Origin of the sequence: Pseudomonas syringae group sp. J254-4 (assembly GCF_032586855.1) — a bacterium.
GTDB classification, from domain to species: domain Bacteria; phylum Pseudomonadota; class Gammaproteobacteria; order Pseudomonadales; family Pseudomonadaceae; genus Aquipseudomonas; species Aquipseudomonas amygdali.
In genome coordinates this window covers 1-57,671 of sequence record NZ_JAWHOO010000021.1, presented here as the reverse complement: position 1 = coordinate 57,671, position 57,671 = coordinate 1, and the positions used below count along the sequence as shown (strand labels likewise).

General features: G+C 58.1%; 44 protein-coding genes and 1 pseudogene (1 of these 45 running past the window's edge). 12 read left to right on the top strand and 33 right to left on the bottom strand.

The genetic code is table 11. From position 1 onward, the window contains the following. The 4 genes from syrE to RYB09_RS21565 form a co-directional block, all read left to right on the top strand. Window positions 1-5,325 carry the 3' portion of a syringomycin E biosynthesis non-ribosomal peptide synthetase SyrE gene (syrE, locus tag RYB09_RS21580; protein WP_316890142.1) on the top strand. The gene continues 23,049 nt to the left of window position 1, outside the view, so 5,325 of the gene's 28,374 nt are visible here — the last part of the coding sequence; its start codon lies off the left edge, out of view; the stop codon is at window positions 5,323-5,325. Window positions 5,326-5,545: 220 nt separating this feature from the next. Next, a complete protein-coding gene (locus RYB09_RS21575; RefSeq protein ID WP_122280350.1) occupies window positions 5,546-6,370 on the top strand; it encodes a helix-turn-helix transcriptional regulator in 825 nt (274 codons plus the stop codon). Beyond that, a complete protein-coding gene (adeC, locus tag RYB09_RS21570) occupies window positions 6,370-7,788 on the top strand; it encodes an AdeC/AdeK/OprM family multidrug efflux complex outer membrane factor (protein ID WP_316890157.1) in 1,419 nt (472 codons plus the stop codon). The genes RYB09_RS21575 and adeC overlap by 1 nt, the downstream gene beginning before the upstream one ends. A 10-nt stretch (window positions 7,789-7,798) precedes the next feature. Further along, complete coding sequence (locus RYB09_RS21565) at window positions 7,799-8,005, top strand: hypothetical protein (RefSeq protein ID WP_122280360.1); 207 nt, start codon at window positions 7,799-7,801, stop codon at window positions 8,003-8,005. A gap of 174 nt (window positions 8,006-8,179) precedes the next feature. On the opposite strand, the pseudogene RYB09_RS21560 reads toward RYB09_RS21565, so the two are convergent. From RYB09_RS21560 to RYB09_RS21550, 3 genes and pseudogenes are all read right to left on the bottom strand, one after another. Then, window positions 8,180-8,638: pseudogene (locus RYB09_RS21560) on the bottom strand (helix-turn-helix domain-containing protein); the annotation flags it as partial. A gap of 89 nt (window positions 8,639-8,727) precedes the next feature. Beyond that, window positions 8,728-9,330, bottom strand: coding sequence for a LysE family translocator (locus RYB09_RS21555; protein WP_080394910.1), 603 nt, complete (start codon window positions 9,328-9,330; stop codon window positions 8,728-8,730). A gap of 258 nt (window positions 9,331-9,588) precedes the next feature. Then, window positions 9,589-10,764: an efflux RND transporter periplasmic adaptor subunit gene (locus RYB09_RS21550; protein ID WP_193600970.1), complete on the bottom strand. Its 1,176-nt coding sequence runs from the start codon at window positions 10,762-10,764 to the stop codon at window positions 9,589-9,591. A gap of 569 nt (window positions 10,765-11,333) precedes the next feature. On the opposite strand from RYB09_RS21550, the gene RYB09_RS21545 reads away from it, so the two are divergent. Both RYB09_RS21545 and RYB09_RS21540 read left to right on the top strand, forming a co-directional pair. Beyond that, window positions 11,334-12,146, top strand: coding sequence for a helix-turn-helix transcriptional regulator (locus RYB09_RS21545; RefSeq protein WP_080394911.1), 813 nt, complete (start codon window positions 11,334-11,336; stop codon window positions 12,144-12,146). 1,023 nt (window positions 12,147-13,169) lie between these two features. Next, a complete protein-coding gene (locus RYB09_RS21540; protein ID WP_316890137.1) occupies window positions 13,170-14,024 on the top strand; it encodes a helix-turn-helix transcriptional regulator in 855 nt (284 codons plus the stop codon). Window positions 14,025-14,582: 558 nt separating this feature from the next. Here the strand turns inward: RYB09_RS21540 and RYB09_RS21535 are convergent. The 3 genes from RYB09_RS21535 to RYB09_RS21525 form a co-directional block, all read right to left on the bottom strand. Then, window positions 14,583-15,605 (bottom strand): zinc-dependent alcohol dehydrogenase family protein, encoded by a 1,023-nt coding sequence (locus tag RYB09_RS21535; RefSeq protein WP_122258697.1) that lies wholly within the window; start codon window positions 15,603-15,605, stop codon window positions 14,583-14,585. A 280-nt stretch (window positions 15,606-15,885) separates the two neighbouring features. Then, window positions 15,886-16,734, bottom strand: coding sequence for an SDR family NAD(P)-dependent oxidoreductase (locus tag RYB09_RS21530; protein ID WP_230018766.1), 849 nt, complete (start codon window positions 16,732-16,734; stop codon window positions 15,886-15,888). Continuing rightward, a complete protein-coding gene (locus RYB09_RS21525) occupies window positions 16,731-18,101 on the bottom strand; it encodes a flavin-containing monooxygenase (protein WP_410478325.1) in 1,371 nt (456 codons plus the stop codon). The genes RYB09_RS21530 and RYB09_RS21525 overlap by 4 nt, the downstream gene beginning before the upstream one ends. A 264-nt stretch (window positions 18,102-18,365) precedes the next feature. Here RYB09_RS21525 and RYB09_RS21520 point away from each other — a divergent pair, with 264 nt between their 5' ends. The 3 genes from RYB09_RS21520 to RYB09_RS21510 all read left to right on the top strand — a co-directional run bounded on the left by RYB09_RS21520 (window position 18,366) and on the right by RYB09_RS21510 (window position 21,638). Next, window positions 18,366-19,433, top strand: a complete 1,068-nt coding sequence (locus RYB09_RS21520; RefSeq protein WP_058408588.1) for an AraC family transcriptional regulator — start codon at window positions 18,366-18,368, stop codon at window positions 19,431-19,433. Window positions 19,434-19,581: 148 nt separating this feature from the next. After that, a complete protein-coding gene (locus RYB09_RS21515; protein WP_058408589.1) occupies window positions 19,582-20,655 on the top strand; it encodes an NAD-dependent epimerase/dehydratase family protein in 1,074 nt (357 codons plus the stop codon). 89 nt (window positions 20,656-20,744) lie between these two features. Then, complete coding sequence (locus RYB09_RS21510; RefSeq protein WP_058408590.1) at window positions 20,745-21,638, top strand: LysR substrate-binding domain-containing protein; 894 nt, start codon at window positions 20,745-20,747, stop codon at window positions 21,636-21,638. Here RYB09_RS21510 and RYB09_RS21505 read toward each other — a convergent pair. Genes RYB09_RS21505 through RYB09_RS21490 form a run of 4 tightly spaced genes read right to left on the bottom strand, consistent with a single transcriptional unit; the run spans window position 21,611 to window position 25,637 of the window. Continuing rightward, window positions 21,611-22,837 carry an aminotransferase class III-fold pyridoxal phosphate-dependent enzyme gene (locus tag RYB09_RS21505; RefSeq protein WP_316890132.1) on the bottom strand — a complete coding sequence of 409 codons (1,227 nt, stop codon included), beginning with the start codon at window positions 22,835-22,837 and terminating at the stop codon, window positions 21,611-21,613. The genes RYB09_RS21510 and RYB09_RS21505 overlap by 28 nt on opposite strands. Before the next feature lie 25 nt (window positions 22,838-22,862). Beyond that, window positions 22,863-24,149: a TRAP transporter large permease gene (locus tag RYB09_RS21500; RefSeq protein WP_230018759.1), complete on the bottom strand. Its 1,287-nt coding sequence runs from the start codon at window positions 24,147-24,149 to the stop codon at window positions 22,863-22,865. Next, on the bottom strand, window positions 24,146-24,640 hold the full coding sequence (locus tag RYB09_RS21495; protein WP_058401357.1) for a TRAP transporter small permease: 495 nt from the start codon (window positions 24,638-24,640) through the stop codon (window positions 24,146-24,148). The genes RYB09_RS21500 and RYB09_RS21495 overlap by 4 nt, the downstream gene beginning before the upstream one ends. 4 nt (window positions 24,641-24,644) lie before the next feature. After that, a complete protein-coding gene (locus tag RYB09_RS21490) occupies window positions 24,645-25,637 on the bottom strand; it encodes a TRAP transporter substrate-binding protein (protein WP_316890131.1) in 993 nt (330 codons plus the stop codon). 373 nt (window positions 25,638-26,010) lie between these two features. Here RYB09_RS21490 and RYB09_RS21485 point away from each other — a divergent pair, with 373 nt between their 5' ends. After that, window positions 26,011-27,129, top strand: a complete 1,119-nt coding sequence (locus RYB09_RS21485) for a metallophosphoesterase (RefSeq protein ID WP_058408593.1) — start codon at window positions 26,011-26,013, stop codon at window positions 27,127-27,129. 45 nt (window positions 27,130-27,174) lie between these two features. Here the strand turns inward: RYB09_RS21485 and RYB09_RS21480 are convergent, their stop codons facing one another. After that, window positions 27,175-28,776, bottom strand: coding sequence for a putative bifunctional diguanylate cyclase/phosphodiesterase (locus tag RYB09_RS21480; protein WP_316890130.1), 1,602 nt, complete (start codon window positions 28,774-28,776; stop codon window positions 27,175-27,177). A 154-nt stretch (window positions 28,777-28,930) separates the two neighbouring features. Then, entirely contained in the window at window positions 28,931-30,292 is a 1,362-nt protein-coding gene (locus RYB09_RS21475; RefSeq protein ID WP_080394912.1) for a PAS domain-containing methyl-accepting chemotaxis protein, read from the bottom strand. A 252-nt stretch (window positions 30,293-30,544) separates the two neighbouring features. Here RYB09_RS21475 and RYB09_RS21470 point away from each other — a divergent pair, with 252 nt between their 5' ends. Then, entirely contained in the window at window positions 30,545-30,991 is a 447-nt protein-coding gene (locus RYB09_RS21470; protein WP_080394913.1) for an NUDIX hydrolase, read from the top strand. Window positions 30,992-30,995: 4 nt separating this feature from the next. Here RYB09_RS21470 and RYB09_RS21465 read toward each other — a convergent pair whose 3' ends face one another. The 21 genes from RYB09_RS21465 to RYB09_RS21365 form a co-directional block, all read right to left on the bottom strand. Next, window positions 30,996-31,634, bottom strand: coding sequence for an RraA family protein (locus tag RYB09_RS21465; protein WP_316890129.1), 639 nt, complete (start codon window positions 31,632-31,634; stop codon window positions 30,996-30,998). Further along, on the bottom strand, window positions 31,631-32,410 hold the full coding sequence (locus RYB09_RS21460) for an IucA/IucC family C-terminal-domain containing protein (RefSeq protein WP_058401351.1): 780 nt from the start codon (window positions 32,408-32,410) through the stop codon (window positions 31,631-31,633). The genes RYB09_RS21465 and RYB09_RS21460 overlap by 4 nt, the downstream gene beginning before the upstream one ends. Further along, window positions 32,407-33,198 carry an ABC transporter ATP-binding protein gene (locus tag RYB09_RS21455; RefSeq protein ID WP_058401350.1) on the bottom strand — a complete coding sequence of 264 codons (792 nt, stop codon included), beginning with the start codon at window positions 33,196-33,198 and terminating at the stop codon, window positions 32,407-32,409. The genes RYB09_RS21460 and RYB09_RS21455 overlap by 4 nt, the downstream gene beginning before the upstream one ends. Before the next feature lie 10 nt (window positions 33,199-33,208). After that, entirely contained in the window at window positions 33,209-34,240 is a 1,032-nt protein-coding gene (locus tag RYB09_RS21450; protein WP_316890126.1) for an iron ABC transporter permease, read from the bottom strand. Continuing rightward, window positions 34,233-35,222 (bottom strand): FecCD family ABC transporter permease, encoded by a 990-nt coding sequence (locus tag RYB09_RS21445; RefSeq protein ID WP_230018750.1) that lies wholly within the window; start codon window positions 35,220-35,222, stop codon window positions 34,233-34,235. Before RYB09_RS21445 ends, RYB09_RS21450 begins: the two co-directional genes overlap by 8 nt. After that, window positions 35,219-36,139: an ABC transporter substrate-binding protein gene (locus RYB09_RS21440; protein ID WP_230018748.1), complete on the bottom strand. Its 921-nt coding sequence runs from the start codon at window positions 36,137-36,139 to the stop codon at window positions 35,219-35,221. The genes RYB09_RS21445 and RYB09_RS21440 overlap by 4 nt, the downstream gene beginning before the upstream one ends. Continuing rightward, window positions 36,129-38,012, bottom strand: coding sequence for an IucA/IucC family protein (locus RYB09_RS21435; RefSeq protein ID WP_316890121.1), 1,884 nt, complete (start codon window positions 38,010-38,012; stop codon window positions 36,129-36,131). The genes RYB09_RS21440 and RYB09_RS21435 overlap by 11 nt, the downstream gene beginning before the upstream one ends. Before the next feature lie 4 nt (window positions 38,013-38,016). Further along, a complete protein-coding gene (locus RYB09_RS21430) occupies window positions 38,017-38,790 on the bottom strand; it encodes an HpcH/HpaI aldolase family protein (RefSeq protein ID WP_316890120.1) in 774 nt (257 codons plus the stop codon). Next, window positions 38,790-40,643 (bottom strand): IucA/IucC family protein, encoded by a 1,854-nt coding sequence (locus RYB09_RS21425; protein WP_316890118.1) that lies wholly within the window; start codon window positions 40,641-40,643, stop codon window positions 38,790-38,792. Before RYB09_RS21425 ends, RYB09_RS21430 begins: the two co-directional genes overlap by 1 nt. A 21-nt stretch (window positions 40,644-40,664) precedes the next feature. Then, a complete protein-coding gene (locus RYB09_RS21420; protein WP_316890116.1) occupies window positions 40,665-42,071 on the bottom strand; it encodes a DHA2 family efflux MFS transporter permease subunit in 1,407 nt (468 codons plus the stop codon). Next, the gene (locus RYB09_RS21415) at window positions 42,068-43,276 is read right to left on the bottom strand and encodes a type III PLP-dependent enzyme (RefSeq protein WP_316890114.1); all 1,209 of its coding nucleotides are present in this window, start codon (window positions 43,274-43,276) and stop codon (window positions 42,068-42,070) included. The genes RYB09_RS21420 and RYB09_RS21415 overlap by 4 nt, the downstream gene beginning before the upstream one ends. Next, complete coding sequence (locus RYB09_RS21410; RefSeq protein WP_057402981.1) at window positions 43,269-45,053, bottom strand: IucA/IucC family protein; 1,785 nt, start codon at window positions 45,051-45,053, stop codon at window positions 43,269-43,271. Before RYB09_RS21410 ends, RYB09_RS21415 begins: the two co-directional genes overlap by 8 nt. 216 nt (window positions 45,054-45,269) lie before the next feature. Next, entirely contained in the window at window positions 45,270-46,646 is a 1,377-nt protein-coding gene (locus RYB09_RS21405; RefSeq protein WP_057402982.1) for a diaminobutyrate--2-oxoglutarate transaminase, read from the bottom strand. A 344-nt stretch (window positions 46,647-46,990) separates the two neighbouring features. Then, the gene (locus RYB09_RS21400) at window positions 46,991-49,399 is read right to left on the bottom strand and encodes a TonB-dependent receptor (protein WP_005734304.1); all 2,409 of its coding nucleotides are present in this window, start codon (window positions 49,397-49,399) and stop codon (window positions 46,991-46,993) included. Between the two features lie 69 nt (window positions 49,400-49,468). Then, window positions 49,469-50,434, bottom strand: a complete 966-nt coding sequence (locus RYB09_RS21395) for a FecR domain-containing protein (RefSeq protein ID WP_316890110.1) — start codon at window positions 50,432-50,434, stop codon at window positions 49,469-49,471. Then, window positions 50,431-50,940, bottom strand: coding sequence for a sigma-70 family RNA polymerase sigma factor (locus RYB09_RS21390; protein ID WP_058401339.1), 510 nt, complete (start codon window positions 50,938-50,940; stop codon window positions 50,431-50,433). Before RYB09_RS21390 ends, RYB09_RS21395 begins: the two co-directional genes overlap by 4 nt. Window positions 50,941-51,172: 232 nt before the next feature. Then, the gene (locus tag RYB09_RS21385) at window positions 51,173-51,817 is read right to left on the bottom strand and encodes an ABC transporter ATP-binding protein (RefSeq protein WP_404944467.1); all 645 of its coding nucleotides are present in this window, start codon (window positions 51,815-51,817) and stop codon (window positions 51,173-51,175) included. A 68-nt stretch (window positions 51,818-51,885) separates the two neighbouring features. Then, the gene (locus RYB09_RS21380; protein WP_058408604.1) at window positions 51,886-52,734 is read right to left on the bottom strand and encodes an ABC transporter ATP-binding protein; all 849 of its coding nucleotides are present in this window, start codon (window positions 52,732-52,734) and stop codon (window positions 51,886-51,888) included. Then, window positions 52,724-53,578 (bottom strand): ABC transporter permease, encoded by an 855-nt coding sequence (locus RYB09_RS21375; RefSeq protein ID WP_002553740.1) that lies wholly within the window; start codon window positions 53,576-53,578, stop codon window positions 52,724-52,726. The genes RYB09_RS21380 and RYB09_RS21375 overlap by 11 nt, the downstream gene beginning before the upstream one ends. After that, on the bottom strand, window positions 53,575-54,585 hold the full coding sequence (locus tag RYB09_RS21370; protein WP_044345200.1) for an ABC transporter permease: 1,011 nt from the start codon (window positions 54,583-54,585) through the stop codon (window positions 53,575-53,577). The genes RYB09_RS21375 and RYB09_RS21370 overlap by 4 nt, the downstream gene beginning before the upstream one ends. A gap of 20 nt (window positions 54,586-54,605) precedes the next feature. Further along, window positions 54,606-56,183: an ABC transporter substrate-binding protein gene (locus RYB09_RS21365; RefSeq protein WP_057402987.1), complete on the bottom strand. Its 1,578-nt coding sequence runs from the start codon at window positions 56,181-56,183 to the stop codon at window positions 54,606-54,608. Window positions 56,184-56,641: 458 nt separating this feature from the next. Between RYB09_RS21365 and RYB09_RS21360 the strand changes: the two genes are divergently transcribed. Continuing rightward, window positions 56,642-57,671 (top strand): toxin VasX (locus RYB09_RS21360; RefSeq protein ID WP_316890108.1); only part of this gene is annotated, 1,030 nt, incomplete at its 3' end.

Here is a 57,671-nt window from a genome sequence, read left to right as displayed (position 1 = left end):
GCCGTGTACATCACTTACGATACCCGGCAGGAAAAGTGGCTGATGGCGTTGCTGGACCATCACCTTATCAGCGACAACGTCACCCTGCGCCTGATCATGGGCGAGATCCATGCTGTGATGGACGGACGCGCCGACGCCCTGCCGCCATCCCAGCCGTACCGCAACTTCATCGCCCAGGCCGCATGCGTTTCCCAAGCCGAACATGAAGCCTACTTCCGTCAACTGCTGGGGGATGTCGACACCACCACTGCGCCCTACGGCGTGCTCGATGTGCGTGGCGGCGATGCAGCAATCCTGCGTTCGGTGCAGGATCTGAGCGACGACCTCAGCGCGCGGGTCCACAGCACCGCAAGGGCCCAGGGCGTACCAACTTCCGTGCTGTTCCACGCGGCATGGGGTTTGGTGGTGGCCGCCACCAGCGGCCGCGACGACGGGATTTTCGGCACCGTGCTTTCCGGACGCTCCCAAGGCACCTCTGGCGCCAACCATGCGCTGGGGATGTTCATCAATACCTTGCCGATGCGTATTCGCCTGCAACAAAACAGCGTGCGCGATATCGTTCAGGATGCCTACCAACAGCTCAGCGGCCTGCTGACTCACGAGCAGGCGCCTCTGGCCCTGGCGCAGCGCTGCAGCGCAGTGGATGCATCGCTGCCGATGTTCACAGTGATCCTCAACTGCCGTCACGGTGATCTGGTGAACACTGCCGGGAAAAACATCGAGGACATGAGTGAGGAGCAGGAAGGTATTCATTTCCTGGGCTCCGAAACCCGTACCAACTACCCGATCGAGATTGCCGTAGCCAATGAGGCCAATGGGTTCTCGCTGACAGCGCAGTCTATCAATGGCATCGACCCGCAGCGGATTGCCGCCTACCTCGGTCAGGCGGTTGCCGAGCTGGTCAACGCCCTTGAGCAGGATCCGGAACGCCTGGCAAGCAGCCTGGAAGTGGTCCCGGAGGACGAGCGGCAACTGCTGCTCAATAACTTCAACGACACCGCCCGTGAATTCGCTCCGGCAGTGCCGATCCATACCTTGTTCGAACACCAGGTCCGCTGCAATCCCGAGGCTGTAGCGCTGGTCTACGAAGACCGCCAATTGAGCTATCGCCAGCTCAACCGCCGCGCCAACCACGTGGCCCGACAGCTGCTGCAACTCGGTGTGCAGCCGGACGAGCGCGTGGCCATCTGCGCCGAACGCAGTCTGGACATGATTGTCGGCCTGCTGGGCGTGCTCAAATCCGGTGCTGCCTACGTGCCGATTGACCCTGCCCACCCGACTGACCGCATGGCCTTCATGCTGCAGGACAGCCAGCCGCGTGCGTTGCTGACCCAGAGCGCGCTCAGTCTGCCGGTCGGCGACACACCGCTGATGCTGCTGGACAGTGCTGAGTCGCTGCGGGCGGCGGATGATCAGGCGTTCGACGCCAATCCGTTGGTAGACGGCCTGACGGCGGAAAACCTGGCCTACGTGATCTACACGTCAGGCTCCACCGGCCAGTCGAAAGGTGTCATGGTCGAGCACCGTTCGGTGTTCAACTTCTGGAACGTGCTGACCCGCACGACCCACCAGCATTGCCCGACACCGGCCACCGTGGCGCTCAACGCCGGGTTCTTCTTCGACATGTCGATCAAAGGCATCTCGCAACTGTTCTCCGGCCACACGCTGGTGATCATCCCGCAACTTATTCGTGCCAACGGCAGCGAACTGCTGGACTTCCTGGAAGCCCATCAAGTTCATGCCTTCGACTCAACACCGTCGCAGCTCGACACCTTGCTCTCGGCCGGTTTGCTGGAACGCAGCAGTTACCAGCCGATCAGCGTGCTGTTGGGTGGCGAGGCGATCAACGCCAGCACCTGGGAAAAGCTGCGTAACTGCCAGACCATCCGCTTCTACAACATGTATGGCCCGACCGAATGCACCGTGGACGCGACCATTGATCTGATCCGCGACCTGGGTGAAAAACCCAGCATCGGCCGGCCTATTGCCAACGTCCAGGTGCATGTTCTGGATGCGCGCGGCGAACCAGCACCACTGGGCGTCGCCGGGGAAATTCATATCGGCGGTAGCGGTGTGGCCCGTGGCTACCTCAACCGTGACGAGCTGACTGCCAAACGTTTCATCGTTGACCGGTTCTCCAATATTGCCAACGCCCGCCTTTACAAAACCGGCGACCTGGGTCGCTGGCTGGCTGACGGCACGCTGGAATACATGGGCCGCAACGACTTCCAGGTGAAGGTTCGCGGTTTCCGTATCGAACTGGGTGAAATCGAAAACGTTCTGCTGGCCGTACCAGGCATCCGCGAGGTGGTGGTGATTGCCCGCAACGACAGCCAGGGTGATTCGGAAAGCCAGCGCCTGGTTGCCTATGTCTGTGGTGAATCGGTGGCGGCCGAGCACTTGCGTAGCGAGCTGCTCAAGCATCTGCCTGAGTACATGGTGCCCAGCGCTTTCGTCCATCTGGACGCCCTGCCGCTGACCTCAAACGGCAAGCTCGACCGCCGGGCGCTGCCGGCCCCCGGTCATGATGCGTTGGCCAGCAAGGCTTACGAGGCACCGCAAGGTGAAACCGAAGAGGCCATCGCCGAGATATGGAAAGCCCTGCTGAATCTGGATCAGGTCGGGCGCAACGACGGCTTCCTTGAACTGGGCGGCCATTCGTTGCTCGCGGTGCAATTGCTGTCGCGACTGCGACGCAAGCTCGGTACACGCATCACCTTGCGTGAACTGTTCGACGCACCGACCGTGCGTGGCCTGGCCTCATTGGTCAACGCCGCGGCGCCAAGTGAAGCGCAATCGATTCCCAAGGCCAACCGCTCGGGCCGCCTGCCATTGTCCTTCTCTCAGCAACGCCTGTGGTTCCTCGATCACCTGGATCATGCTGCCGGTGCGGCCTATCACCTGCCGATGGCCTTGCGCCTGACTGGGACACTGGACACGGCGGCCTTGCAGGCGACGCTTGATCGTCTGGTTGCACGCCACGAAACCCTGCGCACGCGCTTTGAGTTGGTTGACGGTGAACCGGTGCAGAAGATCGCCCCGGCCGATACCCGCTTTCCACTGTTGCACCAGGATCTGCGCGGCCTTTCCAGTGATGAACGCACGGCGACCCTGACCCGCCTGGGTCAGGAAAATGCCACGCAACTGTTCGACCTGACTCAGGGGCCTATGCTGCGCGGGCATCTGCTACAAGTGACGGATGCCGAGCATGTGCTGCTGATTACGCTGCATCACATCGTCTCTGACGGCTGGTCCAACAGTGTTCTGGCCCAGGAAGTGAGTGTGCTTTACAGCGCCTTCAGTCAAGGCCAGAAGGACCCGCTGCCAGCGCTGCCACTTCAATACGTGGATTACGCCGCCTGGCAGCGGCAATCCCTCGACGGACCTGCGCTGCAAGCCCAGATCGACTTCTGGCGCAAGCACCTGGAAGGCGCGCCAGGCTTGTTGAACCTGCCACTGGACCGTCCGCGTCCGGCCATCCAGAGTTACACCGGCGGGCTCGTCGAATTTATGCTCTCGCCAGAACTGAGTGCTGACTTGCGCGCCTTCAGCCAGGCTCAGGGCAGCACGCTGTTCATGGTCCTGCTGGCGGGCTGGTCGGTGCTCATGAGTCACCTGAGTGGCCAGAATGATGTGGTGGTCGGTACACCTGTCGCCAACCGTCAGCGTCCGGAGCTGGAGCCGATGATCGGCTTCTTCGCCAATACACTGGCATTGCGTGTGGCAACCGGCCGAGAGACGCGTCTGAGCGACATGTTCGGCCGGATCAAGGACCTGACGCTGGCTGCCTACAGTCATCAGGACTTGCCGTTCGAGCAAGTGGTCAGTGCCTTGCAGCCGACCCGCAGCATGAGCCACAGCCCGTTGTTCCAGGTGATGCTGAGTCTGGACAACACACCACCTTCGCTGCTGCAACTACCCGACCTGCAAGTAGAGTCGCTGGACAGCACCCATATCACCACTCAGTTCGACCTTTCGTTGTCGCTGGCAGATACCGGCGAAAGCCTGATCGGTGGCCTGCAATACGCCAGAGACTTGTTCGACATAACGACCGTACAGGCCATTACGCAGCTGTTTACCAGGGTCCTGGAGAATATGGTGACCGACGCACAGCAGTCGATCGGTCAGGTGCTGGATAACACGCCAGCATTGCCACGTTCGGCTCATACCGTGGCTGTCGCTGCGACGGTCGAGGAGGAACAGCCTGAGGCCCTCCCTTACGAAGCGCCCGAAGGCGACACCGAGATTGCCCTCGCCAACCTCTGGAAGGAGCTGCTCAAGCTGGACAACGTCAGTCGCCATGACGACTTCTTCAAGCTGGGCGGTATTTCGCTGATGGCGGTGCAGATGGCCTCGCGCTTGCGCAAGGTTCTCGGCAAACCAATCGCCGTCCGCGATCTGTTCATCGAGCCGACCATTGCAGGTTTTGCCAGAACACTGGACGGCCAGGCACGTCCTGGTCAGCACAGCAATCTGGTCCCGGTCCGGCGCACAGGCTCGCAAAAGCCGCTGTTCCTGGTCCACCCGCTGGGCGGCGAAGTGCAATACGTGCGTGATCTGGCCGCTGCAATCGACCCACAGGTGCCGCTCTACGGCTTGGCCGCCAGTGGTCTGGCGGCTGGAGAAACGCCGCTGTTTGAGGTACCGGCCATGGCTGCGCGTTACCTGGCGGCGATTCGCCAGGTGCAACCGAAAGGGCCTTACCGGATCGGCGGCTGGTCTGCCGGTGGTCTGATCGCTTATGAAATGGCCCGCCAGCTGCAATCCAGCGGTGAACAGCTGGAGTTCCTCGGCATCATCGACACCTCCGCGCGTCTTGATCAGCAAGCGCAGGAGGCACTGAGCGAAGGTCAATTCCTGATGAGCTGGCTACCCGAGCAGCTCGAACCCGAGGTATTCCAGCAACTCACCGAGCTGGCCAGCACGGATGCCATCGATGAAATGCTGACACTCTGCATGGCACATAGCCTGCTTCCGGAGGAGCTGCCGCAGGACGTCGATGCCAACTTGTTACGCAGCCATCTAGCGGTGGCCTATGCGACCAATATCGCAATCGGTGCCTATGTCAGCCCACCCGCTCCGCTCTCGGTGACGCTGTTTACCGCCAGCGGGGAGGAGCGCAACGATCCGCTGCTGGGGTGGAGTGAGTTGCTTGAGACGCCGGTGAGCGTGACAGCGCTTCCCGGTACCCACGAGACCCTTGTCCGGGCGCCTCATGTCAGCACGCTGGGCCAGGCGATCTCCCGGGCGCTGAACAGGGAGCCGGCTCACAAGACCAGCAGAGAAGAGGTTTCACGTTCGATAACAGCGTCAGCTGAGCAGTGACCGCAGGGTTGCGCAGGATGTCCCGGTATCCCGTGACAGACTTCTCCTGCGCAACCCAGCTTAATTGTAGCCTCTAGCTGAATCGTTTTTTTGAAGACATTCATGCGTGATACCGGATTCGAGTGATGTTGAGGCGCGAAAGGTTTGAGCATCCAGAGGACGGAATTCACGGTCTGGTCGACAGAATTGCACGCAACTTCTGATCTGCAGGAATGGACATATGAACCGACGAGCGAATGCCAAAGATGAAGTGAAACCGCACATTTATCTGGAACTCGGGAAGCTGGTATCCAGCGTCGGGGATGACATGTTTCTGAGTAACATGCACCAGTTCATCAACACATCGCTGGCCGTCAGCCGGGTCGAGCTGAGCGAGTGGACCGTTGACGACAGTCAATCGGCGGTGACCGATGTTCAATTGCTGGGCTATGCGGGCACTGAGTTGAATCCGCAGATGCAAACGGTGTGTCCGACCCGTGCCAGGCACCGCAACGATCATCCGCTGGTCAAGCGCGTGCTGGAAGCGAACGACGATCTGTTGATCCACTTGAATGCACGGATGAAAAACAACAAGGACACTAGCTTTTCCGGCACCTCTCACCAGTGCAGCCTGGTCTCGCGCAAGGCCAATCGTTGTTGTGTGATCTCACTGCACCGCCCGCAAGCAGACAAAGATTACTCGTTGCAAGAACTGTCATTTTTGAAATACCTCTCGGAAACCTTGTTGCCCCTGTCGGTACGGCACGCCAGTGTCCACCGCCAATACCGCGTGAAAAGCGGAGGAACGCTGACGAACAGCCTGGCTGCCATGGAGCACACGCAACTGCAGCGCGAGTTCAATGAGCGCTTGAGTGCCAGCGATGTCGTGCTGTCAACGCGGGAAAGGCAAGCCTGCCTGGAGTTCCTGGCTGGCGCCACAGTCCCTGAGATCGCAAAAAAACTCTGCGTCAAGAACAGCTCCATCGAAACCTACCTAAAGCGCTCCGCCGCCAAGCTGGGTATCAGCGGTCGACATGGGCTGGCCAAGTGGATGATAGGAGCATGATGAGCAAATCCCTCAGCCCTTGGCTGGTTGCTGTGCTGTCCTTGAGCGGTTGCTCACTGATTCCGGACTATCAGCGGCCGGCAGCGCCGGTTGCCGCACACTACCCACAGACACCCGCCTACGCTCCAGCACTCTCTGGCCCCATGGCGGCGGACATGGGGTGGCGCGACCTGTTCCGCGACCCGACGCTGCAACAGCTCATCGAGAGCGCTTTACACAATAACCGAGACTTGCGTGTGGCAGCCCTCAACGTCGAGGCCTATCAAGCGCAATATCGCATCCAGCGCGCCGATCTGTTTCCCGCGATCAGCGCCACTGGTAGCGGGACCCGACAGCGCCAGCCCGCCAGCATCACGCAGACCGGCAGCCCGGTCACCAGTGGCAGCTATTCAGCAACGCTGGGTATCAGCGCCTACGAGCTGGATTTATTTGGACGCATACGCAGCCTGACCGATCAGGCCTCGCTTACTTATCTGTCCAGCGAAGAGGCCCGGCGCAGCACTCAGTTAAGTCTGGTGGCGAGTGTCGCTACCGCCTACCTGACCTGGCGCGCCGACCAGGAACTGTTGGCCTTGAATCAGGACACGCTGGCGTCCTACGAAAAAAGCTTGAACCTCACCGCTCGCAGCCAGCAAGTTGGTGCCTCTTCGTCGTTGGACCTGGCCCAGGCACGTACCTCGGTGGAAAGCGCACGGGCAAGCCTGGCAACGTTCCAGCGCCAGGTCGCTCAGGATCTCAACAACCTGACTTTGTTGGTGGGTACGACGGTCGCAGACAGCGCGCCAAACCGTCCGCTGGCCTCCGAATGGCTCGCCGAAGTTCCGGCTGGCTTGCCTTCTGATCTGCTGCAGCGACGCCCGGACATTCTTGAAGCCGAATACCAGTTGCAGTCGGCCAACGCCAGCATCGGTGCCGCGCGCGCAGCGTTCTTCCCGAGCATCAGCCTGACTGCCAACGCTGGCACATCGAGCACCGAACTGTCCGGCCTGTTTAAAGGTGGCTCGGGAGGCTGGGTGTTTTCACCGCAGATCGACATCCCGATTTTCAACGCCGGCAATCTGCGGGCGAGCCTGGATTATTCGAAGATCCAGAAAGATATCAGTGTCTCAAAGTACGAAAAATCGATCCAGACCGCCTTCCAGGAGGTTTCCGATGGCCTCGCTGCACGCCAGACCTACAAGCGCCAGCTGAAGGCGCAGAACGATCTGGTACAGGCCAACCAGGAGTATTACCGCCTGGCCGAGCGCCGCTATCGCATTGGCGTCGACAACAGCCTGACGTTTCTCGACGCACAGCGCTCTCTGTTCAGCGCTCAACAAAACCTGATCACCGACCGACTGTCGCAGCTGACCGCCGAAGTCAATCTGTACAAGGCACTGGGCGGCGGCTGGACGGAACGTACATCAAAACCCTTGTGAGGTAATGAAGATGGGCACATTTGAATCTGGAGCACATGTACGCCTTCGCTCGGGCGGCAAAATCATGGTGGTCAAGCACGAATCAACGGTCACTCCTCCCCCGGATACTCTGCTCGTGATGTGTGAGTACCGAGCCAAAAATCGCCTGGTGCAGGGCTTTTATTCGGCCCGGGATCTGATTCCCGCGCGCCGGGAGCCGATGCACAATCATGGCTGACAGCAGCCCTGGCCTGCGTTGGGGTTATGTGCCAATAGGTGCGACCGGCTTATGAAATACCAAAAGTGATCGTGCCCGCGATAGCGATATGACAGCCATCAATCAGGGCGTCTGGCATATCGCGTCGCGAGCGAGCGTCCTGCCCAGCATTCACGACGCAATAACGTCTCAGGATTTATCTTTCAAGTCCGGATCGTCGGGCAACTCAATAGCGCATGTCAGGTGTGGCTTTATGCCGTTTGCGGCCCAGATGCGTTGAACGCTGGCCGGTGATATGCCAGCGACTCGTGCCATGCTTCGACAGCTCCAGCGAGCCTGATCGGTACGTGGCTTAGTGACTTGCTCAAGGGTCAGTCTCAGCGCTTCAGCCGGCAGGGACGGCTTGCGCCCTCTTCCGGGCAGATCCATCAGACCTTGCAGCCGCAGCTCTTGAAAACGCTTGCACCAGCGCGTGACTGAAACAACGGAGAGACCAGTCAACCAGGCAATCTCGTTACGAGACAGCTTTTGAGACGCCAGCAAAATCACCAGCGCCCGGCGAGATTCGCGTTGACTGACAGTGGCTGAAGCATTTACGCGCCGACTCAGTTCTCTTTCCTCATCGTCGCTAAGCACGATGTCCTGAGAGTTCATATGACTGCTCCACGCACTGACTGAACACAAACAGACCGCCAGTGTTAGATATGTATTTAAAATACGGCCTGCAAACGCGTATTGGCAGGTCAGGTGAATAGCGCTGTTGAAGCCACGTTATACAACGCAATAATCGCGAACAGCCCAATCACTAATGACACTAATCTATTGACTCGATTGCTCGACATCAGCGTTGGCAGGCTTCGGCCACACAGAGCGCCCAGTCCGACCCACGCTATGCCCACAGGCAGAACGACCAACGAAAATACCGTCATGAATGAAACATAACTTTCGAACTGCAAGAAGGTGCCGGCGGGCGCTATGAACGTCGCAAAAAAAAGCCCTTTCGGATTGTTTAGTGTTGCCAGAAATAATGCCGATATCGAGATCACAGCGGGCTTTCCGTCTGTGTCCTGATGCGTTGAAAACCATAGTTTCAGAGAAATGTAAAACAGAAAAGCCACTGCCAGGATCTTGGTCATTATCACCACCCACCCATAATTCGCGAGTGCGTCAATGGACATACCCCAGGCGGTAATCTGAATCAGATAGGCCGTCCATTCGGCAGCAATCAACTTCAGTGAATACATACCAAGGCCGCGATTGACCCCGGACTGGAGCAGCAGCGAATTGGTCGGTCCCGGCACCAGCAGCAGCGTGAGCATTGCAATTGCGACGTAATACATGGTCATCACCAACACTCCAGAATAGATGTATTTTTCAACCCCTTTATTTCCCAAAAAAAGGAAAACTACTGGTGTGCAGTGCCAGCACCCAGGTGTTCAGGGAAGTTCTAAAGCAAGCATCGACGTTTACGGCCCTCACGACGTGAGGAAAAACGCTCCGCCCAATGAGTCAAGCCAGTCTTAGTCGTGTTCCATTATTGCGTTAACGTCGAATGAAAGGCCTTCAGGACGTTTTTTGTTGCCCGGCACGTCATTGCCATACCGTCACACACCTTGACCGCCCCCAGCCTCCCCAATGACAACCCTGTCTCCAACTTTCAACCCCGAAAGTACTTCAACCCTTACCTGATTATTGATCCCTGACTCTATTTGCTGTGTCCTGACTTCGTTATCCTCGCCCAATACCCGTACGCTGTAAGTCCCGTCTTCCCGACGTTCGCCCAGCGCGCCAACAGGAATCGTCAATACTCCGGTCTTCGCTTCGAGCACTATCCTGACGTTGGCGGTCATGTTGATGTAGAACCGGCCCTGGGGGTTGGGTACGTCGAATAGAGCGTTGTAGAACACGGCCTTTTTGTTTTCGCCTGATCCGCCGGACGAGCTCGCAGCGTCCAGAGGGCCAGGCTCCATGGCGCTCAGGGTGCTGGTATAGCGTGTGTCCGGATCGCCCGGGATGGTGAAGTAAGCCGCAAGCCCGGGCTTGATCTTGACCACGTCGGCTTCGGAAACCTGCGCCTTTACGGTCATTGTGTCGAGTTGCGCCATCTTCAGAATGACCGGTGCGATCTGGTCTGCGATGACCGTCTGGCCCTCCTGGGTGACAATAGCGAGGATCTGACCATCCATGGGTGCCAGGATTCGTGTGTATTCGAGCTTGATACGGGAGGCCTCTTCGTTGATGCGGGCCTTTTGTAACTGCGCGGAGAGCGACGTCAGGTTGGCGCGCTCGTTCTCGAGCTCAAATCGGGCGTTGTCCTGATCCGCTTTAGAAACGGCCATCGTTGAACCCAGCTCTCGATATCTGCGGTAATTCGATTCTGCCAGCGTCAATTTATGAACGGTCGCGTCCCGCTCTGCAGTGAGTTGCTCGACCTTCACAGCGGCCTGTCGCAAAGCGTTTTTTGCTGGCAGCGGGTCGATTACTGCCAATAGCTGATTTTTCCGGGCCTTGTCACCTGGCGCGACTTTCAGTGACTGCAATTGCCCGGAAACCTGAGCCCCTACGTCCACCTGATTACGGCCCTGCAGCACGCCTTGTGCCAGTACGGCGTGTTCGATATCCGTTATTTCCGCTGCGGCGGATAGAAAAACAGGCTCTTCTTCACCGCTAACGCCCTTATAGAAGGCATAGCCAGCCAGCGAGAACGCCAGATCAATCAATACGATCCTTAAAAGGATTTTGCGGAAATTCAATTTCCTGAAAAATCCGAAAATCCTCACTGTATTTCCCGCTCAACAGGAATTATTGATCTCGTCTGGATCAACTGTTCAACACCGAAATAAAGGGCGTACATGAGAATCTCCCCGCGCCACCGCGACTGTTTCGTGCAGCAGCAAACGTCCCTGCAGTCACGTGCTTATGTAAACATCAGGTCGTACGTCCGTCTGTCCCCGCATTCAGGGACATTATTTCGGAGACCACACACAAGTGGAATGTCTCAATTTAAACGTCACTATTTGGCGGCCATATTCGCCTGATTTTCCTGTAGCAGCCATGGCATTTAGAGCATCTTTATTCTGAGACGAAACATCCTATTGCCACTACCGGCCTTGGCAGGCGTTACAGAACCGTGTCGAAAATAGAGCATCTGCCTGTATCGAGCCATTTGTCCCCCCTTTCCCCTACAGACTAGGAATAGTCGCTATGTGTAAATTCTTTAACGCGCTAGTAGTATTGTCCTACAATCTTACATTATGCTTAATGTCAGGCATCGAGAGGGCTGAGCAGTATGTGAGATGAGGTTGCTTTTGGTTTAACTGGAGACTAACGCCATGGGGGCAAATGTGTAATGAAAGCCAATTTACGAATGACGGGTGACCAGTCAGCGTATTTTCTGGAATTGGGAAAACTGATCTCGAGCGTAGGCGATGCAAGATTTGCTTCGAATATGTATCAGATCATCGCGGCCACCGTACCGATCGATTTCCTGGACCTGAGTGAATGGACGATTGACGAGAATGAAGGCAGCATCATCAGCATTCAGCCCCTTGGGCGAGAGTACGCTGAGCAGAAGCCGGTGAATCTGACGGTTTCGCAGGACCACGACATGCTGCTCGCTCGAATGGTCAATGTGGACGACTTCCTGCTCATTCATCTGAAGCCACCCTTTAGTAGTTGCACTGGACCGGCCAGCTCTGGTTCGGCGGGTACCTACCATTGCAGTCTGGTGTCGCGCAAGTCGAACAGACGCTGCGTCATCTCCTTGCACCGCCAACATCACCAACGTGACTTTTCGCTGCACGAATTATCGTTTTTAAAGAATTTTTCAGAGGCCCTGCTGCCACTGTTGGAGCGGCACGCTCAGACCACCCGAACATTGTGCACTGCGCATGCTGACAACGATGCGGTCACCCAGGGCGGGCAGCAGCTTCAGCGCGAGTTCAACGAAAAGCTCAGCCATTCCGAGGTCAGATTGTCACTCCGTGAAAAGGAAATCTGCCTTGGCATACTTGCCGGGGCGACTGTTCCGGAGCTGGCCGACAAGCTTCACGTCAAAAACAGCTCCATCGAGACCTATCTGAAGCGTGCTGCGGCCAAGCTTGGTGTGAAAGGACGACACGGGTTGGTCAAGTGGATGACAGGCGTCGCCCAAATGGCCTGAGTTTTGGCGGATGAGCTTAAAGGTACGCGGTATGACGCATCTCGTACCAGGTGCTCTGGCGGTATCAACCATGATAGCCAAATGCTGGCAGAAGCACGTTGCCGGGGTGGCTTGCAAAGTGGCATCACGTTGCCGGACGCTCCGCGTTCACCTTCCCCGCAGAAAGCCGTCTCCTGCCCAATCGTCTCGCGCAGCCAGTCAATCGGCTAAACCGAGTGAGGCTACGGTTCCGCGAGAAAGAATTAACAAATGATCTGCAGGAAAACCGGCAGACATAAAATAAAAACAAGCGTGCTCTGAAAAATGTCTTTTACTCTGCGCAGCCCATTTGCACTAACGTACCAGATAACGCCTCATTCGCCTGTCTGTTTAAAATCGCCTGGCCCACTACTTTTCTTTTCATTGTGTTTTTTTTATTATAATCTAGACGTGAATTTTGAACCCTGCAGGCTTTCGCCGGTCTTAGGTCATCGGCCAACTTTTTTCGACTTGTCTGTGATTAGTATGATTGCCTTAATATAAACACAGTGTTGCACTCCCCCGTACCACCAGCGACCTGTTTTGATACGCTGACAACATGGATATTGATAGGAGTGGACCATCATGCCTATGCCATCGAATGTCTTTGCTACGTTGCTACAGGCCCTGCAGAGGCCCGTCGTGCGCGGTGTATCTTCCTATACAGCTGCCATTACCCAGAGTGATTCGTATTTACCTGCTCTTCCACGGCAATGCCAAGTTCAATAAAAATCGATAAAAAGATCGTTCTAATAAGGTGTATTGATCATGGCAAGTGTTCTCGTTTTCCGTAACACGATTGACTTTTTATTACGGCATGCTCTTCGGCGTCGTTCGCTATGGCTTCAGATTCAGCCTCTGTTCAGTAAGCGTGAACATTATATTAAGGTCTACATACAACCTGTTTGACTGCAGTCTTCGAAAAGACAATGCACTCCTGAACTCATCTGCTGAATCAAGGCTGCGCCTTGGCGTGTCTCTTTTTAAACGGAAAAAGGAATACCGATGAACATGCAACAGCTCTTCCCGCATCTTGGCAAAGTGATCTCCGGTATCGGAAGCCGCCACTTCGCCCGCCTGCTCCATGAGATGATCACGGCCTCGCTCCCCGTGGATGCTACCCATGTCATTCAAGGGCTTACTCGGTCTACGAGCGAAGCGGCCGGCGCTCCCCCCATTGGTGCATTTGGTGGAAATTTGCACCAGGTGCTCAACCAAGGTATCGATAGCAGGCGCCTTGAGCCTGTTCTGCTGAGCCCCACAGAGCTGGCAGATACACGGGTCGATAAATCCATCAGGTTTGAATCGCCGGCCTACAATGCGCAAAAAAATCCAGGTCACCTTCAGGCTCATGCTTCTCGCCCCCAGGTACACCTCGCGTACCCGGGCAAGGGGCAATATGTACTGTCGGTTTATCGAGCCCCCTCTGCCAAGGCATTCACCAGTCAGGAGCGTGCTCAGCTCAAGGACTTATCCTGCGTCGTTTTGCCGATCGTGAAGCAACACATTGCAACCGTGACCCCTACCCTTGTTTCGACAACACCCTCATCTGCCATGAACAGCTTGAAAAACAATGATGCCATGGAAGGCCTGCGCCAGCGTTTCCTCAGTCGCCTTGAGGCATCGGAACTTAGCCTGTCTTCCCGCGAAACCGAAGTCTGCGTAGGGCTGCTGGCGGGTCTCACTGTGCCTCAACTGGCGGACAGGCTTGATCTGAAAGTCAGCACAGTGGAAAGCTACTTCAAGCGCGCAGCGATAAAAATGAGCATCGGTGGTCGTAGTGCACTGCTTCGATGGCTGCATGCCGCACACCGGGTGCAGCGTCCCGTCGCTGTCGAGATGCTTCAGAAGGCGGTCTGAGCGGAGGCGGTTTTTTATTGTTGCATCACTTTCAAAGATTCTCCCATCATGCAGCGGTGCGATCTGTCGACCGGTTGATCCACGCCTCGATTCGCTACCGCTGCGCCATCCGGCATTCGCCAACTATCATCACCGCACCGCTCGACGTATAAAAGTCGAGGGCAAGAACCTCGAACTTATCGTCGCCGCAGCTGGACTCGGCTGCTGATCCCGCCCGACACGACACCTTTCGCCGCCTTTGGGCTTGAGTATGCGTCTGCATAGGCCCCTCATCTTCAAGTCATTCGCGAAACCGTTGCCGATTACGTTTGCAGGCGCGCCCATTCCTTGCGCGCATAAAAAAACCCGCCGAAGCGGGTTGTTTTTTCCATCAATACCATTCCAACATCCTGTCGGTAGCCATCCCGGCAATGGTGATCATCCGTGACCTGTGAAGCGCTTCCTGCGCTTGCAGTTGATGGGTGTAGATTGCTCCTTCGCAGTGGCGCCGTACAGAGTGGATCCACTCCAGCTCGTGTAAGCCTTTCGCCATTCTCCAGATGATCCTGTGCTCTGCCCTCAGTCGCGCTCAAACTCGATCAACACCTTCCCTATATGCTTTGCCGCAGCAAAATAAGCATAGGCCTGGGGTGCATCAGCAAATTTGAACGTCCTGGCAACGACGGTTTCAACCCCATTTGCCTCGATTGCGCGTATGAGGTCGGTAAACATCGCGCGGCTACCATTGGCAATGCCCCTGATGGTTACATTTTTCAGGATGAGGGACAGGTAATCGGGAATCGGAGAGTGCTGCCCTGGAGTCACACCAATGACCGCGATACGTCCGTTGACGGAAGCGGCAGCGATGGATTGCCCCAGGGTGTCCTGGCCTCCGGTTTCGAGGATGATGTCCGCACCGGTGTTATTGGTGAGCGCCATGACTTGCGCAGCCCAGTCAGGGTGTGTTCGATAATTGATGGTGATTTCCGCGCCCATCTGGCGGGCGATGTCCAGTTTTTCGTCACTTGATGAGGTGATTGCCACGCGCGCGCCGTGGAGCCTGGCAAGCTTCAAAGCGGCCAGCGCCACCCCGCCGGTTCCCAGACAAAGGACCAGCTCGCCCGGTTTGACCTTGCACACTTCCATCAGCGCGTTCCAGGCTGTCAGGCCCGCAGATGCCAGCGCGGCAACATCCTGGTCAGCCAGCGAGTCCGGCACGCGAATCAACGCTGCGGCGGGTAATACGACTTTTTCCGCCAGCCAGCCGTCGTGGGTTACACCGACGTCATGGGCAAACACGTCGATTCTGAATGGGCCTTCCAGCCAGTCCGGGAAGTGACCGCAGATAACCCGGTCACCCACTTTGACCTGACTGACGCCCTCGCCTACAGCGATGACCTCGCCCACACCTTCGGAAACCGGAATGCGCTCTGGCTCCTGTCTGGCACCGTAAACGCCATGAAGGATCTGGACATCACGACTGATGAGACTCACCAGACGAGGCGCCACAATGGCTTGCCCCGGTCCGGCAACCGGCTCGGGTCGAGTGGTCGCGGTCAGGGCGTCAAGGCCTTGTTGAGATCCGATCTGAAAAGCTTTCATTAAAATAATCCTTGTATCGTCGGCGCGAAGGGCTGCACATATCACGCCTCGAAAAATACAGTTGTAGCCTGCTCAGAGCTGTGCAGTTACAACCTGACGCCCACACGATACCTGCTTATGGCCGAGCAGCAAGTTCCGCACTGGCATCAGCGCGCCGCTTTTCAATGATCTCCACGCAACCGTCCGTCCGGTTCGATCAACTGTCATCGCCCCTGGACGAACGATGTCCGCAAGCCCTTAGCCCTGAAACGCTCTGTATTTTCCGCAGCACAGACGACTGCTATTTCAAACGCCAAACCCCCTCCACCCGGTGCGCCAGGCCACGCTCGCCGAGCGACTCGATGTACTTCTTCATGCCTTTCTCTCCGCGCTTTTGCAGCAATCGGGTGGTGCGCGGCAACAGGTTGGGGAACAGCATAGCCAGACTGGATGCCAAGGATTCGCTCGGTTTCGGTGTCCGTTCCAGACACGGTTTGTCGAGCATGAGTAACACCTGACGTGCGACGTCGTCCGGCGATTGTGGCGGTGCAATGAACTGTAAAGCGTTGCCGCCTTCGATCGCTTCCTTGCGCAGCATTTGGGTGTCTGTCGCGGTTGGCAGGATGGAACCGACCTTGATGCCCTTCTCGGCCAGATCCAGTCCGATCGAGAGCATTGCGCCGCGCAGTCCGAACTTGCTGGCGCAGTAGATCGGTGATTCGGGCGTGGGAAATAGGCCCCCCAGTGAAACAGTGGATATGATCCGGGCGTCGCTCGATCGCTTGAGCAACGGAATGGCCATGCGAGTCAGGATCAGCGGTGCGACGAGATTGATGTTGAGCTCTCGACTGATGCTTTCCACCGAGCGTGTATCAAACGCTTCGACTACTGCAATGGCGGCATTGTTGATCAACACGTCAAGTCGGCCAAACTCTGACTCTATGTAGGTCATCAAGCCTGCCAGGCTTTCTTGGTCGGTCAGATCAACTACATAGGGAAAAGCATCTTCGCCGAGGTTTTCAGCCAGCATGCGCAGCTGCTTTTCGTCGATGTCAGCCAGTATCAGTTGCATGCCCCTGCGGATCAGCTGGGCGCAGATCGCCTGGCCAATGCCGCCGGCCGCGCCGGTAATCAGAACCACCGTTTTCATAAGCACGTCTCCTGAATGGCGACCTTCTGTTGCATTGGCGCAGCAATATAGCCAGCACCTTTACGCAGGCTTTTGTAATAGCCCTCTTCGACCGCAGGCCAGCCTAGGCTGTGAAACAGCTTGCGCAGGTATTTCTTGAGCGCATGCGCCTCCAGGTACACCTCGTGGCGTTGGGATTTGACGAACTTGATTCCCCCGGAAAGATCCGGGTCGTCGGTAGCAATCAACTGATCGAAATGACTGGCCTGGGCTTTCTGATGCAATTGGTCACGCAAGTAACAAGCGACAGCATGCGCCTCGCTATCAAACAGCTTATAGGCGCTCGAGTTGGTCTCGACGTACCCGATGCCGAACAGGTTGTGATGCTCACGACTGAAAATAGACAGGTACAACCGGGGCCGACCGCCCTGCCACTCGAAATATTTCGCGGCATAGGGGCAGCTCCATTTATACCCGGTGGCATAGAGCACCAGATCGAGCGGCTCACGCGTGCCGTCTTTGAACACCACGTGCCGACCCTCGTAGTGGGACACGTCCGGCTTTACCTGAATATCGCCGTGCTGCAGGTAGTGCAGCAACTGGGTATTGAGCAACGGGTGGCTTTCAAAGAGCTTGTGGTCCGGCCTGGGCAAGCCAAAGCGCCGGGTATCACCATTGATGACCCGCAAAATCGTCTGGAAAACCGGGCGCGCCAGCCACATTGGCAGTTGCGGTCCCTTTTCACCGAATTCATCAACCGGCATTCCGAACAGATGTTTGGGAATGAGGTGGTAGCCGCGACGCATGCTGATAAAGGCTTTATCGGCATGTTTGGCCGCATCGCAGGCAATATCGGCACCGGAGTTGCCCGCGCCGATGACCATCACCCGCTTGCCCTTGAATTCGTCGGGGTTCTTGTACGTTACCGAGTGCCGAACGGTGCCTTCAAACTGGCCTTTCACTTCGGGCATGTTCGGGTCCCAGTTACAGCCGGTGGCACACACCACCGCGCGATAGCGGCGTCGTTCACCGTTGGCCAGCGTGACTAGCCAGCGTCCATCCTGTTCTTTTTCTACGTCTTTGACCGCAGTGTTGAAACGGATCCTGTCGTACAGATCGAACGCCATCGCAAAAGAGCGAACGTACTCGAAAATCTGTCGATTGCTCGGATAATCGGGAAAGTGCGCGGGCATGGGATAGTCGATAAACCCTGACTGATCGCGAGAGGAGATAAAGTGCGCCGATTGGTACATCGGGGTTCCGGGATTATTGATATCCCATACGCCTCCCACTTCGCTGTGTCGCTCGAACTGCTCGTAATCGAGGCCTTGGCGCTTGAGCGCCCTCGCCATGCACAGCCCGCCAGGGCCGCTTCCGATAATGCACACCGCGTCGGCGCAATCGTGGATCTTGTTGTTGTCGTGGCTCACTTTGTATTCCTCGGGTTCAACAGCGAGAACCCTAAGTTAGCCAAGGAGACACGGAGCATGCAGGGGGCCAATGGACGTAAAAGGGGGTGGTAACGGACTTGTTCGGCTGCCTGATCGGGTCGATGATTAATTTAACGATTCGAGGGGTGTTTTGGCTGCTTTTTCAGGCATGCTGTGATTCGATAAAACAATAAAACCTGTTTGTAAAAGGTCCGGATCAACATGAAACTCATTGCTGACCCACTGTTCTCTGAAGCCTCGGCTCCGCCGCAGGTATCGCGCATGCTCCTGCAATATGCGACCGAACGTGGCGTCGATGCCGAGTGGCTATGCCGTGGCCTGGGTTTTGCCCCTGATGACCTGAAAAAGCCCGGCTATCTTCTGTCGCATCGGCAAAGCAACCTGCTGGTACGCCGAACAATCACGGTGCTGGGTGATGACGGCTTGGGTCTGTCGGTCGGCGAGCGCCAGACAGCAGTGTCATGGGGCATTGTCGGACTGGGTATGCAGGCCAGTCCCACGCTGGGTGACGCGCTGGATCTGGCTCTCCGTTATCAGAAACATGCCGGTGCCCTGCTTCGCCATAGAATGGAGCTTCATGAAGGTCGCTGCCTGACCTACATGGTGCCGCAGTTCTTTGACCCTGACGTGATCAGCTTTTATCTGGAAGAGGCATTCGCCAGCGCGATGGCCATCGCCCGACATCTGACTGGGCATCATGAGATGCTCCCCAGCCGCATCGAGCTTGAGTATCCAGAGCCTGCGCACCGGCAACGATACAGCGAAATATTCCGCTGCCCGGTGGTATTTGCCGGTGCTCACAACCTGATCGAATTCGATGCCCGGTGGCTGGACATTCCATTGTTGACGCGCGATGACTTCGTGGCTGCAGAAGTGGCAGAGTTGCTGGACAGTGCAAACTGGGAAGATAAAGGCACGTCAGATCTTGTCGAAACCGTTCAACGGGAAATACGCAAGCGTCTCTGCGCTCCGCCGTCACTCAATGACCTTGCGCAACAGCTCAATATCGGCGAACGCACCTTAAGGCGTCGTCTTGACGAGGCGGGCCAATCCTATCAGGGCGTTATCGACTCGCTACGCAGGGCCAGGGCATTGTCACTCCTGAGCCACCGTGAAACGAAATTGATCGACGTTGCGACTGAAACCGGCTTCAGCGATATTCGTGATTTCCGTCGAGCGTTCAAACGCTGGACCGGGGTAACGCCCCGCGAGGCCAGATACGAAATTCAACAATTTCGAAAAGACATCCAGCGCCTGTCAACTTCCTGAGTTTTCATGTACTCGCTAGAACATACGTGATCATCGAACGTCCGCTGCCGCCCCCTTTTGTGTCCGCTCAACCCCTGATCGTTCTGTGACCGGTTGTTTATCGTAGCTCTCTGCTCTCCATAAATAATCAAACAAGAGATGGGCCGCGATGACAGAACGAGTGCTTGTTACCGGGGGTGGCGGTTTTGTGGGCTGCCACTTGATTCAGCAACTGCTTGCCAGCGGCAATATCGTCAATACCACCGTGCGCAACCTCACCAACAGGGCAAAAGTGCTTCCTCTGCTGACGTTGCAAAAGCAATATCCAGGCAAACTTTACTTATTCGAGGCTGACCTTCTTGTAGATGGCGCGTTTGATGCGCCCATGCACGACTGTACGGTTGTCCATCATGTGGCGTCGCCCTTTCTGTTGCCTGAAAAAATAAAGGACGGCCGCCGGGAAATGCTCGATCCTGCACTGCAGGGCACCCGGAACGTTCTGAGCAGTGTCGATAAAACGCCCAGTGTCCTTCGTGTGGTCATGACCTCCACCGTCGGGGCAATCTTTGGCGATTACATTGACGTTCTGCACATGAAGAACAAGACCCTGACCGAGGACTATTTCAATACCAGCAGCACGCTTGAAACCAACCCCTATCACTACGCCAAGGTAGAGGCCGAGAAAGAAGCATGGCGGATCTGCGAGAAGCAGACGCGCTGGAGTCTGGTCACTATCAATCCGGGCATGATTCTCGGTCCTTCTCTTACACCTGCCTCGGACTCCGGAAGCCTGTTTCTTCTGGATGAAATGTTCCGCGGTTACTTCTTCTATGGCATGCCCGACCTGAGTCTGACTACCGTGGACGTCAGGGATGTAGCGGCAGCCCATATCATCGCAGCAAACAAGGCTGACGCTCAGGGTCGCTATATCCTTGCTGAACAACATATGATTTCTTTCGTGGAAATAGCTGGCATTGTGCGCCGCTTACATCGACGCCCCTGGTTATTGCCGCGCTACCGCATTCCCAACGCTATTGTCAGGTTGATTGGTCCATTCTTCGGGCTCACTCAGGATTATCTGAGCAAGCACCTCGGCATTCGCTTTGTGGTGGATAACCAGCGCAGCCTGAATGATCTGGGCATCAAATATAGATCCATCACGGAAACGCTGACAGATCATTACCGTTGCTGGGATATGCAGCGTCAGCTCAACAGCCAGGCGAATGAAAAGCTTCGGTCGTGACTTTCAAGTTGCTGTACTTCTCGTAACGGCACTTAACGGAATGGAACGTGCATAGACCTCGCTTACCAGGTTTTACCCGAGGTCTCCCCATGCGCCATCTCGATACCGATTGCCTTGCTGCTTTTGTTGCTGTCATCGATTGCGGCGGGTTCACCACTGCCGGTGAGCGTATCGGCAAGACCCAGGCAGCTGTCAGCCTTATGCTGGGCCGGCTGGAGGCCCGGGTCGGGCGCAAGCTGTTGGAGCGATCTCGCCGTGGCGTTACGCTGACGGAGCACGGTGAACGGCTGATCGGCTACGCCAGGCGTATCCAGATGCTCGAAGACGAGGCGCTTGCCGCACTCGATTGCGGGCAGGAAGCCACTCGCGTTCGTATAGGCATGCCGGATGACTATCTTGAGTCGCTGGGCTGCGAGCTCATGCAGGCGTTCACCCTGCGCCATCCGCATCTGCAGGTAGAAATCATCTGTGATTTTTCTTCTCGCCTGGAGTCCATGATTACCGAAGGTAGCATCGACCTGGCGATCATCACCCGCTCCGGTACCAAGGTGCAGGGTGAGTTACTTAGGTGCGAACCGATGTTGTGGTGCGCAGCGCCGGGGCATTTTCCCGAGCAGCAGAAGGTTTTGCCGTTGTCGTTATTTACCGAAAGCTGCCGGGCGCGTCCGCAGATCATTGAGGCGCTGGATCTGTTGGGTACGCCCTGGCGGGTGGTCAGTTCTTCATCTCATCTACCGGGCGTCATGCATTCGGTTCGGCTAGGCAACTCGGTGACGGTATTGCCCGCTTCAGTTGTTCCATCTGGCTGGCGCATCCTGAAATCCGAGCAGTTGCCCCGGCTGCCGAGCATCGAACTGGAGCTGCTGGTGCCCGAACATGCCCTGTTGAATACCCGCCGCCTGGCGCATTTCGTCCGTGATTGCTTTCAGGCCGAAAGCCGTTCTGAAAGCGAGTCTCAAAGCGAGGCGATTGCAGCTTTGTAGCCTTCAAGCACCGCTTGCAGCGCTTTTTCCTGATGCGCAAAGGTCAGGTAAGTTCGGCCAAAGGCAAACGGCATGCTCATGACCCGTTCGCGGCGCAGCGCCTTGTGCAGCGCGAGCGTCCACGCGCTGTCAGCCACGTGCGCCGCATCAGCGTAGGTTCTGGGTGGCGTCGCCGAGGGCCATAACGTGAACACTGACCCGTAACCCGTACTGCTCACGGCCATGCCTTTGCTGGCAAAGGCCGCGACCAGTTGGGCGCGCAGCTGGTCACCGCGTGTCAGCAGTGCGGCATAGTTGGCGGTCGCCAGTTGCTTGAGGGTTGCCAGTACTGCAGCGCACGCTGGCGGCGCTCCGCTGTAGGTGCCGGCGCGTACGATTTTTCCCTGCTCGAAAAGCCCCATGTATTCGGGTTTGCCAACCAGCGCGGCGACCGGAATACCACTGCCGATTGCCTTGCCGACCGTGGCCAGATCAGGCTCGGCACCCAGCAGCGTGCCGGTCAGCCCTGGACACAGGCGCAACCCCATCAACACTTCATCCAGGATAACCAGTGCGCCATTACGGTGAGCCAGATCGCTGAGGTGCTTTAAATAGCCCGGCGCAGGCTCAATGCAGCCCGCGTTGGCCAACACGGGTTCCACCACCAGGGCCGCGATGTCGCTGTAATCGCGAAACAGTTGTTCGGCATCCTCAAAATCGTTGTAGCGCAACAGCAGCATGCCATCACGTTCAGGCCGGGTTGTGCCGCTCATCAAGGCCGAGGCCTGCCCCGCATTGCCAAAGGCTACCGAGTCGTACCAGCCATCATAGCCGGCAGCGAACTTTACAATGCGCTGGCGACTCGTCGCCACGCGCGCGGTGCGGCAGGCCAGGTGCACGGCTTCGCTGCCAGTGTTGAGGAATATCACCTGGCTGAGATCGCCGGTGAATGTCGCCAATGCGGCAGCAGCGGCCTCCTCGTCCGCGTGGGCAAAGGAAGGCATCGGGCCGTTGAGCATTGCTGCACTGGCCGCGGCCATGACCTCCACCTGAGCATGGCCAAGCATGGTTGCACCAAAACCCATTGCGGTATCCACGTAACGCACGCCCTTGCTGTCCCACAGCCACGGCCCGTTAGAGCGTGCGACATTGAAAGCCTGGCCGTCAATTTCGGGCAAAGCGCGGCCGCCGCTGGAAATTCCACCGATCAAATGTTTCATCTTTATTCTCAGGAAATGGGAGGTATCAATAGCCCATGACGCGGGGCAACCATTGGGTCAGATTCGGGAAAAACACCAGCAAGGCGATGGCAAACGCCGTGGCGATCCAGAACGGTATCAATCGTCGTGAGACGGAGCCGATATCAATACGCCCGACATTGCACACCACAAAGATGTTGGTGCCGATAGGCGGAGTGAACAGCCCCCAGCCCAGGGTCATGGTGAAGATCAGACCGATCTGGTAGGGCTCGAAACCTGCCGCCTTGGCAACGGGCACCAGAATGGGCGCGAGGATGATCATGGCCGGGCCGAGGTCAAGCCAGAAACCGACGACCTTGAGCACCAGAATCACCAGCAATATGGTGACCAGCGGGCCGGTATGCAGGCCGACAATCCAGGTGGCCACGGTATGGGGCACCAGTTCGAAGGTCAGGATCCAGCCAAACGGCATGGCCACGGCCATGATGATCATTACCGAGCCGGTGGTGGTCACCGCTTCGGTCACGGCCGGGAACAGATCGCGCCAGCCCAGTTGTCGATAGACAATGGTGCCGACGAACAGCGCATAGAGTACCGACAGCGACGCCGCTTCGGTGGCCGTGGCAAAGCCGGTCACTATCGCCCCGAGCACCATGAACGGCATCAGCAATGCCGGCAGCGCACCACCGGTGTCACGCAGGAACAGGCCCCAGTCCATCTTGCCTTCGGCTTTTGGAAAGCCCTCGCGAACCCCGACGATGTAGGCGGTCATCATGAAGACTGCGGCGAGCATCAGGCCAGGGATCACGCCGGCCATGAACAGACCACCGATGGACGTATTGGTCAGCACGCCGAACATGATAAGGATGACGCTCGGCGGTACGATAATGCCCAGCGTTCCAGAGGCTGCGGTAACAGCGGCGGCGAATGCACGTGGGTAGCCGCGTGCTTCCATCACTGGAATCATGACCTTGGCAACGGTACCGGTATCGGCTGTGGCTGATCCGGTCAGACCGCCATAGACGAACGCAGTGGCCACGTTCACCAGCCCCAGTCCGCCGCGCAAACGCCCGAAACAGTGCTCCGCAACGCGCATGATGCGCAGCGTCAGGCCTCCACGGTTCATCAACTCTCCGGCCAGCAGAAACAATGGAATAGAGGCCAGGGTGGATGAGTCCGCGCCGCGCAGTGTCTGCTGGGCGAGCCAGGCCAGCGGCATGTGCAGATCACCCCACAGCAGGGCCGCGATACTGCCACCGGCCATCGCCCAGACGACGGGCAAGCCCGCCATCAGCAAACAGAAAAACGCCAGAAAAAGGATCAGCACGGTCATGGGCGTACTCCGTTGCGAATCAGGCGTGTCAGACGAACCACAGCCAGTAGCGCAAGCATCGCGGCGGCGCTGATCAACGCCAGTGAACTCAGCCCCGCGGGCCAGCGCAGCACAGGGGTCGGCATCCAGCCAGTGCGTGAAATGAACGCCACACCGCTGCTCAGCAGCCATGCGCTGATCCCCAGCAGGGCCAGGCTGGCAAAGGCATCCAGCGCCTTTTGCAGAGAGACTGGCAGCATGCTCACCAGCCCCTGGAATCGCACGTTCTCGTGCCTGATTTCAGCGATCACCGCGCCAATGAACGTCACCCAGATAAAACCGATGGTGGCGATCTCGAACGACCATTCGAAGCCATGCAGATTCAGGTAACGCGAGAGGACGCCCGCCAGAATGGACAGAAAGGTCACGGCGAACATCAGCGAGCCGAATACAGCAAGGCAGCGTTCAGCCAGGCTGCTGGGTGGTTGGTCGGGATGCGGGCTGATAGACATGGCGTCACTCGCCTTGCGCGTCGTGCCGCAGCTGGCTGACGAAGTCTTCGCCCCAGACCTTGCCGAACTGGGCATACACCGGGTTGCTCAACTCGCGGAATGGACGCGGGTTGACGTCATTGAACTTCACGCCTTTGCCCTGCATTTCCTGCTGAATCTTGCTGTACACCGCTTCCAGCTGCGAGCGATACCAGGCTGTGGTGTCTACCACGGCCTTGTCGAGAGCAGCCCGATCAGTTGCGCTCAGGCTTTCGTACTTGTCCTTGTTGATGAACCAGAAGTTAGCCGACCACACGTAGTTCGAGAGCGAGACATATTTGGCGACCTCGTACCACTTCTGGTCGTAAAAATCGCGCAGCTCGGGCTCGACACCGTCCACTACACCCGATTGCAGCGAGGTATAAACCTCGCCAAACGGAATCGACTGCCCCAGACCGCCCAGTTGCTTGATGGTTGCCAGGATCACGGGGTTAGGCGGCGTACGTATTTTCAGGCCGCTGAGGTCTGCGGGCTGAAGTATCGGGTGTTTGCTGTTGGCGAACTGGCGAAAGCCAGAGTCCAGCGCCGAGAGCATGACGAAGCCATGATCCTGGCCCATGCTGAGGAATTTCTTGCCGGCTGCGCTATCGAGGTAGGCATGCACGGCGACCGAATCTTCGAACAGAAATGGCAGCGACAGCGCATTCAGGCGTGGATCAATGCCGTCAGTCGAGCCGCCCAGGCCAATGTCGATGGCTCCTGCGCCGACCGAATCGACAATAGGCGCTTCGTCACCCAATTGCCCGTCGGGATAGACCTGTACGTTCAATTCGCCCTTGGTCTCAGCGCTGACCTCGGCAGCAAAACGTGTCATCGCCTGATTGATCAGGCTGCTGGAGCTTGAGGCGTGGGCTAAACGTAACGTCTGGCCCGCCATTGCGGCATTTGCACCGATCAGCAAAGCCAGCCCGGTCAAGGCTCCGAGAACAGCGTTTAGACGAGATGGGAATCTGAGCATGGCGGCGAACCCTACGTTGAATAGCGTTGCAGCCATTAACCATGAGTGCGGACCGTAGCGTCAATTGAGAGATGGCTTTTTGCGATTAGGATGCTTAATGCATCTATACATTTATTTATGGATGCCACTTCCTGCCATTCCAACGTTCTCAGTCAATGCGCCAGGCCCTGAAAATCCGCGTCATGAGGGGATCATCGCGAGCAAAGCCGGGCCCGCAGCCGAAAGCGCCCCAACCACGTTTCCAGTATCGGGTGTTGCTTCATCCGCTTATGAATCAAGTGAGGAAAACCCCAGTCAACTGACTCGGAACCCATCGGTCGACGCCTCGAGAGGCGAGCCGTTACTATCGGCGGATGACTAAAGGAGCGCTTTGATGTTTCACGTTATGTTCAGCCTGCCCTGCCTGTACGTTATCGCCAGGTTCTTGTGGCCAATGCCGTGGGCGCTATCAACCAGAATTGCCGTTGCTCTGCTGCTTGTTCTAGCCTCGCAATATCACCTGTATTGCCGGTTTTCCTCCGGAAGCGTGTTCTCGCCGGAATTTCCACGCGACCTTGTGATGCTGTTCAACTGGGCGTTTGGCGCGATCCTGTTGCTTGCGGTGTTGCAAATCATCGTCGATATCGGAACGTTGCTGACGATGTTGCTGCGCCGAAAAATACTGACCATTCCGGCCAATCTGCGCTACGTCATCGGTGTGGCGGCCCTGGTGCTGGCGGCAATCGGCGTGCAGCAGGCCGTGCGCGTGCCACCTGTGAAAGATATCCAGATCGCGATCAAAAACCTGCCTGTGCAATTCGAGGGCTACAAGGTATTGCAGCTGACTGACATGCATATCAGTCGCCTGTTTGACGCGCCGTGGACACAGGCGGTGGTGCAGCAGTCGAATGCGCTGGGAGTGGATCTGATCGTCATCACCGGCGACCTGATCGATGGCTCGCTCAGCGACCGAAAGCAGGATGTCGAGGCTTTACGCGATTTACGGGCACCGGACGGCGTGTATGTCATACCCGGTAATCATGAGTACTTTTTCGACAACCAGACGTGGATGCAGCACTTTGTCTCGCTGGGGATGGTGCCACTCGCCAACAGCCACACCCTGATCGAGCGCGACGGCGCACGGATCGCTTTGGCCGGGGTCACCGATGTGACCGCACCAAAGACCGGCTTCCCCGCGCCAGACGTTGAAAAAGCCATAGCAGGCATCGCAAAAGACACCCCGATCATCCTGCTCGACCATCAACCCAGAAACGCGCGAGAAACTGCGGCTAAAGGCGTTGCTGTACAACTTTCCGGCCATACCCATGGCGGAATGATCTTCGGTCTTCACCGCCTGCTGGCCCTGGCCAACGGGGGATTTGTGTCGGGACTTTATGATGTCGGCGGGATGCAGCTGTACGTCAACAACGGCACCGCACTCTGGCCCGGATTTGCCATTCGTCTTGGCCAGCCTTCGGAGTTGACCCGGATTACGCTTCGGCGGGCGATGTAGCTTGCCATTAGTGGGGCGCCATATCCCGTGCGCCCAACGTTCGCGCTACCCGGCAATGGCTCGCGCCCTTACCGGCCCGTCGGGCTCGGCCATTGCCAGCAACGCTGTCACCTGGGCCAAAGGCAAGGGCCGTCCGAACAAGTAACCTTGAGCAAAATCGCACTCATGGGAGGCTAACCAGTCTGCCAGCCCCTCTTGCTCGACTCCCTCGGCGGTGATTTTCATGCGCAGACTTTTACCCAGAGCGAGGATGGCCTTGACCATCTCATTCTGGTTCTCAAGAGTCGTATCAAAGAACGATCTATCGATTTTTATCTTGTCGATGGCCAGTTTGGTCAAATGATAAAGCCCTGAATAGCCCGTACCGAAATCGTCCAGCGCTACGCTCACACCCATAGCGCGCAAGCGCTCCAGGTTCAGGCGTGCACTGTCGACGTTGGCCACAAGGGCATTTTCCGTCACTTCCACTTCCAGCCGTCTCAGTGGGAATTTACCTTCGCTGGCCACGTGCGCCAACCAGTCGGGAAAATCGACACTTTCGATCATCAATGAAGTGACGTTGATGGCCAGCGTAAAATCGCTCGGCCAGTCACGCGCCTGATCGAAGGCCTGAAGCAGGAGACTTTCAGTGAGCTGCTTGATTAGCCCCAGCTGTTCTGCCACGGGTATGAAGTCAAGCGGCATGATAATTCCGCGCTCGGGGTGCAGCCATCGCGCCAATAGTTCGAACCCTGCGAGGCGTTGCTCCGGAAGATTGACAATAGGCTGATAGAACGGCTGGATTTTTTTTTCCTCAATAGCCTGTCTCAATTCCTGCGCGAACAACTCCTGTTGGCGTTGTTCGCGCTCGAAACTGACTTCATAAAAGTTAAACGTGGCGCGGCCGCCGTTCTTGCCTCTGTACATGGCGCTGTCGGCATGCTGCAGCAGGATGTCGGCATCCGAACCGTCCAACGGCGCAATTGCAATGCCCAGGGTCGCACTAAGCGCTAAACGCGGAAAATTCGCACTGGACTCTGCGATTTTAGCCAACACACTTTCAGCCAGCGTTGCCAGTTCAACCTGACTGAAGTCACCACTGACCGCCAGACCGAACTCGTCCCCGCCGAGTCGAGCTACGGAAGCCTGCCACCCTATTGTCGCGTCTCGCAGACTTTCCGCAACGGCGCAAATCGCCGCGTCTCCCACTGCATGCCCGTGGGTGTCGTTGATCAGCTTGAATTTATCCAGATCGATCAGGAAAACGGCGGTTTGCGAAGATGGCTGCTCCAGGCGCGCAACCAGCTGCTCGTGAAACACGCGCCGATTGAGCAGGCCAGACAAAGGATCGTGACGGGCCAGAGAGTCGCTGAGCGCCTGCGACTTCAGCAAGTCGTTGTAGCTGTCTTGCAAGCGTTGCATCAGGCGCTTCAAAAGAATGAACGGTACGACCATCGACAGCAACGCAAACCCGGTCGACGTCAATACAAAACGCCAACGCTCGGCATCTTCGAAGTCTTGATCATACGGCAAGTTCATGGCGTACATAGCGAAGGACTCAAGCTTGAATTCCCACGCCATGGCCAACAAAAAAATAGAAAACAGGTAAAGCCACAACAGGGTGTAAAGGTATTTACGAACCATGTGCGGACTGCGAATGAATGACATGAACGCTACGCTCGAATGACGGCAGGTGTACGACTGCAGGCAGTTCAGCGGTCGCCAGACTTCACGCTTACCGGCATTCGCTAAGCCCTATTGCCCCTTGCCAGGATGATGACCGGGAACACTACCGGGCTCGATAGTGTTCCGCCGTTTGCAACTAACTCGAGCGCTGATCGACAAACCGACTGACGGCTCGAACTACGGTGTTGGCGCCTTGCTGGATTTCCTGCATGACACGATCTGCATCGTTAGCCAGCACCAGCGCCTCGGAAGCCTGCTCGGTACTACGCACAATCACACCCACGGCATCTGAAGCAAGGCTCTGATTGGTCTTCACGACGTTTACGATTTCTTCTGCCGCTTTGGTCGTGCGGGAGGCCAACTGGCGTACCTCGTCGGCCACCACCGCGAACCCCCTGCCCTGTTCGCCCGCCCTCGCGGCTTCAATAGCTGCGTTCAACGCAAGCAGGTTGGTTTGTTCGGCGATTCCACTGATGGTTTTTATGATCGTTCCAATGACCTGACTTTGAGAGTCCAGTGCCTCGATGCCCCGCGTGGCCTCTTCCATCGAAATTGTCAGTTGGCCCAGCATCTGCAGGGTGTCCTTGATGACTTTTCGGCCTTGCTGTGCACTGCCGTCGGTATCGATAGATGTTTGATAGGCCATCTCCGACGCTTCAGCGACAGCTTTCTCACGCTCAACCTGTTCAGTAATCACCGTCGCAAACTTGGCGATTTTATAGAGCTTGCCATTGGCGTCGGTAATCGGGTTATAGGACGCTTCCAGCCATACATCACGACCGGACTTGTCGACGCGCCGGAAACGGTCAACGATAAATTCACCCCGACGCAGCCTTTCCCAAAACAGCGTATAGGCGTCGGAGGCAGACTCTTCAGGCAAACAAAACATTTTGTGATGTTTTCCCTTTATCTGATGTAACTCGTAACCCATTGCTTTCAGAAAGTTGTCATTGGCTGTAATGACTATTCCATCGAGGGTGAAGTCAATAACAGCGGTGGACCGTTGCAGCGCGTTCACGAGGGCTTCGTTCTCGCGAGAGGCTTCAATGGTGCGCGTCAAAACGCTTGAGTACAGCGTGATCTGCTCCACGCCGCCGGTTTCGTTCTTAAAGGGAACGACCACGGTTCTCAACCACACCATGGCCCCTGTTTTGCTGACCAGGCGCAAGGTGCCGCTGAAATGTTTGCCGTCCCGAATAGCCGCCAGGGCGCGCTTCTGGTGAACATCACCGCTCAGTTCTGGCGGGCTCAGTTCAGAAAGACTGCGCCCGGCAATCTCGGCTTGTGCATAGCTCAGCTCTGTCTCGAACAAGGCATTGACTGACTGCACTTTGCCCGCCCCGTCCAGAACGGCGGCAACTGTCTCCAGATTCAGAATTTGCCCTGCCTGTTCAAGCATGGCGAGGCGGCGCTCCAATGCCTTGTTGGTTTTTTTCAACTGAGAGTTAAACATTGCGGCTATCCGGGACAGTTTGGGCTTGCCACCTTCATCGGTCATAGAAGCGAAATCTTTAGCGCCCCGCCAACTAAACGCCGGAAAAACCTGGTATACATTCTGAAGTCTTATTTGGGATCCAAGTTGCCTTTTTGGTCGTACGATAACGGTTAATGCATAACGATTAATTACAAGTTCGCATGAAATGAAGCTGTAAGCTGGTTGTCAATCAGCTATTCACCTGAATAATAGCTGAACAACACGCTGATGGCGTCTGTGTATAGTCATGCAGAAGGCTGGAAAGGAGATTTATTCATGTCAGAACCGCGCATTCGTGCCCTCGCTCTTTGCGTCTTTCACCACCAGGGAAAAATACTGGTCAACGAATTTCACGACGTCGTTGCAAAGCAAACGCTTTTTCGCCCTCTTGGCGGAGGCATTGAATTTGGCGAACGGAGTATCGATGCCGTGGTCCGGGAAGTGTATGAAGAACTGGGCTTTTCGATCAGCAACGTTCGGTTGATTGGCACGTTGGAGAGCATTTTTACCTACGCGGGCAAGCGAGGGCACGAGATCGTGCAGGTCTACGATGCAAGATTTGACGACGCAGAAATCTATAAGAAGCCCTGGCTGGACGGCCTTGAAAGCGACGGGGCAACTTTCAAGGCCGCGTGGCATTCTGGCTCCAGTTTTACCCGTGAATCTACGCTTGTACCTGAAGGGCTGTATGATCTACTCAAGAATGCGTCTCTGCTGGATTAATGTGCTAACCGGCAGCAGGTGCTTTATCCCTGTCCAGTCGTCGCAAAAACTCCTCCCGTTTCTCATGGTCCGCTTGTTCCTTGGCCAGCAACCCAGGCAACAACTCACTCGCCTGCTGCGCACTCAGGATGAACACTCCGTCGTCATCGCCAATGGCAATGTCTCCCGGATTAACGACAACCCCACCGATATTGATCGGCCCATTGAGTTCACCACGTTCCCCCAGACTTCGCGTGGTTACCGCACTGATACCTCGGCTGAATACCGGCAGACGATGTTCGCGTAAGGCGGCGATGTCGGTAACCGCACCTGAGATGACTACGCCAGCCAGGCCTTTGATGAGCGCGGTCAGGGTACGCAGTTCGCCCCAGCAGGCGCAATGATCGTCACCGACGCATTCAATGACCAGCACGTCGCCAGGCAGACTGTTAAGCAATGCATCGCGCAGGATGCTGCCGTCGGGCAGCTCTACTTTGACTGTAACCACGTTGCCGACCAGTCGAGCGCCGTCGAACAGCGGTCTGATCCCTGGCAGATAGCCGCTGTCGGTCAGGTGGCCGATGGTGGAGGCGGCAATGCCCCGGTATTGCTCTATCACGGCGTCGCTGAGCTGTTGCTGGCGGTGTGCAATGTGCTTGTTCATCGACATTTTTTTGGCCTCAATAACGGGCAGGTCGAGCAATACTCGACGGGGTTGCTGGCGTCGTAATAGAAGCAGCAGGTGCGTCGAAAACGGATGCTTTTGCCTTCGGCTTCCAGTAAAACCGGTGGCCGGCGGAAATGTTTCAACGGGTTGTAGTTCAGGCCGAACAGCGCCGGGTCGGCCTGATTCAGCAGCCAGTCGAAATCGGCTTCATAGCGCTGTCGAATCGCCGGATCTTCAACCTTTTCCATGCGTTTGTCGTACAGCGAATAGACACGTACGGCGGTGTTTTCCCAGAGGATGCGCCGGGAAATGCCAGTGATACGGTTGAAGGTCTCCCACAGCGGCTGCAGCAGGTCGCGGAACAAGGTGCCGACAATCACCTCCCGCCACGCCTCGCGGGTACCCGGTTCATAACCCACAGGTGCTACGTCGTCCAAGGGCATTGAAGAGGTCCACAGGCCGTCATCGTGTGCGTATTCGATCACGCTGTTGTCCAGCGACAGGATCAAGCCCTTGTCGTAGACCGACATGGCGTACAGGCAGGCACCGGTGCTCAGGAAGGAAAAGCGCTTGGCCAGCAGTGACGCGGTGATCGCCTGCGTCGGAGAGCCGATGACCGGCCCCAATGCTGCAAGCAATTGTTCGCACACGTTTTCGTCCAGCAACGCACTGGCTGGCAACGAGCGGGTATCGCGGTCAACTGCGTGTTTAAGGCGCAACGCCCCGGACAGCAGTGCCCATTCGGGCTCGCTGAAAGCCTGTGCCAGGCTCATTGCGGCAGTTCCCGGCCAAAGGGAATGCACAGCGGCGTACCAAAGAACGGGTCGGCGATGATCCGGCAATTAAGGCCGAAGACCTGCTTGACCAGTGCTTCACTGAGGATGTCGGCCGGACGCCCCTGGGCGAAGGCGGTGCGCTCGTGGACGGCGACCATGTGATCGGCATAACGGCAAGCCAGGTTCAGATCATGCAGGACCATGACGATGGTCTTGCCTTCCTGGCGATTGAGGTCGCGTAACAAGTCCAGCACTTCAATCTGATGAGCCAGGTCGAGAAAGGTCGTCGGCTCATCCAGCAATACGATGTCGGTATCCTGGGCCAGCGTCATGGCGATCCACGCGCGCTGACGCTGGCCGCCTGACAGGGCATCAACGGGCCGCTCGGCCAGTTCCTGCATACCGGTCTGCGCCAGTGCCCGTTCGACCATGGCTTCATCCTGAACGGACCATTGCTGCATCCAGTTCTGATAGGGATAACGGCCCAGCGCCACCAGTTGACGTACGCTGATGCCCTCTGGCGCGCTTGGCATTTGCGGGAGAATCGCCAGTTCGCGCGCGACCGTAGCAGTGGATTTCTGGTGGATATCGGCACCGTTGAGCACCACAGTGCCCTGCTGCGGCTTGAGCAGACGCGCCAGGGATTTGAGCAAGGTGCTTTTGCCGCAACCGTTACTGCCGATCAGCACGGTCACCTGGCCCGCGGGCAACTGCAGATCAAGGCTGTCGATGATCACCTGCCGCTGGTAACTCAGGGTCAGGTCATGGGTTGCGATTGACGCCATCCGTAATTCCTTAATGCCGCTGGTTGATCAATAAGTAGAGAAAAAACGGTGTGCCCAGAACCGCGACAAAAATCCCTGCGGGCAGGTCCAGCGGCAGGAACAGCGTGCGCCCGGCCAGGTCGGCGAGCATTACCAGGTTGGCACCGATCAGCGCCGCCATCAGCGCCTGCCCGGTAAACCCCGGTGGCATCAGGCGTTTGCCAATGTGCGGCGCAATCAGGCCGACAAAGGCAATCGCCCCGCCCCACGCAACCGCCAGACCTGCAAGCGCAACACTCACCAGCAGCAGCCCGGCGCGCAGCCATTGCACGCGCACACCGATGCCCTGAGCCAGATCATCATCGAGCTGCTGCATGCGCACCTGGCGGGCGAGCAGCACCAGCAGCGGTAAAGTCAGCGCCAGCCAGCCCGCCAGGGCGCGGGGCTCCGGCCAACTGGCACCATACACGCTCCCGGTCAGCCAGACATAAGCCGACAAGGTGGTGGTCAGCGGGCTGAACACCAGAACGAACGTCGTCACTGCTGCCAGCAGGGCCGACACCCCTACCCCGATCAGCACCATGCGCAATGGTGAAGCGCCCTGATTCCACGCCAGCAGATAGATGACCAGTGCGGCAAGACCTGCACCGCAGATCGCCGCCAAGGGCAGAAATTGCGCCCCCAAAGCAGCCGAGAAGAATGACAGATACAGCACTGCCGCCGCGCTGGCACCGCTGGTGATACCCAACAGGTCCGGCGAAGCCAGCGGATTGCGGATGATGCTTTGCAGGATCAGCCCGGACACCGCCAGTGCCGCGCCGACGAGTGCTGCCAGCACCAGCCGGGGCATGCGCAGTTGTTCGACGATGAAGACCAGACTTGCATCCGCCTGACCGGTAAAAACATTCAAAAGGGTCGCGGGCGACAGGTTGATTTTGCCCACGGCCAGCGAGCCCAGAGCGATCAGCAATGTCAGCGTTGCGCCGATCAACAGACGTATCAATGCAGTCAGGCTGAACTGCCGGGAAAAACCGCAGTAGCGCAGGGTCAGATGCCTATCCATAACGTGCCCCCCGGCGAACCAGCGCAATAAAGAACGGCGCGCCGAACAGTGCAGTCATCACGCCCACCGGCACTTCCTGAGGCACGATCACCACCCGCGCCAGCGTATCGGCCAGCAGCAACAGCGTTGCGCCCAGCAACGCGCAGCCGGGCAGCAGCCAGCGATGATCGATGGACAGTGTCTTGCGTACCATGTGCGGCACCAGCAGCCCGATGAAACCAATGCTCCCGGCCAACGCCACGGCACTGCCCGCCAGGGCAATGATCACGATGCTCATCAGCAGGCGAATCAACCCTGTACGCTGGCCCAGTGCGGTTGCGATGGCTTCTCCGGTGTTGAGCACGTTGACCTGCCCGGCCAGCACCAGTGACCCGGCCAGTGCCACAACTACGCATACCAGTAATGGCGCGGCGGTGGCCAGATCGCGTTCCGACAAGGAACCGGCCAGCCAGAACAATACGGTGTCCAGACCGTCCTGATTGACCACCAGCAACGCTTGACTGAACGCGGTAAACAGCGCGGTGATAGCCGCACCGGCCAACACAATTCGCAATGGGTTGAGACTGCCCTGCCCGCGGTTGCCGATTATCCAGACAATAGTCCCTGCTACCGCCGCGCCAATGAACGCGCACCACAGCCACTGGCTCATGGACGAAAGCGCAAACAACGACGAACAGGCAATGATCGAAAACGTCGCCCCGGCATTGATGCCGAACAGACCGGGCGAGGCCAGCGGGTTGCGCGTCAGTGCCTGCATCAGCGCGCCAGCAACCGCCAGACTGGAACCCACGGCGATGGCCATCAGGGTTCGCGTCAGGCGCGTATCGAGCAGCACATGCTCGATAGTGCTAAGCGCATCGGGCTGCCACACACTGCGGACAATCGCAGAGGGCGATATCCAGGTGGCTCCGGTTGCCAGGCTCAATCCCATGCACGCTATCAACACCAACAGTCCCAGACCCAGTTTTACCGCAGCGGTCATGAGGGACTATCCGCCATGGCCACGCGAGCGATTTCATCGAGCATGCGGTTGGCACCCAGAATGCCACCGGACAGGCTCCAGGCAACGGCATCCACGCGCCATACCTGGCCGTCCTGCGCCGCGCGCAACTGTTGCCAGAACGGGTGTCGGACCAGCTTGTCGTAGTTTTGCTGCGCGGCTTTGCTGTCCGCGCGCTGAAAAATGAAAAACAGGTCGGCATCGACCACAGGCAAACTCTCTTTGCTGCTGAGTTTAAGGGAAACGCCCGTTGCTTCGCGGGCAGCGGGCGTCCAGGCGAAGCCCAGTTCGGTCAGCACCGAACCTGCAAAGCTGGCAGGCAGATAGCTGCGGATATGATCTTCACGAATGTCGAGCACCGACACGGTGATCGGCCAGCGCCCGGCAAACTTCTCCTGCAACCGGCTGCGCACCGCCGTCACACGCTGTTGCCATTGGCCCAGCAGGTCCATGGCCTGCTGTTGACGCAGCATGGCAGCGCCCATCATCGCCAGGGTGCGCTTGAACTCGAACACCTCTTCCAGCATCAGCACGGGGCTGATCTGCTCAAGCAACGGCGCGATGCGTTGATGGCGAAAGCGTGATGCGACGATCAGATCGGGCTTGAGCAGCACGATATCTTCAAGGCTAGGCTGGGTTTCCAGGCCCACATGCGGCACCGCCGCCAGCGCCGGGCGCAGGTAGCGGTACATCGGTTTTTCGCTCCAGGAATCCACCACGCCGCACGGCGTCACGCCCAGGGCCACGGCGCTGTCGGACGCCCCCTGAAACAGCGTGACGACTCTTGGTGGCGTTGCACGCAATGGCTCTGCCCAGGCAATGCCGGGCAGCGCCAGTAACCCCAATGACAGGCGCAATACCGTGCGCCGCGAAGGATGCAAAGGTTGGTCAGGTTGCACGGCGCAACCTGTGGAACGGGTTGACCACCTCGCCCTTGCCGAACGGCATGCTGCCCGGCCCGCCTGCGCGCTCGATCATGGGTGTAAGCAAGAGTTTCTGCGGCCAGTTGGGGGCTTCGAACAGTTGATGCCTGATCATGGCACGCGCCTCGTCGTCAAATTCGATGGTTGTAATGAGATTATCCAGAACATCGCGCAATACCGTCCACAGCGCTGTTACCGGTACCTCATACACCTGGGCAAGAGTATCCATGATTGCCCGCACGTTTACCTGAATGCCCAGTGTCTGCAGCCAGAACAACAGGTCTTCAGGGCGGTCATGATAAAGCGTATTGGCATGGCCTTTCTTGATTCGATATTCCGGGTCGCGCATGCCGTTACGCTCAAGCCAGGGCACGAAAATACGCAACGAGTCGTGGTCGCGCAACAACAGCCCTTGTGCTTCGCCGGCTTTCCAGACCATGACTGCGTTCTGGCCATGAACCTCGCCGAGCATGCCCAGGCGGAACATGCGCAGGTTAATGTCGAAGAAACTGTGGCTCAGCTCGCGGAACAGCGTGAGTACCGAAGCCTGATTGCGCGGCAGGTCGCGATAGTCCATCCACTCATCGAAGAAATGCCGATTGCTGCCTGGCAACGGTGTACCCAGCGCCGCCATCGGCAGCAGGCGGCAGTCCGGATCGTCGAGCAAGGCTGCCGGATAGCCTCGCACCATCGCCGAAAGGTGCCGGGGACCTTCGTCGAACAGAGTGGCCTGGGGTGGCATGAACGCCCACCATTTGCGCTCATCGCACAGGTGCAGCGAGCGGCTGAGGGTTTCATCCTTGTCGACAACCTGACGCAACAGTTTTTCACTCAGCCCGCCATTGATCATTTTCACTGCTGGCAGGTAGCGGGACGCGCCGAGCGAATAGATCGCCATGGGCAATTTGAGGTAATCGGGGCTGTCGAAGCACGGCGTCATCGAACGCAGCGATGAGGTGGCGTATACCGCGGCCTCGCTGAAGGCCAGACGTTGGCAATCGCCCCTGGCGAACGCATCGCCCAGCTGGACCTGCAGAACATGCTCGAATTGCCACGGATGAACCGGCAGCGCAACGTGACTGTCGGCAATGCCACGCTGTTGCAGTTCCTGCTTGAGGACTGCTTGCAGATTCTCTGGCAGCAGGTGGCGGGTAGGGAAAGATTCGTTCAAATCCCCTACTCCGTCACCGCATTGCAGCAAGGTTTTGTCGACGGCGACCCAGTTCAGCGCCACCGGCCGGGCAAACTCGGCCTGATACTGCTGGTATTCCTGCTCGTTCAACCCTTGCTTGGCTTTGGCCAGTGGATGGTATGGGCGATCACGCAGCGAAGCCCACTGCTCCATCGTCCTGAAGAACGTAGCGCCGTCCTGTGCCATCAGGTTGTGCTCGTCGACTTTATGGTCCAGCGACAACGCGGTCTGCCAGACACTGATGCGCAATACATCCAGAAACAGCGCTATGCCCTTTTCATTGTCCTGACGCTCGCTGTCCTGAAGCAGCGTTGCTTTACCGGCAAACACCCATTTCATGAACTCTTCCGGGGACAACTGCGTCCAGCGCTCAACCTGACGGCCCAGCACCGGCGTGCCGGGCACTTTCTCCCATTGTTGAGTAATGCCTGGGCGCAGCGCGACGCTGATGAAGCGCTGCTCCGAGTCATCGCAGCACCATTCCCAGATTTGCTGTGTGCTGCTCTGCCCTTCAAGTTTTGGGGCTTGCGGGTGGCGCGCTTGCCAGTGAGCGGTGTCCTGCAGGCTCAATGGCTCGCGGCCAAAGAAATCTTCAGCCAGCAGGCAATCGACCAGATCCTGCATGACCAGGTCAGCGGCGAGTGAAGTGAAGTTCATCGGATTATTTTCCTTCTGCTGAATGTTGGGCCAGACGCGCCTGAAGTGCGCGAAAGGCAATGCCGCGCTCATCGCCGAGGACAAAGGCATTGACGCCGCGAGCCTGCCAGCGGGCAGCGTCGCCGTCTTTCCGGGGAATGGTGCAATAGGCGACGCCTGCTGCCTTGGTGGCTTGCCAGGTGGCCAGCAACGCTTGTTGTACATCGGGTTGATCGATCTGCCACGGCATGCCCAATGACTGCGACAGGTCTGCGGCCCCCTCCAGAATCATGTCCAGCCCAGGCACATTGGCAATCTCGGCGGCGCGGCGCACGCCTTCGGCGCTTTCGATCATCGCCACTACCATGATCTGTTGATTGGCAGCTTCCACGTACTGCGCCAGGCTGTGCTTGCCGAACGAGCCGGGACGACCGGCGTTGAGGCTGCGGCGGCCCAGCGGGTGGTACTTGCAGGCGGCAATGGCATCCGCCAGTTGCTCGGGGCTCTCGATCATCGGCAAAACGATGCCCTGCGCACCGCCATCGAGCAGGCGCAGCAGGGTTTTCGGATTGAGATCGGCGACCCGCACCAATGGCGTGAGGGCGTAGCTCTCTGCAACACGGATCATGTTCTCCACGGTTTCCGGGTTGATCAGCACGTGTTCCATGTCGATGATCACGAAGTCGAAACCGGCCTCGGCGATCAACTCGATGGCGGCCGGGGCCGGGATCGAACTGATCAGCCCGTACACAGGGTGTCCGCTGCCAAGTCTGCTCTTGAGTGTATTGGTCCTCAGCATCATTGCGGCCTGTAGGTATGCAGCGGGTTAGGCACCGAGCGGAAGCGACGCTCACCGTCACCCAGCAGGCGGCGCTTGGTCAGTTCTTCCACTTCATAGGACGGTGCGAAGACGTCAAACAGCTCGAAGCGCTCGCGATGCTGCGGGTGCGCACGCTGGTAGTCGAGAATGACGTCGGCGGTCATCTGCCAGAACAGCGCCTCATCCAGCTGGTATTGCTGGCGCAGGAAGATCGCCATTTCGGCCAGGCAGATGAAGAAGAAACAGTCGCAGGAGAAGTCGCGTACCGCATTCACGTCATCGGTAATGATGAACGAGTTACGGTTGAGTTTCGCGTGGCTGTCGGGCAGCGGGACCAGCTCCGGACACAGTTCAGGGCGGCCCAGATGCGCGGGTGAGTAACGCACACCGTCGTGGAAGTCCTTGAGGGCGATACGCTGCGGCCAGCCCTGCTTGACGATAAGCACGATATTTTGACCGTGAGACTCCATGCCGATGCCTTCGGCGTAGAGCATATGGATGATCGGAGGCACCGTGACCTGCAGCAATTGCCGGGTCCATTCCTTGAGGCCGTACTGGCGGATCCACGCATCGATGAACGGTGCCTGCGCGCCGTCGCCATAACGGTTTTCCACATGGCTCAAGCCATTGAACGGTACGGCCTGCTCATCGTCCTTGAGGTACTGATGCAGGCTTTCGCGCCAGATTGCACCCAGCGTGCCGTAAGTCTGCGCCGAGCGCGCTTCCGGCAGGTGGCGATAGTCGTAACTGACACCGGCAACTTCGCCGAGAATCACAAAATCCAGCGCACGCGCAGTGCTGTCGGTGGCGATCAACTGGTGCAGCCAGTCGGTGATGATCGGACCATTGAGCACCGTATGCCGCGCCAGAATGCGCGTGCTGGAGGTGTTGGTCATGCTCATCGCCAGTTTGACGTAAGGTCGTTTGGGCTGGCTGGCATTGGCCAGTGTACGAATCGACTGCTGAGCCTTGTAGACGTCGGTAGAGGTGCCCAGGTAAACCAGCTCGCCGCTGGCCAGTTCCGGGTAGAAAGTCGACACCGTGACGTTGTCCCATTGCCACGGATGCACTGGCATCAGTTGATAATCGTCAATGGATTTGCCCTGCGCGGCCAGGTCCCGGGAAATTTCCTGCCAGCGCTGTGTGCCCAGCTCCTGGCGGACAAACGCCTGGAAATCCATGTTGCGCGAATGACCGACCGACGCGCTCGACTTCGCCACTGCCAGCCAGACCACCCCGAACGGCGTGGCAAATTCGGGCCCGTAGTGACGGTTGTCAGCCAACGAAAAACCGATCCGTGACTTGTAGCACGGGTGGTAGCTGTGGGCGTCCATGAAGTGCTGCTCCAAAGCGTCAACGTCCAGCTCATGTGCGGGTTTTGCGGGCTGATAACCCTGACTGCGCGCTTGCAGGTCCTTGAGCTGGGTCTGCTCGATTTCCTGGATGAAGCGTGCCAGATGCGGGCTGTCCTTGAACGGGCTGAGCAGCTCGGTCAACGCCAGATGCACATCCGGCACGCTACGCTCACCTGCGCTGCTCAAGCGTTCAAGGGTGGCGTGATCGAGGCGGATCAGCTCAAAGCTGGCACTCAGCAGGCCTTCGCAGTGGTACTCCACGCCATCACTGACAGCGACGGTGAAACGATGCCGATGATCGTCCAGCGGCTCGCATCGATAAGGCAGTGCAGCCTCGTACAGCAAGGTTTGCAGCAATTGACCGATTACCCGGCGCTGTACTTGTTGGTAGCGCTCGGGGTTGATATCAGCCAGCCAGGCACCGGTGGCCGTTGAGGGTGAAACGGTGTTGCGTTTCAGCGGTAAAGGGGTAGCCATGTTCATACCTCGAACGAAAAATTATCGGGGTTCGACCGCGCCGGGCTGTGCCTCGGTGCGTTCGTCGTTAAGGGGGAAACGCCAGGCACACGGCAGTGCCAGCAGGATCAGCAGGCCGGTGGCAATGAAGACTTCATTGATGGCCGAAGGCGTGGCGGCCGGTCCCGCAGTGTTCAGGCGAAATTCCAGCCACAGCGAGGCGATGACAATTGCCAGCGACGCCACAAGACGGCGGGAAATGTTGTTCATCGCAGCGCCCTGCGTGACCATCGGCTCAGGCAAGGCATTGAGTCCAGCCGTCGTCACCGGCATGTAGGACAGCCCGAGGCCTGTGCCACGAATCATCATCAGCACGAACACCACGCCGATCGCCGTATCCGCCTTGAGCATGCCCAGCGCCAGGGTTGAAGCACCGGTCAGCAGCAGGCCGATGGCGACTACGGTGCGCGGACCATGACGGTCCAGCGCCTTGCCACCCCACTGCCCGAACAGGCTGGCGAACGCGGCGGTACACAGCAGGGCCAGGCCGGTCCAGATCGGGTTGTAGCCCAGTACCGTCTGCACCAGCAGCGGCAACAGGACCAGGCATTCGAACATGCCGACCGACTGCACGACGGCAACGATCACGCTCAGACGGTAACCGCGCAGGTTGAACAGACGTAGATTCAGCAGCGGCGCCTTGCGACTCAACTCGACCCTGACGAAAGCAATCAGACAGGCCACGGCGACCAGCACCATGCCCTGATTGAACGGGTCGAGCAGCGCTTGGGCGTGATGCATGCGGCTGATGGCGATCATCAGCAAGCCGATGCCCGAGGCAACCAGCAAATAGCCGATCAGGTCGAACGGTTTGCGCTCGACAGGCTCCGAGTCTGGCAGCACGCCGACGCCCAACAGCAAGGCCAGCAGGCCGATGGGCACATTCATCAGGAACAGCGAGCGCCAGCTGAACCACTCCAGCATCAGGCTGCCGCACAGTGGCCCCAATGCCGGAGCGAGCATTACCGCTGCGCTCCAGAGCCCGGTCACCCTGCCCCGCTCATGCTTTTCATACACGGAGAAAATGATCGCCAGCGACAGTGGGATCATCAACCCGCTGGCGATGCCCTGCACCACTCGCGCAGTGATCACCAATGCGATGGAGTTGGCCAGCGCGCCCAGCAGGGAGCCACCGATGAACAGCGCCACGCCCCACAGGTACAGGCGTTTGCGGCCAATGCGCTGACTGAGAAAACTGGTCAGCGGCATGGTCATGCCCATGCTGGTCATGAACCCTGCAACGATCCAGGTGGCCAGCAACGGACCGACCTGAAACGCCTCCATGAAGGTTGGCAGCGCCGGGTTGAGCGAGCTATTGCTAAGGCTGACAGTCAGCGTACCGAGCAGCACATTGAACACTACCCAACGGCGTGGGACGTTCAGACTCATGTGCGAACCCGTTCGCCGTTGCGCACAAAGTGCTGTACCGGTCTTGGGTGGCAGAGAAAATCGACATGGGAGATGTTGTAGCCGTAAGCCCCTGCCAGCGGCAACACCAGCAGATCGCCGATGTTCACGCCTTTGAGCGGCTGCCGGCGACTCAATACGTCCTTTGGCGTACACAACTGGCCGACCACGGTGTAGGCCTGCTCCTCAGATGCGCCCGTCGCTGGCGCACACGGCACATGGATAACCGGATGGTCATGGCCTTGCGCAACCGGCAGACGAAACTGGTGAGTGCCGCCGCGGCAGACCAGAAAGTGCTCGCCGTGGCTGGTTTTGCTGTCCAGCACCTCGATGGCGTAATAGCCGCAATAGGCGCTGATGAAACGTCCTGGCTCAAAGCGCAGGATCGGCGCGTCACGCTGCTCGCCCAGGCGTTTTTCCAGATAGCGGCACAGGCGCTGCCAGTCGAACTGCTGACTGTTCAGATAATCGACGCCAATGCCGCCGCCGACGTTGAAATGGGTCAACTGCTCCGGGTAGCTGGCCAGTGCTTTCCATTCCTGCCAGCGCTGCAGGTAGAAATCCAGCAACTGCTCATGACGCTCAACCGACATCTGATGCGACATGGCGTGTACATGGAACCCCTTGAGCGTCAGGTGGCTGGCGCTGTCTACGCGCCTGACCGCTTCGGCCAGATCGGCTTCGTCAATGCCGAACGGTGTGGCGGTGCCGGCCATCGCCAGCTTGCTCGACTGCGCGGCTGGCAACTGAGGGTTAATGCGCACAAACACCGGCTGCACGCGCCCGGTTTCTTCTGCCAGCTGTTGCAGACGCGCAATTTCGTTGAGGCTTTCCAGATGGATGGCTTCAACCTTGTTCAGCAACGCCGAGCGCAAATCGGAATCCAGCTTGCCAGGGCCTGAGAACACGTAGGGTTTGCGTGTCGGGCAGGCCATCACACGCTCGATCTCGCCCCCCGAAGAGATTTCAAAGCCACTGACCAGCGGCGCGAGGGTTTCCAGCATCAATGCTTCGCTGTTGGCTTTAATCGCGTAATACAGCTCGACGCCCGCAGGCAGCGCGGCCATGACATCAGTGACATGCTGTTGCAACGCATCCAGATCGTAGACGAAAGCCGCCAGCGGGTCGGTTTCCAGTGCCTGAGCTTTTTTGATGGCGGCCAGTACGGTTTCCGGCAACTTACGCATAACGCGCCTCCTTGGCCCATGGTGAGGCGAGGCGGACATAGTTGGCCTCACGGTCGGCCTTGGCGGCGAGTCGAACCTTGAGGTTGGTCTTGCAGGCAATCGACTGGCCGGCAATCAGCGCGTCCAGCTCTGGCGCAGGTAGCACCAACTCGTCGCGGATGCGTTGCAACTGCCGCTCGACCCGCTGCCACATCAGCGGCGCCAGGTGCGGACGCTCCCAGCTCAAGGCGAGCACGGCCTCGGACAGGTTGTTGATCAGCAGGCAATAGGTGATGCGATTCCAGCCTTGTTCGCGGGTGTAGAGCAATGACTGCCGAATTCGCGGATGCAGACCGACCTGAATAGCCTTGATGCCCAGTTCATCGGTCAGCTTGACGCCTTCGAAGTCGCGTAACAGCAGCTGCTGAGGGCGTCCGTTATCGTGAATCAGCACCGCATTCTGCAAATGCGGCTCCATCACGATGCCATGATTGAAGAACAGCGCCATGACCGGGCGCAGCAGCAAGGCCTGGTATTCATCGAACCAGTCCAGCAGGTGCGGGTCCTCAAGTTCACCGCCGTTGAAACGCTCAAGGAAGTCGTGCACCAAAGGCCGCGAACGCAGATCACGCGCAAACAAGGTGCCCGCCATCACGCTTGAATCAGCGCCGGAACGACGACAGAAGTTCTCGCGCAGAATGGCGCCGGTCTGCTCGCGGAACCAGTGGCCGTCGCTCTCGCTGGCGCCTTTGGGTGCCCAGCTCATGGAGCCGGGTTCGGCCACGGTGGACAGACCGCCTAGGGTTTCTGGCCGTGTCTGCTGCAAGCGCTGAAACAATTCGTCGATGATCAGCGTGCTTTCCAGTTCGTACCAGGCGTTTTTCCTGACGCAGTTGGTAATGCGCACATTCAGTGAGCCCTTGATGAAGTAGTCATGCCCTTCGATGTACCAGGTGCGCATCGAAGCCGTCGGGCTGGCCAGCAGGCCACTGGCCCCCAGGTCCGAGATGTCCCCCAGCTCAAGCAGCCTTTGCACGCGACGGTCCTGCATGAACAATTGCGCCTGTACCGGATGCATGCAGATCAGCGCATGCCCGGGCCTGGCCCGCGATTGATCCGCGAACCCTGACATCACCTCGGCTTCGCTCAAGCCATTGGAGGTGACTCGCAGCCCGTCCAGCGGCACTTCGAACAGATGCAACGCGGTCTGCGCCTGAAACTCCGGGGCGTAGGTCTCCTGCGCCAGATGCTCAGGCCACAGACGCGCCTTGGGTGCCGGGTGATTGGGATGGCCGAACCACAGGCCCTGTTCGCTGGCCAGATAACCGCTCAGCGGTGCCGGGTGCTGGCCGGTCATGTTGTGCGCCACGATGGCAGCGGTCAGGTGCTGGCTTTGCAGAACCTGATCGAGCAGTTCGTCGTTGCTGGCCCGGGTCATGTGCTCACACGCCGTCAGCAACTGCTGGGCAAATTCGGCAAAAGCCAGGCAGCGCCAGGTACTGTTGCCGTTGCGTGCGTAGACATCGGACAGGTAACGATGGCTGCCCAGATGGTCGCGGCGGTCCACCAGCACGAAAAACTGCTGCTCATTGGGCAGGCTGATGGTGAGTGGAATGCCCTTCCATTGCCCGCCATCCACGAAACTGCCCGGCGCAATACCTTGCATGCCCTGGGGCCAGGTGTAATGAAGGCACTGTTCAGGCAGTGCGAACTCCTTGATCAGGCAATTAAGTAATGCACGAGTGGTTGCCAGCTCGCTCACCATGTTTGATAAAACGGTGCGATCGGTATTAGTCATGTCTGCTCCACAGTCGCCTTGACGCTTACTGTTTAAGTGACGTCGCAACAAGCGTTGATCTATCGCTTGTGGCACAACGGCTTAACTGTCGGTGTGGCTTATTGTCTGCAACAAGCCAATTGATAATCTCTGCACGACGTGCAATGGGTTCGCTCAGTCAAACGTTGTGTGCGTGTTCTGTTTCAAGCGCGGTGATAACGTCATTGCTATTACTGCTTACTTGCGCAACTGGGCCAGTGCAGCCTTGAGGGCGTCCTCGAATCGCTGTATGACCAGTTGGCATTGTTCTTCGGTAATGATCAGCGGCGGCAGCAAACGAATCACGTTGCCATTTCGGCCGCCGCGCTCAAGTAACAGCCCCTGTTTGAAACAGTGCTGCTGAATGGCAACGGCCAGTTCCGGGTCCATTGGCAAGCTGCCGAGGCGGTCCGCCGGTTTGCGCTCATCGACAATCTCGATGCCGAGCATCAGCCCGCGTCCGCGCACCTGGCCCATCATCGGATAACGTTGCTGCAAAAGGCCAAGCTGTGCCTTGAGCCAGTCACCGCGTTTTGCGGCCTGGGCAGCGAGGTTTTGCCGTTGCAGCACTTCAAGGGTCGCGAGGCCGGTGGCCATCGCCATCTGATTGCCGCGGAAAGTACCCGCGTGATTGCCCGGAGCCCAGGCGTCGAACTCGCGCTTGAAGCCGAGCACGGCCAACGGCAGGCCGCCACCGACTGCCTTGGACATGACGATGACATCGGGCTCGATCCCGGCGTGTTCGAAGGCGAACATCTTGCCGGTACGGCCGAAGCCGGCCTGTACTTCATCCAGAATCAGCAGAATGCCGTGCTTGCGGGTCACTTCGCGAATCTGCTGCAGCCATGCAGCGGGCGCTGGATTGACCCCCCCTTCGCCCTGCACCGCCTCCAGAATCACGGCGGCCGGGAGCGACACGCCACTTTCCACGTCTTCGATGAACTGGGTGAAGTAGTAACTCAGCGCCTCGGTGCCGGCTTCACCGCCAATACCCAACGGGCACCGGTACTCATGAGGGTACGGCAGGAATTGCACGCCGGGCATCAGGTTGGTGACGGCATTTTTCGGCGCGGTGTTGCCGGTCAATGCCAGAGCACCGTGAGTCATGCCGTGGTAAGCGCCGGAAAAGCTGATGATGTTATGGCGACCGGTGGCAGTCTTGGCCAGCTTGATCGCTGCTTCGACAGCATCGGCACCGGACGGCCCGCAGAACTGCAGGCAGTAATCGCGTCCCTGGCCCGGCAGCAGGCTCAGCAGCGTCTCGCTGAAGGCATCCTTGACCGCGGTGGTCAGGTCAAGGGTGTGCATCGGCATTCCAGACGTCAGGAAGCTGTCGAGACTGGCCATGATAGCTTCGTGATTGTGACCCAGAGCCAGTGTTCCGGCACCGGCCAGGCAGTCCAGATACGTGGTGCCTTCAACATCAGTGACCCATACGCCATGTGCCTTGGCGATGGCCAATGGCAACTTCCGCGGGTAACTTCTTACATTGGATTCAAATCTGCTCTGCCTGTCCAGATAGTTGGCATTGGTTTTCTGCGACGTAGTAGACTGCAATAAGCCATTATTCAACATCGGTTAGTCCTCGCTAAATGCTGGATGCAAACTATTATCATTTCCTTGAAAGTGCAACCCGTTGTTTCAAAAAACAAGATGAAATTTAAATGAACGTTATTGCTTACTTAAAAAGTAACCAGGCACACGAATACGCCGCCCTATAAGTCGGAGTCATTCAAAGTGCTATCACTCAGTGGGACGATTGTTATTTATGTAAAGCACCTAAAGAGAGTCTTATATAACAGACTCTTCTATGCTCATACTCAGGTTAATTATTTAATAGCCGCATACGTTATTCCTCGATGAGGACTGCCAGTTAGTTTACTACGCGAGTGAGCCCTTCCCTGGGCGTCGCGGTCGACTCAGAACCCGATAGTCGCTGACAGCAGATAGGTCCGGGGTGTCGACAGGGTCAGGCCCGGCTCGCTGTCATCCGACGCTCCGGCCGAACTCCAGTAATACTTGTTCATGACGTTCTCGACATTGGCCCGCAGTGTGATGTCCTTCTGATCGACCTTGAACGCATACCGCGCGCCCACGTCGAAGCGCTCGGAAGAATCGATGCTTTTGCTGTTGGCCTGGTCCAGGTACTGCGAGCTGGTGTAGATACCCCGCCCGGTCAGGGTCAGGCCCTTGACGCTCGGCACGTCCCATTCTGCGCCCAGATTGACGTTGTACTCGGGGGTGGCAGGTGCGCGATTGCCATCGAACGTGCCGTTGACGGTATTGGTCAGCTCGCTGTCGATGTACATCACCCCGCCCAGCAGACGGAAGCCCTTGAGCGGTTCGCCGAACATGGTCAGCTCGACGCCGTCGTTGCGGCGCTTGCCGTTCGGGCCGAAGACGCGCGAGGTTGTGTTGGTCTCGTAGGCCGGTTGCTTGATACGGAATACGCTGGCAGTGAAGGCGTATGACCCCAGGTCATATTTGGCCCCGACCTCGATCTGGCGGCTGACGAAAGGCGGGAAGATCTGGTCTTCGTTCACCGACGTCGACGGCGCGATCTTGCCCTGGCTCAAGCCTTCCATGTAGTTGGCATATACCGAGAAGTCGTCGGTCACTTTGTACAGAATGCCGCCTGAAGGTGAGACCTTTTCCTCGTCGTAGGAGGTGTCGCCCTTGACGTTGTCGGTCCAGTCATCAACCTTGACTCGCTGCCAGCGGGCACCGAGTGTCAGCAGCAGGCGGTCATCGAAAAAGCCCAGTGTGTCGGTCAGGGCCACACCGCTGAAGCGGTTCTCGGTGTAAACCTTGGAGTCGGCCCGCGTAGGGTTGGAGGGTGTCGGCGTGTCGACCGGATTGTAGAGATTGCTCGGCGCGGCTGCGTAGCGTGCACCACCGTTTTCAAAGTCCATGTAGAAATAGCTGGCAGCCAGATTGACCTCGTGGCTGACCGGTCCGGTATTGAACCAGCTGCGTGCGCCGGCAGTGGCTGTGCGAACATTTTCGTCGCGGGTGAAGTCGCGCGGCTGAACGCTGAAGTCACCTGCGTCGTTGGTGACCGATACCGCATGGCGCAGGAAGTCATGGTTACTTTTGCGCGCGCCGACACCGCCGTACAGCATCACCGAGTCGCTGAGGTCATATTCGGCATTCACTGCGCCGAAGGTATCCTTGGTGCGCGCCTTGCTCCAGGACTGCGCATAGTTGTCGCGAACATCGTTGGCGTTGGGCACCTTCGCATTGGCACCCACCTGTACGCGCTCCTGCGGGGCATCGGTATCGCGCTCGGTGTGCCCGATATCCGTCGACAGGCGCAGGCGGTCGCCGCGGAAATCCAGGCCCAGTACGGCCATATCGCGATCAACGCTCTGATGATCCCATTCAGTGTCGCCAGACTGCTTCACGCCATTGAAACGGATACCGAACTTGTCGTCCTCGCCAAAGCGACGGGCCACATCCACCGCCGCGCCTGCCTGCCCCTTGGACGCATAGCTGGTGGTCAGCTCGGTGATGGGTTTATCCGTTGCGCGCTTGGGGACCACGTTGATCCCCCCGCCGACACTGCCGCGCGGCGAAATGCCATTAATCAGCTGGCTTGGGCCCTTGAGTATGTCTACCCGCTCGGCCATTTCCATGTCGATGGTGTATGTGGGCAGGATGCCGTACAAGCCGTTGTATGAGACGTCGCTATTGAACAGGCTGAAGCCGCGAATGGTGAACTGTTCGTAACGCCCGCCAGCAGGGTTAGTGGCACGCACCGACGGGTCGCTGGCAATCAGGTCGCCAAGGGTACGGGCCTGCTGGTTTTTCACCGCGTCCTTGGTATAGGTGGTCATGCTGAAGGGCGTTTCCATGAAGTCCCGCGAACCCAGCATGCCTTGCGAGCCTTTGCGTGCCACTTGGCCGCCTGCGTATTCCTGGCCATCGGTAGAGCCGCTGTCACCGACAATCGAGGTGGGTGCGAGTTGCAGGCCTGCGCTCGCGCTGTCAGGTGCCGGGATCAGCGTGTAAGCCTGCTCTCCGACGGGTACCAGTTGCAGACCGGAACCTTGCAGCAAGCGCGCAAAGCCTTCCTCGACCGCGAATTCGCCGGACAACCCCGAACTGTTTCGACCGTTCACCAGCGCAGGGTCTACCGAAAGGTTGACCCCGGCCTGACCGGCAAAGCGGGTGAGCGCGGCGCTCAGACTGCCAGCCGGCACCTCATAGGCACGTTTGCCCGAGGTTTCGGCCCAACTGGTCGAGGCAAACAACGGACTGGAACTCAACGTCAGCAACAGGCTGAAATGCAAAAGCGGACGCAAACGGTAGGAAGACACTGCGGACATAGAGGGAAACTCTCGTATTTTTTGTGCACTTACCTGAAATGACCAGCGAGACAAAAAAAAGGGACAGCTTCACGCATTATTTTTTGTCGAAATGTTTTTTCGAGGTACCAGCGTGACCCAGTAGCGGGTCCGCATCTGCACGTCCACCGGCAGGCTGGCAGCCAGTAACGAAAGCACGCGGTCGGTATTGTCGAGCCTGAAACTGCCCGTCACTCGCAGGGCTTCAAGTGCCGGTTCCCAGCGCAGCAAACCGGGGCGGTAGCGGCCAAGCTCGCGCAGGAAATCACCCAGAGACTGGTTCTGCGCGGTCAATACATCGTCGCGCCAGCCGGGCAGCAAGGCGTCGAAGGCGCTGACAGGCCCGGCACCATCGTGTTTGAGGCTGACCTGCTGTTGCGCATGCAATGCCAGCACCGGCCCCTGCAGCGGATAGAGTTGCACCGAGCCGCTGACCACCGATACACGGCAATCGCTGTCGTTGAGACGTACACAGACTTCACTCCGACTGACCACGACGCGCCCGTAGGGGCCCTCGATGGTCAGTGCTGCCCTGCCCGGCACCTTGAGTGCTATCTCGCCACGCACAAGGGTGACTCGACGTGCACCCAGATCAACATTCACCGCGCTGTCGGTGTTCAGTTGCAAAGTGCTGCCATCGGCCAGGGACAGACGCTTGTGCTCGCCGACGGAGGTTTGCAGGTCGGCACGCCAGACATCCAGCGGCAGCTGACGGCCCACCAGCCAGGCGGTCGGGACCAGCGCTACAGCGCCCAACGCCCGTTTGAGCGCCGCGCGCCTTGCCTTGTCGGGACGATCCAGAGTGGCCATAGCCAGATTGGCAGGCAGGCCGAAAAAACGCTGCCGCAGCTGTTGCGCCTTTTGCCAGGCGCGCTCATGACTGGCAGAGCTGTCGCGCCAGTGCTGCAGCATGGCGTGATCTTCTTCGCTGGCGCCGCCGGATTCCAGAAGCGCCAGCCACTGCGCCGCCCTGCGTACTACCTCGCGTTCTTCGTTAGAAGGTGCCGAGCGAATCACCAATCCACCAGCAGGCAGTGTTCGTAGGCTTGCGCCATATAGCGTTTGACGGTGCGTTCAGAAACATCCAGGCGCTCTGCGATTTCCCGATACCCCAGCCCCTCGAGCTGGCTCCAGAGAAACGCACGACGCACCACTGCCGACAGGCCATCGAGCAACTCGTCCAGCGCCTGCAGGGTTTCCAGCAGCAGCCAGCGCTGTTCGGGGGACGGCACGCTGTCTTCAGGCAACTGCGCCAGCGCTTCAAGATAAGCCTGTTCCAGGCTGCGGCGAGTATAGAAATTACTGAGCAGGCGCTTGCCAACGGTCAGCAGGTACGCGCGTGGCTCCTGCATATCGGCGATCTGCTGAGAGCTGGACAGTACACGCAGGAACGTATCCTGACTCAGGTCCGCAGCATCCCAGGCATTGCCCATGCGTTTACGCAACCAGCTTTCCAGCCAGCCATGATGATCGCGGTAAAGGGAATGCAAGGTCTGCTGTGATAGCGTCGCTGCTTCAGTCATGTCAAAAGCCTTGAGCGATGGGTGCGCCAAATGAGACTGATTCTAATTAGTGTTATATCCCGAGTCCACGCTCTTTTTTTCAAAAAGCCCGCCGCCGCTGCGTAAAATCGGGGTCATTGGTCCGCAATGCGTTGATCTGCGCTGTATACAAGTGATTCACTCGAGCGACAAATAAACGCGATGTGTATCTTTTTTGTACCACTTTCGACGTAAATTTCTTCCGGGAAATCGATCAGTGGTTCGCCCCCGCCAATACGCCAAGTGCCGCACGATCAAGATGTCGCTCGACACGTCCCTCGCGGATCAACAGTGCCCTGTCACACAAATGGGCAATGGTATTCATGTCGTGACTGACCAGAATCATGGTCATGCCCGTGTCGCGACGCAGGGCCTGGAGAAGATTGAGTATTTCCGCCTGAACGGTCATGTCCAGCGCCGAGGTCGGTTCGTCCAGCAACAACAGTGCTGGATTCAATTGCAGCGCACGAACGATGGCAACGCGCTGACGCTGGCCGCCGGACAGTTGATGCGGGTAGCGATCGAGCATGTCACCCGACAGGCCCACCTGTTCCATCGAAGCAACCAGATTGGCCTCGTCGAAAGGAAGGCCGTTGATCTGCCGCGGCTCGCGCAGGCTGCGGCGGATCCGGTGCAGCGGATGCAATGATGCATAAGGGTCCTGAAACACCATCTGCACCTGCTGACGCAAGGTTCCCGTGAAGGCTTGCTGCGCGTGAAGCGGCTGCCCGAACAGGTTCACACTGCCCTGCCAGTCGCGCTGGAGGCCGGCGAGTACTCGCAGCAAAGTCGACTTGCCAGAGCCTGACGCGCCGATCAGACCGAAGCATTCGCCCGGTTCGATTCTCAACTCTGCCATCTGCAGTGCAGTAAAGGCATGCAGGCCACGCTTGAAGCTTACCGTCAGTTCATTGATATCCACCACGCTCATGGCAGCGCCTCCATTAGTTTGCGATCAAGGGTCGCAAGTGCCTGACCATAGGTCAGAGCAGAGGGCTGACAGCGCCATAGCGTCTGCGTGTAGGGGTTACTGGCAGTTGCCAGTTCGGCGGCGTTGCATCGGTCGACAATCCGCCCGCGGTACATGACCAGCGCCCGGTCACAATATTTCGCCACCAGAGGCAGATCATGACTGATCAGCAGTAACCCCATGTTGCGTTGTTCGACAAGGCCCAGAATCAACTCCAGAATCTGATCGCGCAGGCCGCTGTCGAGTGCCGAGGTGGGTTCGTCGGCAATCAAAAGGCGCGGATCATTGATCAGCATTGCGGCGAGCATCACCCGCTGCCCCATGCCGCCGGACAGTTCGTGGGGGTAGCTGTCATACAGCGCCAGCGGGTTGGGCAAGCCTACAGCCTCCAGCATGTCGAGTACTTTTTCGCGACGCTCACGGCGTCCCAGCCGGGTATGCAACACCAGCGCCTCTTCAACCTGAGTGCCGACCCTGAGCACCGGGTTGAGCGAATACCTGGGGTCCTGCAACACCAGTGACAGACGAGTACCGCGCAGGCCCTGCCATTGCTTTGCCGTAAGGCTGCGCAGGTCATCGCCTGCCAGGCTCATGTGTTCGGCGGTCACCTGACCGGGGCATGCGACAAGCCCCAGCAACGCACGCGCGGTGAGTGACTTGCCCGAGCCGGACTCACCCACCAGCGCGACCTTTTCAGTGCCCACAGTGAAATCGATCCCCTTGACCACCTCGATCAGTTCCGGGCCCGAGCCTGGAAAACCGATCCGCAAGCCCTGCACGTTCAACAGCGATTGTTCATGAGTCATGACGAGGATCCAGTACATCGCGCAGACCGTCGCCCAGCAGGTTGAAAGACAGGCTCGTCAGCAATATCGCGATTCCCGGTGCAGCGGCGACCCACCACTGATCAAAGATGACCCGGCTGCCGTCGGCAACCATCGAGCCCCATTCCGCAGTCGGTGGCTCGACACCCAGGCCAAGAAATCCCAGCCCTGCGGCGGCCAGAATGATGCCGCCCAGGTTCAGTGCTACACGCACGATCACCGAAGGCAGGCACAGCGGCAGGACGTGACCGATCAACAGACGCATGCCACGTATGCCCTGCAAGTGAGCTGCGGCCAGATAGTCGCTGTTGCGCAATACACTGGTTTCCGCCCTTGCCTGACGGGCATACGCGGGCCATGCCGTGAGCGACAGTGCCAGTGCCCCGTTGAGCAGGCCCGGCCCCAGAATTGCGACAAACGCCAAGGCCAGCACCAATTGCGGAAAGGCCATGATTATGTCGGTCAGGCGCATCAGGATTCGCTCGGCCCAGCCGCCGTAAAAGCCGGCAGTAACGCCCACCAGCAAACCGATGGGCAAGGTCAGCAGCAATACCAGCGTTACCAGCAGCAAGGTCGGGCGTGTGCCGTAAAGCAGGCGTGTGAACAGATCCCGGCCAAACGCATCGGTGCCCAGCCAGTGGGTGGCAGACGGCGGCAGCAGACGCTCCTGAATATTCTGCGTATTGGGATCAAAACCACTCAACAGCGGCGCCAGCAACGCCACAAGTACCAGCACCCCGATAATCGACGCGCCGATGAGTAATGCGGGTGAGCGACGCCATCCGCTGCGAGCCACTATATTGTCGAACGCTACGGAAACACTCATGACACCCCCCGTGTTCGCGGATCGATCATGCCAGCCAGCACATCGGCGATGCCGTTGACGACCACAAAACAGAGTCCGATAACCAGCGTGCTACCGAGGATCGCTGGTACGTCACCGGCAAACAACGCCGTGGTGAGGTAGCGGCCGATACCCGGCCAGGCGAAGACCGTCTCGGTGAGAATCGAGCCTTCGAGAAGACTGGCGTAAGACAGGGCAACGACGACCACCAGCGTCCCGGCAACGTTCGGCAACACATGGCGCAACAGCACCCGACCACGTCCCGCCCCCTTGGCCAGCGCAGTCACGACGTACTCCTTGCCCATTTCTCCCAGCAGCGCGGAGCGTGTCATGCGGCAAATGCCTGCCATCGAGTAAAACGCCAGGACTAGAACAGGCAAGACCAGATGACTGAAGGCGTTGGCCAGCGCGCCGCTTTCGCCAGAGCGCCAGGTGTCCCACAACATCAATCCACTGCTCAATTCAAGGGTGTACAGGTACGAATCGTCCAGACGGCCTGGCCCGCCAGTCCATTGCAGCCTGGCGTAGAACAGCAGGAGCATCAGCAGACCGAGCCAAAAGATCGGCACCGAATAGCCAATCAGCGAGACCAGCCGCACCAGCCCGTCAACCCAGCCTCCCGGCCGCCACGCTGCCAGCAGGCCCAATGACAGGCCGAGGGTACTGCCCAGCAGAATGGCCAGGGTCGCGAGCTCAAGTGTGGCTGGCAGCGCACGGCTCAAACCTTCCAGCACGGGCTGCCCGGAGGTAATGGAAACCCCAAGATCTCCTTGCCCCAGGTTGTCCAGATATCGACCGAACCGCGCTGGCCAAGGTTGATCAAGGCCCAGATCGGTTCGAACCTGGGCCAGCGACGATTCGCTGGCGTGATCGCCAGCAATCCTTAGCGCCGGATCGACTGGCGATAGAGTGGTCAGCATGAATGTGAAGAACAACAGGCCGATCAGTGTTATCGACAACGACAACAGTCCGCTGGCCGCCACTTTCACTCTGCGTGAAGCCCCTGCTCTCACTTGCTTTTGCTCACCTGATCAAAATACGGCAGCGAAACGGTGATGTTCTGTAACACACCTTGCACGCCGTCATGTACCGCGACCTGGTTCTGACCTTGCAGCGCCACGACAAATGGCGAGCTTTGCTGCACAGTTTTTTGCAGGTCGGTATACAGCGCAACACGTTTTTGCGGGTCACGTTCGGCAGCAGCCGTGCGGGTTTCCTGGCTCAGTTGCGGGATATCCCACTGAGTGCGCCAGGCGATGGTTTTCGGACCGTTGGCGACGTTGTAAGTGAAGGCGCTCGCGTTAGAGTGAGGATCCAGATAATCCATCCCCCAGTAGGTGAAGATCAGCTGAAAGTCCCGGGCGCGCATTTTCGCCAGTAGCTCGCTTTCTACCAGCGGACGCACTGAAATCTCTATGCCGGCTTTGGCAAAACTGGCTTGCAGCGCCTGGGCAATATCTGTGTAGGGAGGTTGATTGAACACATTGAGTTCGATTTTCGTGCCTTCGGCAATACCACCCGTTTTTAAGGCGGCCTTGGCTTTATCGACGTCCAGTTTGAACGGTTTGTCGACCAGCGAGCCGATGACGCCCTCAGGGAGGAATGCCTGGTGGACGCTGTACTGGTTTTTCAACAGATTTTTGGAAATGCCCTGATAATCAACCAGCCAGCGAGCAGCTTCCCAGAACGCCGGGTTCTTCAGTGCAGGCGCCTGCGTGCTGCCACTGTTGATGGCCAGGTAATAGATCATTGAGGACGGGAATCGCTGCACACTGACGCCCTTCTGCTTTTCCAGAGCGCTGAACTGGTCTGCGCCCAGATCGAACGCAAGGTCAGCATCGCCCTGCACCACCAACAGACGTCGGGTTGCCGGGTCAGTGACGTTCTTGAGGATTACTGTTTTCAGCTTGGGGGCCTTGATGGCATTAGGATTGGCCTGAAGAACCAGCGCCTCGTGCGGCACGTAGCTGCGCAGCGCATAGGAACCCGTACCGGCTGAATGATTTTTCAGCCAGCCGTTGCCCAGATCAGCGTCTTTCGTATGCTTGCCGACCTCTACCGCGTCGACAATGAAGCCCACTGGCGTCGCAGACAGAATGCTCAACGCAAATGAACTGCCTACCGCTGCTGGCCAGGAAATCTTCACATGCTGGTCATCCACCCGGGTCAGGAAGCTGTCGACGTTTTCCGCCGTCCAGCCCAACTCACCCAGGATGAATGCAGGCGACTTGTTCAGTTTGACCACGCGGCTCAGTGAGTAAATGACGTCTTCCGGGCGAACACTGTTGCCCGAGGCAAATCTGGCACCGTCACGCAGTTCGAAAACCAGACTCTTGTCGTCGTCACCCGCCTTCCATCTGGATGCCAGGGCAGGCACCAGGCTGGCCGGGTTCTGCCGGTCTGGCTCAAGTAAGCGCTGATAGATATTGGCCAGGGTATTGGTCGCGGTAATTTCAAAACTTTCGGCGGGGTCCAGGCTGGCAATGTCGTCTATCGAGCGCGCCACCACCAACGTATCCGGGGGCGTTGCAGCCCAGGCTGAACCGCTGATTGTGATTGCCATAGCCAGAGCTGTCAGACGCCGCATCGTGAATTCCCTTATGAGCTTGAGTTATTGGGGAATGACGATATAGCGCATTTGGTAATATAAAAAAGACTGTTTAGTCATTAACTTAGAACGTTTTTCCGGGTTGAGACGCTCGGGGATAGGGCTGCGTTGCGGTTTGGGGAGTGGTGCGCAATAGGTTGCGCAATCAGCGGTCGCTTTAGATCACTTAAGCGCTTGCGAGCCTCGCTTAGCGGCGCTTTGACGGCGTTGCGCAACATCTCGTAATCGCACGCAGAATCTCGCGCAGGTTTTATTGGATTTTCGACTGAAAAATCACTCTCGACTCAAATTTAACTCCTAACCTTTTGATTTAAATAAGTAAAAAATATTTGGCACTGTTCTTGTTAGCTTTCATGGCATTCAACTAGCCCAACTGTTCGTTTATGTCTGGGCCTCGACGGTATCGATTACCAACGCCAGAGCAGGGAATTCACACAATGACCAACGGCAGCCTGAGCGCTGGACCATCCTGCGAAATGGACAAACTGATCGTCCAGATCGTGGGCAAGAAGCACTCGGACCAGCAGCAGGTTTTGCTGGTCGGCCCTGATGGCAATCGAATCTATCAAGCCAAATCGGAAAGGCTGGTAAACGAGCTGTTCAGCAGCACCCTGAAAGTCTGGGATCACATCGACGGCGGGCGTCTTGATCTGCAAATCGCGACCCTTGAAGGCGAGCCGATTCGCCTGCCGTTGCTCAGTGGCACGAAAGTCACGCCGCGACAGGCCGATGCGCAGTTCAACCAGATCGTTCCGGTATTACCGTTCGTGGCATTGCCCGGTTCGAAAACGGTGGACGACATGGGTACACCGGTGCTGGCTCGCGCGGGTTATGTGTACGTGTTTTATCAGGAGAAGCTGTGGCGCGAGCTGGAGATCCACGTCAGCGAAACCGGCAACACGTATCACGACATCGACGTGGCCCGATATCGTCAGCAAAGCGGGTTTTTAGCGGGCGAGCGCAAGGCCACTGGCCAGGCGCTTGAGGACATCTGGCTGCCGGCACTCTGGAACAACCGGCACGTGCAGACGCTACAGTTGTGTTTCTCGGAAATACAGCTCAGCGCGGCACGCCTTGAGCGTCTGGAAAAAGACGCGGCTTCAAGAAATCAGCGCTGCAACAGCCCAGACCTGAGCGGGTCGAAAATGCGCTTCAAGGACCTGTACAAGGGCAAGCCCGATGGCAAGGCGATGCTCGATGCGTTTTCCGGCTTTGATGCCAAAAACCCTGTCGCCCAGGCGCTCATCGCCCCGATCAAGGCGACCCGGCTGAATCTGCAATACAACGCGTTTCCGGTCAGCCTGGCTGCACCGCAGCGCACCCGCCAGCCTGGTTATGAAAGGCTGCTCGATCATCCGGCGCGGTATCTGTGTGATCTGTCGGGGCAGTATCCGGTCGAGTCCTTCAGAGAAGCCAAGGCATTTCTCGCTCAGGCTGGCAGAGGTGTTGCTGTGCAGGATGTCAGGC

What these genes read in the sequence shown, in the direction of transcription:
- RYB09_RS21575 (WP_122280350.1), top strand. Translation starts at nt 5,546, where the DNA reads ATGAACCGACGAGCGAATGCCAAAGATGAAGTGAAACCGCACATTTAT.
- adeC (WP_316890157.1), top strand. Translation starts at nt 6,370, where the DNA reads ATGAGCAAATCCCTCAGCCCTTGGCTGGTTGCTGTGCTGTCCTTGAGC.
- RYB09_RS21565 (WP_122280360.1), top strand. Translation starts at nt 7,799, where the DNA reads ATGGGCACATTTGAATCTGGAGCACATGTACGCCTTCGCTCGGGCGGC.
- RYB09_RS21555 (WP_080394910.1), bottom strand. Translation starts at nt 9,330, where the DNA reads ATGACCATGTATTACGTCGCAATTGCAATGCTCACGCTGCTGCTGGTG.
- RYB09_RS21545 (WP_080394911.1), top strand. Translation starts at nt 11,334, where the DNA reads ATGAAAGCCAATTTACGAATGACGGGTGACCAGTCAGCGTATTTTCTG.
- RYB09_RS21540 (WP_316890137.1), top strand. Translation starts at nt 13,170, where the DNA reads ATGAACATGCAACAGCTCTTCCCGCATCTTGGCAAAGTGATCTCCGGT.
- RYB09_RS21535 (WP_122258697.1), bottom strand. Translation starts at nt 15,605, where the DNA reads ATGAAAGCTTTTCAGATCGGATCTCAACAAGGCCTTGACGCCCTGACC.
- RYB09_RS21530 (WP_230018766.1), bottom strand. Translation starts at nt 16,734, where the DNA reads ATGAAAACGGTGGTTCTGATTACCGGCGCGGCCGGCGGCATTGGCCAG.
- RYB09_RS21520 (WP_058408588.1), top strand. Translation starts at nt 18,366, where the DNA reads ATGAAACTCATTGCTGACCCACTGTTCTCTGAAGCCTCGGCTCCGCCG.
- RYB09_RS21515 (WP_058408589.1), top strand. Translation starts at nt 19,582, where the DNA reads ATGACAGAACGAGTGCTTGTTACCGGGGGTGGCGGTTTTGTGGGCTGC.
- RYB09_RS21510 (WP_058408590.1), top strand. Translation starts at nt 20,745, where the DNA reads ATGCGCCATCTCGATACCGATTGCCTTGCTGCTTTTGTTGCTGTCATC.
- RYB09_RS21505 (WP_316890132.1), bottom strand. Translation starts at nt 22,837, where the DNA reads ATGAAACATTTGATCGGTGGAATTTCCAGCGGCGGCCGCGCTTTGCCC.
- RYB09_RS21500 (WP_230018759.1), bottom strand. Translation starts at nt 24,149, where the DNA reads ATGACCGTGCTGATCCTTTTTCTGGCGTTTTTCTGTTTGCTGATGGCG.
- RYB09_RS21495 (WP_058401357.1), bottom strand. Translation starts at nt 24,640, where the DNA reads ATGTCTATCAGCCCGCATCCCGACCAACCACCCAGCAGCCTGGCTGAA.
- RYB09_RS21490 (WP_316890131.1), bottom strand. Translation starts at nt 25,637, where the DNA reads ATGCTCAGATTCCCATCTCGTCTAAACGCTGTTCTCGGAGCCTTGACC.
- RYB09_RS21485 (WP_058408593.1), top strand. Translation starts at nt 26,011, where the DNA reads ATGTTTCACGTTATGTTCAGCCTGCCCTGCCTGTACGTTATCGCCAGG.
- RYB09_RS21480 (WP_316890130.1), bottom strand. Translation starts at nt 28,776, where the DNA reads ATGTCATTCATTCGCAGTCCGCACATGGTTCGTAAATACCTTTACACC.
- RYB09_RS21475 (WP_080394912.1), bottom strand. Translation starts at nt 30,292, where the DNA reads ATGACCGATGAAGGTGGCAAGCCCAAACTGTCCCGGATAGCCGCAATG.
- RYB09_RS21470 (WP_080394913.1), top strand. Translation starts at nt 30,545, where the DNA reads ATGTCAGAACCGCGCATTCGTGCCCTCGCTCTTTGCGTCTTTCACCAC.
- RYB09_RS21465 (WP_316890129.1), bottom strand. Translation starts at nt 31,634, where the DNA reads ATGAACAAGCACATTGCACACCGCCAGCAACAGCTCAGCGACGCCGTG.
- RYB09_RS21460 (WP_058401351.1), bottom strand. Translation starts at nt 32,410, where the DNA reads ATGAGCCTGGCACAGGCTTTCAGCGAGCCCGAATGGGCACTGCTGTCC.
- RYB09_RS21455 (WP_058401350.1), bottom strand. Translation starts at nt 33,198, where the DNA reads ATGGCGTCAATCGCAACCCATGACCTGACCCTGAGTTACCAGCGGCAG.
- RYB09_RS21450 (WP_316890126.1), bottom strand. Translation starts at nt 34,240, where the DNA reads ATGGATAGGCATCTGACCCTGCGCTACTGCGGTTTTTCCCGGCAGTTC.
- RYB09_RS21445 (WP_230018750.1), bottom strand. Translation starts at nt 35,222, where the DNA reads ATGACCGCTGCGGTAAAACTGGGTCTGGGACTGTTGGTGTTGATAGCG.
- RYB09_RS21435 (WP_316890121.1), bottom strand. Translation starts at nt 38,012, where the DNA reads ATGAACTTCACTTCACTCGCCGCTGACCTGGTCATGCAGGATCTGGTC.
- RYB09_RS21430 (WP_316890120.1), bottom strand. Translation starts at nt 38,790, where the DNA reads ATGCTGAGGACCAATACACTCAAGAGCAGACTTGGCAGCGGACACCCT.
- RYB09_RS21425 (WP_316890118.1), bottom strand. Translation starts at nt 40,643, where the DNA reads ATGGCTACCCCTTTACCGCTGAAACGCAACACCGTTTCACCCTCAACG.
- RYB09_RS21420 (WP_316890116.1), bottom strand. Translation starts at nt 42,071, where the DNA reads ATGAGTCTGAACGTCCCACGCCGTTGGGTAGTGTTCAATGTGCTGCTC.
- RYB09_RS21415 (WP_316890114.1), bottom strand. Translation starts at nt 43,276, where the DNA reads ATGCGTAAGTTGCCGGAAACCGTACTGGCCGCCATCAAAAAAGCTCAG.
- RYB09_RS21410 (WP_057402981.1), bottom strand. Translation starts at nt 45,053, where the DNA reads ATGACTAATACCGATCGCACCGTTTTATCAAACATGGTGAGCGAGCTG.
- RYB09_RS21405 (WP_057402982.1), bottom strand. Translation starts at nt 46,646, where the DNA reads ATGTTGAATAATGGCTTATTGCAGTCTACTACGTCGCAGAAAACCAAT.
- RYB09_RS21400 (WP_005734304.1), bottom strand. Translation starts at nt 49,399, where the DNA reads ATGTCCGCAGTGTCTTCCTACCGTTTGCGTCCGCTTTTGCATTTCAGC.
- RYB09_RS21390 (WP_058401339.1), bottom strand. Translation starts at nt 50,940, where the DNA reads ATGACTGAAGCAGCGACGCTATCACAGCAGACCTTGCATTCCCTTTAC.
- RYB09_RS21385 (WP_404944467.1), bottom strand. Translation starts at nt 51,817, where the DNA reads ATGGCAGAGTTGAGAATCGAACCGGGCGAATGCTTCGGTCTGATCGGC.
- RYB09_RS21380 (WP_058408604.1), bottom strand. Translation starts at nt 52,734, where the DNA reads ATGACTCATGAACAATCGCTGTTGAACGTGCAGGGCTTGCGGATCGGT.
- RYB09_RS21375 (WP_002553740.1), bottom strand. Translation starts at nt 53,578, where the DNA reads ATGAGTGTTTCCGTAGCGTTCGACAATATAGTGGCTCGCAGCGGATGG.
- RYB09_RS21365 (WP_057402987.1), bottom strand. Translation starts at nt 56,183, where the DNA reads ATGCGGCGTCTGACAGCTCTGGCTATGGCAATCACAATCAGCGGTTCA.